The organism is Micromonospora chalcea (genome assembly GCF_002926165.1).
Classification (GTDB): domain Bacteria; phylum Actinomycetota; class Actinomycetes; order Mycobacteriales; family Micromonosporaceae; genus Micromonospora; species Micromonospora chalcea.
Window position 1 is genome coordinate 1 of sequence record NZ_MAGP01000113.1, and the last position, 55,163, is coordinate 55,163.

Annotated in this window: 57 protein-coding genes (1 of these 57 running past the window's edge); 26 read left to right on the top strand and 31 right to left on the bottom strand. The window is 73.3% G+C overall.

Annotated features, from left to right (window positions below):
• Positions 1-1,247: sensor histidine kinase (locus BAW75_RS15705; protein ID WP_104114029.1), on the top strand; the 1,247-nt coding region annotated here is incomplete at its 5' end.
• 99 nt (positions 1,248-1,346) lie between these two features.
• Positions 1,347-2,054, top strand: a complete 708-nt coding sequence (locus tag BAW75_RS15710) for a response regulator (protein WP_167435577.1) — start codon at positions 1,347-1,349, stop codon at positions 2,052-2,054.
• Positions 2,055-2,092: 38 nt separating this feature from the next.
• Here BAW75_RS15710 and BAW75_RS15715 read toward each other — a convergent pair whose 3' ends face one another.
• The 4 genes from BAW75_RS15715 to pdxY form a co-directional block, all read right to left on the bottom strand.
• Positions 2,093-4,468 (bottom strand): ATP-binding cassette domain-containing protein, encoded by a 2,376-nt coding sequence (locus tag BAW75_RS15715; RefSeq protein ID WP_104114031.1) that lies wholly within the window; start codon positions 4,466-4,468, stop codon positions 2,093-2,095.
• 56 nt (positions 4,469-4,524) lie between these two features.
• Positions 4,525-4,938 (bottom strand): VOC family protein, encoded by a 414-nt coding sequence (locus tag BAW75_RS15720; protein ID WP_104114071.1) that lies wholly within the window; start codon positions 4,936-4,938, stop codon positions 4,525-4,527.
• Between the two features lie 5 nt (positions 4,939-4,943).
• Entirely contained in the window at positions 4,944-5,408 is a 465-nt protein-coding gene (locus BAW75_RS15725; RefSeq protein ID WP_043324018.1) for a helix-turn-helix transcriptional regulator, read from the bottom strand.
• Between the two features lie 98 nt (positions 5,409-5,506).
• A complete protein-coding gene (gene pdxY, locus BAW75_RS15730; protein ID WP_104114032.1) occupies positions 5,507-6,358 on the bottom strand; it encodes a pyridoxal kinase PdxY in 852 nt (283 codons plus the stop codon).
• A 180-nt stretch (positions 6,359-6,538) separates the two neighbouring features.
• Between pdxY and BAW75_RS15735 the strand changes: the two genes are divergently transcribed.
• Together BAW75_RS15735 and BAW75_RS33205 are read left to right on the top strand one after the other, a co-directional pair.
• Positions 6,539-7,948, top strand: coding sequence for an OFA family MFS transporter (locus BAW75_RS15735; protein ID WP_104114033.1), 1,410 nt, complete (start codon positions 6,539-6,541; stop codon positions 7,946-7,948).
• A complete protein-coding gene (locus BAW75_RS33205; RefSeq protein WP_255361250.1) occupies positions 7,945-8,070 on the top strand; it encodes an MFS transporter small subunit in 126 nt (41 codons plus the stop codon). The genes BAW75_RS15735 and BAW75_RS33205 overlap by 4 nt, the downstream gene beginning before the upstream one ends.
• 51 nt (positions 8,071-8,121) lie before the next feature.
• On the opposite strand, the gene BAW75_RS15740 is transcribed toward BAW75_RS33205, so the two are convergent.
• Complete coding sequence (locus BAW75_RS15740; protein ID WP_104114034.1) at positions 8,122-8,850, bottom strand: SDR family NAD(P)-dependent oxidoreductase; 729 nt, start codon at positions 8,848-8,850, stop codon at positions 8,122-8,124.
• A 75-nt stretch (positions 8,851-8,925) separates the two neighbouring features.
• Here BAW75_RS15740 and BAW75_RS15745 point away from each other — a divergent pair, with 75 nt between their 5' ends.
• Positions 8,926-9,759 carry a patatin-like phospholipase family protein gene (locus BAW75_RS15745; protein WP_064445961.1) on the top strand — a complete coding sequence of 278 codons (834 nt, stop codon included), beginning with the start codon at positions 8,926-8,928 and terminating at the stop codon, positions 9,757-9,759.
• Positions 9,760-9,765: 6 nt separating this feature from the next.
• Here the strand turns inward: BAW75_RS15745 and BAW75_RS15750 are convergent, their stop codons facing one another.
• Both BAW75_RS15750 and BAW75_RS15755 read right to left on the bottom strand, forming a co-directional pair.
• Positions 9,766-10,986: an RNA polymerase sigma factor gene (locus tag BAW75_RS15750; protein ID WP_104114035.1), complete on the bottom strand. Its 1,221-nt coding sequence runs from the start codon at positions 10,984-10,986 to the stop codon at positions 9,766-9,768.
• 19 nt (positions 10,987-11,005) lie between these two features.
• Entirely contained in the window at positions 11,006-11,398 is a 393-nt protein-coding gene (locus tag BAW75_RS15755) for a YciI family protein (protein ID WP_043324033.1), read from the bottom strand.
• A 90-nt stretch (positions 11,399-11,488) separates the two neighbouring features.
• Between BAW75_RS15755 and BAW75_RS15760 the strand changes: the two genes are divergently transcribed.
• Positions 11,489-11,953, top strand: coding sequence for a peroxiredoxin (locus BAW75_RS15760; protein WP_275937800.1), 465 nt, complete (start codon positions 11,489-11,491; stop codon positions 11,951-11,953).
• Positions 11,954-12,018: 65 nt separating this feature from the next.
• On the top strand, positions 12,019-12,705 hold the full coding sequence (locus tag BAW75_RS15765; protein ID WP_064446491.1) for a hypothetical protein: 687 nt from the start codon (positions 12,019-12,021) through the stop codon (positions 12,703-12,705).
• A 63-nt stretch (positions 12,706-12,768) separates the two neighbouring features.
• Here BAW75_RS15765 and cydB read toward each other — a convergent pair whose 3' ends face one another.
• Positions 12,769-13,767: a cytochrome d ubiquinol oxidase subunit II gene (cydB, locus tag BAW75_RS15770; protein ID WP_069089654.1), complete on the bottom strand. Its 999-nt coding sequence runs from the start codon at positions 13,765-13,767 to the stop codon at positions 12,769-12,771.
• Positions 13,768-13,784: 17 nt separating this feature from the next.
• A complete protein-coding gene (locus BAW75_RS15775; protein WP_043324038.1) occupies positions 13,785-15,197 on the bottom strand; it encodes a cytochrome ubiquinol oxidase subunit I in 1,413 nt (470 codons plus the stop codon).
• Positions 15,198-15,374: 177 nt separating this feature from the next.
• Here BAW75_RS15775 and BAW75_RS15780 point away from each other — a divergent pair, with 177 nt between their 5' ends.
• Entirely contained in the window at positions 15,375-16,145 is a 771-nt protein-coding gene (locus tag BAW75_RS15780; protein WP_104114037.1) for a lysophospholipid acyltransferase family protein, read from the top strand.
• Positions 16,146-16,207: 62 nt separating this feature from the next.
• Positions 16,208-16,855 carry a flavodoxin family protein gene (locus BAW75_RS15785; RefSeq protein ID WP_104114038.1) on the top strand — a complete coding sequence of 216 codons (648 nt, stop codon included), beginning with the start codon at positions 16,208-16,210 and terminating at the stop codon, positions 16,853-16,855.
• A 73-nt stretch (positions 16,856-16,928) separates the two neighbouring features.
• On the opposite strand, the gene BAW75_RS15790 is transcribed toward BAW75_RS15785, so the two are convergent.
• Positions 16,929-17,297: a DUF4180 domain-containing protein gene (locus tag BAW75_RS15790; RefSeq protein WP_104114039.1), complete on the bottom strand. Its 369-nt coding sequence runs from the start codon at positions 17,295-17,297 to the stop codon at positions 16,929-16,931.
• Positions 17,290-17,733, bottom strand: coding sequence for a helix-turn-helix domain-containing protein (locus BAW75_RS15795; protein WP_233607745.1), 444 nt, complete (start codon positions 17,731-17,733; stop codon positions 17,290-17,292). Before BAW75_RS15795 ends, BAW75_RS15790 begins: the two co-directional genes overlap by 8 nt.
• Positions 17,734-17,821: 88 nt before the next feature.
• On the opposite strand from BAW75_RS15795, the gene BAW75_RS15800 reads away from it, so the two are divergent.
• The 3 genes from BAW75_RS15800 (at position 17,822) to BAW75_RS15810 (ending at position 20,771) form a co-directional block, all read left to right on the top strand.
• Positions 17,822-18,589, top strand: coding sequence for a glycerophosphodiester phosphodiesterase family protein (locus BAW75_RS15800; protein ID WP_104114040.1), 768 nt, complete (start codon positions 17,822-17,824; stop codon positions 18,587-18,589).
• A 20-nt stretch (positions 18,590-18,609) separates the two neighbouring features.
• Positions 18,610-20,001, top strand: a complete 1,392-nt coding sequence (locus tag BAW75_RS15805) for an MFS transporter (RefSeq protein WP_043324045.1) — start codon at positions 18,610-18,612, stop codon at positions 19,999-20,001.
• Between the two features lie 83 nt (positions 20,002-20,084).
• A complete protein-coding gene (locus tag BAW75_RS15810) occupies positions 20,085-20,771 on the top strand; it encodes a thymidine kinase (RefSeq protein ID WP_369799353.1) in 687 nt (228 codons plus the stop codon).
• Between the two features lie 3 nt (positions 20,772-20,774).
• Here the strand turns inward: BAW75_RS15810 and BAW75_RS15815 are convergent, their stop codons facing one another.
• The 6 genes from BAW75_RS15815 to BAW75_RS15840 all read right to left on the bottom strand — a co-directional run bounded on the left by BAW75_RS15815 (position 20,775) and on the right by BAW75_RS15840 (position 24,582).
• Positions 20,775-21,233: an Rv0361 family membrane protein gene (locus tag BAW75_RS15815; protein WP_064445967.1), complete on the bottom strand. Its 459-nt coding sequence runs from the start codon at positions 21,231-21,233 to the stop codon at positions 20,775-20,777.
• Positions 21,234-21,398: 165 nt separating this feature from the next.
• Positions 21,399-22,388 carry a tyrosine-type recombinase/integrase gene (locus BAW75_RS15820; protein ID WP_104114041.1) on the bottom strand — a complete coding sequence of 330 codons (990 nt, stop codon included), beginning with the start codon at positions 22,386-22,388 and terminating at the stop codon, positions 21,399-21,401.
• 104 nt (positions 22,389-22,492) lie between these two features.
• Positions 22,493-22,927 carry an Hsp20/alpha crystallin family protein gene (locus BAW75_RS15825; protein WP_030504676.1) on the bottom strand — a complete coding sequence of 145 codons (435 nt, stop codon included), beginning with the start codon at positions 22,925-22,927 and terminating at the stop codon, positions 22,493-22,495.
• Between the two features lie 74 nt (positions 22,928-23,001).
• Positions 23,002-23,511, bottom strand: coding sequence for a GNAT family N-acetyltransferase (locus BAW75_RS15830; RefSeq protein ID WP_208635259.1), 510 nt, complete (start codon positions 23,509-23,511; stop codon positions 23,002-23,004).
• Positions 23,508-24,035, bottom strand: coding sequence for a DUF2087 domain-containing protein (locus tag BAW75_RS15835; protein ID WP_104114042.1), 528 nt, complete (start codon positions 24,033-24,035; stop codon positions 23,508-23,510). Before BAW75_RS15835 ends, BAW75_RS15830 begins: the two co-directional genes overlap by 4 nt.
• Positions 24,036-24,093: 58 nt before the next feature.
• On the bottom strand, positions 24,094-24,582 hold the full coding sequence (locus BAW75_RS15840; RefSeq protein WP_104114043.1) for a GNAT family N-acetyltransferase: 489 nt from the start codon (positions 24,580-24,582) through the stop codon (positions 24,094-24,096).
• Positions 24,583-24,690: 108 nt separating this feature from the next.
• Between BAW75_RS15840 and BAW75_RS15845 the strand changes: the two genes are divergently transcribed.
• The 3 genes from BAW75_RS15845 (at position 24,691) to BAW75_RS15855 (ending at position 27,507) form a co-directional block, all read left to right on the top strand.
• Positions 24,691-26,232, top strand: coding sequence for an ArnT family glycosyltransferase (locus BAW75_RS15845; RefSeq protein ID WP_104114044.1), 1,542 nt, complete (start codon positions 24,691-24,693; stop codon positions 26,230-26,232).
• 13 nt (positions 26,233-26,245) lie between these two features.
• Entirely contained in the window at positions 26,246-27,064 is an 819-nt protein-coding gene (locus tag BAW75_RS15850) for a TIGR04222 domain-containing membrane protein (RefSeq protein ID WP_104114045.1), read from the top strand.
• Positions 27,065-27,198: 134 nt separating this feature from the next.
• Complete coding sequence (locus BAW75_RS15855) at positions 27,199-27,507, top strand: hypothetical protein (protein ID WP_013286318.1); 309 nt, start codon at positions 27,199-27,201, stop codon at positions 27,505-27,507.
• 66 nt (positions 27,508-27,573) lie between these two features.
• Here the strand turns inward: BAW75_RS15855 and BAW75_RS15860 are convergent, their stop codons facing one another.
• Complete coding sequence (locus BAW75_RS15860) at positions 27,574-29,142, bottom strand: MDR family MFS transporter (RefSeq protein WP_104114046.1); 1,569 nt, start codon at positions 29,140-29,142, stop codon at positions 27,574-27,576.
• A gap of 56 nt (positions 29,143-29,198) precedes the next feature.
• Positions 29,199-29,807: an acyl-CoA-like ligand-binding transcription factor gene (locus BAW75_RS15865; RefSeq protein ID WP_104114047.1), complete on the bottom strand. Its 609-nt coding sequence runs from the start codon at positions 29,805-29,807 to the stop codon at positions 29,199-29,201.
• A gap of 329 nt (positions 29,808-30,136) precedes the next feature.
• On the opposite strand from BAW75_RS15865, the gene BAW75_RS15870 reads away from it, so the two are divergent.
• Complete coding sequence (locus tag BAW75_RS15870) at positions 30,137-30,673, top strand: DUF1062 domain-containing protein (protein WP_231915439.1); 537 nt, start codon at positions 30,137-30,139, stop codon at positions 30,671-30,673.
• 41 nt (positions 30,674-30,714) lie between these two features.
• On the opposite strand, the gene BAW75_RS15875 is transcribed toward BAW75_RS15870, so the two are convergent.
• A complete protein-coding gene (locus BAW75_RS15875; protein ID WP_420915012.1) occupies positions 30,715-31,902 on the bottom strand; it encodes a macrolide family glycosyltransferase in 1,188 nt (395 codons plus the stop codon).
• A 127-nt stretch (positions 31,903-32,029) separates the two neighbouring features.
• On the opposite strand from BAW75_RS15875, the gene BAW75_RS15880 reads away from it, so the two are divergent.
• Positions 32,030-32,623 carry a TetR/AcrR family transcriptional regulator gene (locus tag BAW75_RS15880; protein ID WP_104114049.1) on the top strand — a complete coding sequence of 198 codons (594 nt, stop codon included), beginning with the start codon at positions 32,030-32,032 and terminating at the stop codon, positions 32,621-32,623.
• A 15-nt stretch (positions 32,624-32,638) separates the two neighbouring features.
• Here BAW75_RS15880 and BAW75_RS15885 read toward each other — a convergent pair whose 3' ends face one another.
• The gene (locus BAW75_RS15885; RefSeq protein WP_104114050.1) at positions 32,639-33,100 is read right to left on the bottom strand and encodes a tetratricopeptide repeat protein; all 462 of its coding nucleotides are present in this window, start codon (positions 33,098-33,100) and stop codon (positions 32,639-32,641) included.
• A 247-nt stretch (positions 33,101-33,347) separates the two neighbouring features.
• On the opposite strand from BAW75_RS15885, the gene BAW75_RS15890 reads away from it, so the two are divergent.
• On the top strand, positions 33,348-34,043 hold the full coding sequence (locus tag BAW75_RS15890; protein WP_104114073.1) for a hypothetical protein: 696 nt from the start codon (positions 33,348-33,350) through the stop codon (positions 34,041-34,043).
• Between the two features lie 4 nt (positions 34,044-34,047).
• Here the strand turns inward: BAW75_RS15890 and BAW75_RS15895 are convergent, their stop codons facing one another.
• The 3 genes from BAW75_RS15895 to BAW75_RS15905 form a co-directional block, all read right to left on the bottom strand.
• Positions 34,048-34,908, bottom strand: a complete 861-nt coding sequence (locus tag BAW75_RS15895) for an MBL fold metallo-hydrolase (protein ID WP_104114051.1) — start codon at positions 34,906-34,908, stop codon at positions 34,048-34,050.
• Between the two features lie 54 nt (positions 34,909-34,962).
• Positions 34,963-35,454, bottom strand: a complete 492-nt coding sequence (locus tag BAW75_RS15900) for a hypothetical protein (RefSeq protein ID WP_146074848.1) — start codon at positions 35,452-35,454, stop codon at positions 34,963-34,965.
• 229 nt (positions 35,455-35,683) lie between these two features.
• Positions 35,684-36,616 carry a TerC family protein gene (locus BAW75_RS15905; protein WP_104114053.1) on the bottom strand — a complete coding sequence of 311 codons (933 nt, stop codon included), beginning with the start codon at positions 36,614-36,616 and terminating at the stop codon, positions 35,684-35,686.
• 224 nt (positions 36,617-36,840) lie between these two features.
• Between BAW75_RS15905 and BAW75_RS15910 the strand changes: the two genes are divergently transcribed.
• Positions 36,841-37,617, top strand: coding sequence for a class I SAM-dependent methyltransferase (locus tag BAW75_RS15910; RefSeq protein WP_104114054.1), 777 nt, complete (start codon positions 36,841-36,843; stop codon positions 37,615-37,617).
• Positions 37,614-38,180 (top strand): DinB family protein, encoded by a 567-nt coding sequence (locus tag BAW75_RS15915; protein ID WP_104114055.1) that lies wholly within the window; start codon positions 37,614-37,616, stop codon positions 38,178-38,180. The genes BAW75_RS15910 and BAW75_RS15915 overlap by 4 nt, the downstream gene beginning before the upstream one ends.
• Positions 38,181-38,184: 4 nt before the next feature.
• On the opposite strand, the gene BAW75_RS15920 is transcribed toward BAW75_RS15915, so the two are convergent.
• Entirely contained in the window at positions 38,185-38,655 is a 471-nt protein-coding gene (locus BAW75_RS15920; RefSeq protein ID WP_104114074.1) for a DnaJ family domain-containing protein, read from the bottom strand.
• Positions 38,656-38,885: 230 nt separating this feature from the next.
• The gene (locus BAW75_RS15925; protein WP_064445981.1) at positions 38,886-39,422 is read right to left on the bottom strand and encodes a GNAT family N-acetyltransferase; all 537 of its coding nucleotides are present in this window, start codon (positions 39,420-39,422) and stop codon (positions 38,886-38,888) included.
• Positions 39,423-39,642: 220 nt separating this feature from the next.
• Between BAW75_RS15925 and BAW75_RS15930 the strand changes: the two genes are divergently transcribed.
• The gene (locus BAW75_RS15930) at positions 39,643-40,272 is read left to right on the top strand and encodes a LysE family translocator (RefSeq protein WP_409074453.1); all 630 of its coding nucleotides are present in this window, start codon (positions 39,643-39,645) and stop codon (positions 40,270-40,272) included.
• A 54-nt stretch (positions 40,273-40,326) separates the two neighbouring features.
• On the opposite strand, the gene BAW75_RS15935 is transcribed toward BAW75_RS15930, so the two are convergent.
• On the bottom strand, positions 40,327-42,327 hold the full coding sequence (locus tag BAW75_RS15935) for a beta-galactosidase (protein WP_104114057.1): 2,001 nt from the start codon (positions 42,325-42,327) through the stop codon (positions 40,327-40,329).
• A gap of 115 nt (positions 42,328-42,442) precedes the next feature.
• Between BAW75_RS15935 and BAW75_RS15940 the strand changes: the two genes are divergently transcribed.
• The 5 genes from BAW75_RS15940 (at position 42,443) to BAW75_RS15960 (ending at position 51,893) form a co-directional block, all read left to right on the top strand.
• Positions 42,443-44,806 carry a TIM-barrel domain-containing protein gene (locus BAW75_RS15940; protein ID WP_104114058.1) on the top strand — a complete coding sequence of 788 codons (2,364 nt, stop codon included), beginning with the start codon at positions 42,443-42,445 and terminating at the stop codon, positions 44,804-44,806.
• A gap of 48 nt (positions 44,807-44,854) precedes the next feature.
• Entirely contained in the window at positions 44,855-46,054 is a 1,200-nt protein-coding gene (locus BAW75_RS15945; RefSeq protein ID WP_104114059.1) for an ROK family transcriptional regulator, read from the top strand.
• Between the two features lie 240 nt (positions 46,055-46,294).
• The gene (locus tag BAW75_RS15950; protein WP_104114060.1) at positions 46,295-48,703 is read left to right on the top strand and encodes a beta-glucosidase family protein; all 2,409 of its coding nucleotides are present in this window, start codon (positions 46,295-46,297) and stop codon (positions 48,701-48,703) included.
• Positions 48,700-49,719 (top strand): LacI family DNA-binding transcriptional regulator, encoded by a 1,020-nt coding sequence (locus tag BAW75_RS15955; protein WP_104114061.1) that lies wholly within the window; start codon positions 48,700-48,702, stop codon positions 49,717-49,719. The genes BAW75_RS15950 and BAW75_RS15955 overlap by 4 nt, the downstream gene beginning before the upstream one ends.
• Positions 49,716-51,893: a glycoside hydrolase family 95 protein gene (locus tag BAW75_RS15960; RefSeq protein ID WP_104114062.1), complete on the top strand. Its 2,178-nt coding sequence runs from the start codon at positions 49,716-49,718 to the stop codon at positions 51,891-51,893. The genes BAW75_RS15955 and BAW75_RS15960 overlap by 4 nt, the downstream gene beginning before the upstream one ends.
• Here BAW75_RS15960 and BAW75_RS15965 read toward each other — a convergent pair.
• The 4 genes in view from BAW75_RS15965 to BAW75_RS15980 are tightly spaced (at most 54 nt apart) and all read right to left on the bottom strand, a layout consistent with a single transcriptional unit that may run on beyond the window.
• On the bottom strand, positions 51,890-52,399 hold the full coding sequence (locus tag BAW75_RS15965) for an NUDIX hydrolase (RefSeq protein ID WP_104114075.1): 510 nt from the start codon (positions 52,397-52,399) through the stop codon (positions 51,890-51,892). The two genes, BAW75_RS15960 and BAW75_RS15965, sit on opposite strands and share 4 nt — an antisense overlap.
• Before the next feature lie 10 nt (positions 52,400-52,409).
• Positions 52,410-53,330: an SDR family NAD(P)-dependent oxidoreductase gene (locus tag BAW75_RS15970; RefSeq protein WP_244206131.1), complete on the bottom strand. Its 921-nt coding sequence runs from the start codon at positions 53,328-53,330 to the stop codon at positions 52,410-52,412.
• Positions 53,327-54,634 carry a flavin-containing monooxygenase gene (locus BAW75_RS15975; protein WP_104114063.1) on the bottom strand — a complete coding sequence of 436 codons (1,308 nt, stop codon included), beginning with the start codon at positions 54,632-54,634 and terminating at the stop codon, positions 53,327-53,329. The genes BAW75_RS15970 and BAW75_RS15975 overlap by 4 nt, the downstream gene beginning before the upstream one ends.
• A gap of 54 nt (positions 54,635-54,688) precedes the next feature.
• On the bottom strand, positions 54,689-55,163 hold the 3' portion of the coding sequence (locus BAW75_RS15980; protein WP_244206132.1) for a TetR/AcrR family transcriptional regulator. The gene runs 176 nt beyond the window's last position; the window shows 475 of its 651 coding nt (coding positions 177-651); its start codon lies beyond the right edge, outside the window; its stop codon occupies positions 54,689-54,691.

Here is a 55,163-nt window from a genome sequence, read left to right on the forward strand (position 1 = left end):
CCGGTGCGGTGGCGCCGTCCGCCCCGGCGCGGGCGGCGAGATGGTGGCGTCACGATCTTCTGCTGCTGCCGGTGCTGGGCCTGCTCGACCTGTTCACGGCGTCGTCCGTGGTGATCCAGAGCGAGCCGGTCGGCCCGGCCCGGCAGTGGCTGCAGGTGCTCGCCGCGGTGTTGTCGGTCGGCGCCCTGTGGTGGCGGGCCCGCGCGCCGGTCGCGGTGTTCGGCTTCGAGTGCGCGCACGGCGTGGCGATGTGGTTCCTGCTGCACGACTACCGGCCGTGGGCGGGCCTGATCGTGGCGTTGTACACGGTGGCGGCGTTGCGGCCGCTGGTGGTGTCGGCGGCGGCGAACGCGGCGGCGTGCGCGCGGAGCCTGCTCAGCGCGTTCGACTCGTTCCGGGTGGAGCCGAGTGCGGGCGCGCGGGCCGGGGAGTTCGTGGTGACCGCGTTGATGTTCGCGCTCATCTACGCGGCTGCGTGGGCGGCCGGGTCGGTGGTGCGGCGGCACCGGCGGCGGGTGGCCCAGTTGGAGCGGGAGCGGCGTGTGGCGCGGGCGGAGGCGGTGGCGTTGGAGCGTCGCCGGATCGCCGCGGAACTGCACGACGTGGTGTCCCACTCGGTGACGGTGATGGTGTTGCAGGCCGCCGGTGCGGCGCGGATCAGCGCGTCGGATCCGGAGCGGACCCGGGAGGCGCTGCTGCACATCCAGCAGGCCGGGCAGCAGGCGATGGCGGAGTTGCGGCGGCTGCTGGCGGTCATGCGGGCCGAGTCGGGGCCGGTGGGCGACGGTGAGCCGGGTCCGCAGCCGCGGCTGGACGACATCGAGGTGCTGCTGACGTCGATGCGGTGCGCGGGGCTGACGGTGACGATGTCGGTGTCCGGCAGCCCTCGGCCGCTGGATCCGAGCATCGAGCTGGCGGCGTACCGGACGGTGCAGGAGAGCCTGACGAACACACTCAAGCACGTCGGCCGGCGGGCCTGCGCGACTGTTCATTTCGGGTGGCAGGAGCGGGTGCTGTTGCTGCGCGTCGACGACGACGGCTCGGGCCGCGAGCCGGGCGCGGCGGCGGGGCTGTCGACCGGTAACGGGCTGGCCAGCCTCGCCGAGCGGCTGGAGCGTGTCGGCGGTCGTCTGGTCGCCGGGCCGCGTGCCGAGGGCGGGTTCCGGGTGAGCGCGACGCTGCCGGTCGCGCAGCACGGCGACCTCGTCGCGGCCTCGGGTGACGGCGGGGTGCCGGCTGTCGGGTGAACGGCGTGTCCGCTGTGCGACATCAGGGTGGCCGCCGGCGCGGGCGTCGATGATCATGTGGTGGGGCCACAGTCCCGGCCGCCGACGACGGGAGCCTTCATGATCCGGGTGCTGCTCGCCGACGACCAGCCGCTCGTACGGGCGGGACTCGCGATGCTGCTCACCAACGAACCCGACATCGAGGTCGTCGCCGAGGCCGACGACGGGGCGCAGGCCGTGGAGGTCAGTCGGCGGCTGCGCCCGGACGTGGTGCTGATGGACGTGCGGATGCCCGGCACCGACGGGTTGGCCGCGACCAGGCTGATGGCCGACGAGCAGCTCATCGACGACCCGCAGCAGCCGGTACGGATCATCATGCTGACCACGTACCACGTGGACGAGGCGGTGCACGCCGCGTTGCGGGCGGGCGCGTCCGGTTTCGTGCTCAAGGACGCCGCGCCCGCCGAGCTGGTGTCGGCGATCCGGGCGGTGGCCGACGGCGAGGCGTGGCTGGATCCGGCGGTGGCCCGGCGGCTGCTCGACGACCTCGCCGCCCGGCCCGACCCGGGACTGCCCACCCCGGTGCAGATGCGCCGGCTCACCCCGCGGGAACGGGAGGTGCTGGTGCTGATGGCGTACGGGATGTCGAACCGGGAGATCGCCGAGCATCTGGTGCTGGGCGACGCGACTGTCAAGACGCACGTCAGCCGGGTGCTGACGAAGCTGGGGCTGCGGGATCGGACGCACGCGGTGGTGGCCGCGTACCAGTGCGGCCTGGTGGAGCCCGGCACGGCGCCGCCGGTCCGGATGGCCGGTCTGTCCCGCTGAGACCGCGGCGCGGCCGGGGGTCTCAGCGGGCGCGCCGGTCAGGCGCCGACGTAGTCGGCGAGGTGTTCGCCGGTGAGCGTGGACCGGGCGGCCACCAGATCCGCCGGGGTGCCCTCGAAGACGATCCGGCCGCCGTCGTGACCGGCGCCCGGGCCGAGGTCGATGATCCAGTCGGCGTGCGCCATGACCGCCTGGTGGTGCTCGATCACGATGACGGACTTGCCCGCGTCGACGAGCCGGTCGAGCAGGCCGAGCAGCTGGGCGACGTCGGCCAGGTGCAGGCCGGTGGTGGGTTCGTCCAGGACGTACACGCCGCCCTTGTCCCCCATCCGGGTGGCGAGCTTGAGGCGCTGGCGTTCCCCGCCGGACAGCGTGGTCAGCGGCTGGCCGAGCGTGAGGTAGCCGAGGCCGACGTCGGCGAGCCGGTCGAGGATGGTGTGGGCGGCCGGGGTGCGGGCCTCACCGTCGCTGAAGAAGATCTCGGCCTCGTCGACGGACATCGCGAGGACCTGGCTGATGTCGCGGCCGCCGAGGTGGTAGTCGAGCACGGCGGGCTGGAACCGTTTGCCTTCGCAGTCCTCGCAGGTGCTGGCGACGCCGGCCATCATGCCGAGGTCGGTGTAGATGACGCCGGCACCGTTGCAGGTCGGGCAGGCGCCTTCGGAGTTGGCGCTGAACAGGGCGGGTTTGACGCCGTTGGCCTTGGCGAACGCCTTGCGGATGGGGTCGAGCAGACCGGTGTAGGTGGCCGGGTTGCTGCGGCGGGAGCCGCGGATGGCGGTCTGGTCGACGCTGACGACGTCGTCGCGTCTGGCCAGGGAGCCGTGGATGAGGCTGCTCTTGCCGGAGCCGGCGACGCCGGTGACCACGACCAGGACACCGAGGGGGATGTCCACGTCGACGTCGCGCAGGTTGTGGGTGCGGGCACCGCGGATCGGCAGGGCGCCGGTGGGCGTACGCGGCTTGTCCTTGAGGGTTGCGCGGTCGTCGAGGTGGCGGCCGGTGGTGGTGCCGCTGGCGCGCAGGCCGGCGACGGTGCCTTCGTAGCAGATGGTGCCGCCGGCGGTGCCGGCGCCGGGGCCGAGGTCGACGACGTGGTCGGCGATGGCGATGGTTTCGGGTTTGTGTTCGACGACGAGGACGGTGTTGCCCTTGTCGCGCAGTTGCAGCAGGAGGTTGTTCATGCGGGCGATGTCGTGCGGGTGCAGCCCGATGGTGGGTTCGTCGAAGACGTAGGTGACGTCGGTGAGGGACGAGCCGAGGTGGCGGATCATCTTGGTGCGCTGGGCCTCGCCGCCGGAGAGGGTGCCGGCGGGCCGGTCGAGGCTGAGGTAGCCCAAGCCGATCTCGACGAACGAGTCGAGGGTGTCCCCCAGCGCCTTGAGCAGCGGGGCGACGGAGGGTTCGCGCAGGTCGCGTACCCAGGTGGCGAGGTCGCTGATCTGCATGGCGCAGACGTCGGCGATGCTGACGCCGTTGATCTTCGAGGAGCGGGCCTCGGGGGCCAGGCGGGTGCCGTCGCAGTCGGGGCAGGTGGTGAACGTGATGGCGCGTTCGACGAAGGCGCGGATGTGCGGCTGCATGGCGTCGACGTCCTTGGCGAGCATCGACTTGCTGATGGCCGGGATCAGGCCGGTGTAGGTGACGTTGATGCCGTCGACCTTGATCTTGGTGGGTTCCTTGTGGAGCAGGTCGCTCAGTTCCCGCTTGGTGTAGTCGCGGATCGGCTTGTCCGGGTCGAACAGGCCGCTGGAGCGGAAGATGCGGCCGTACCAGCCGTCCATGCTGTAGCCGGGAATGGTGATGGCGCCCTCGTTGAGGGACAGCTTCTCGTCGTAGAGGACGGTCAGGTCGAAGTCGGTGACCGCGCCGCGGCCCTCGCAGCGGGGGCACATGCCGCCGAGGCGGTTGAAGGTGCCCTTCCTGGTCTGGGTCTTGCCGGGGCCCCGCTCGACGGTGATCGCGCCGGCGGCGCGCACGGAGGGGACGTTGAACGAGTAGGCGTTGGGCGGGCCGATGTGGGGGTCGCCGAGGCGGCTGAACAGGATGCGCAGCATCGCGTTGACGTCGGTGGCGGTGCCGACGGTGGAGCGTGGGTCCGCGCCCATGCGTTCCTGGTCGACGATGATGGCGGTGGTGAGGCCCTCCAGGACGTCGACCTCGGGGCGGGACAGGGTGGGCATGAAACCCTGGACGAAGGCGCTGTAGGTCTCGTTGATCAGGCGCTGGGACTCGGCGGCGATGGTGCCGAAGACCAGTGAGCTCTTGCCGGAGCCGGACACGCCGGTGAACACCGTGAGGCGGCGTTTGGGCAGCTCGACGTGGACGTCGCGCAGGTTGTTCTTGCGGGCGCCGAGGACGCGGATGACGTCGTGGCTGTCGGCGCGGTGCAGGCCGGTGGTGGCCTCGCTCATGGTCTCTCCGTCCGGGTCGGGTGTTCCGGTCGAGCCAGCGTCCGCCGCGGGCGCCGTCAGCGCCGCTCGTTGATGCGGATGAGGTTGCCGGTGGGGTCGCGGAACGCGCAGTCGCGCACGCCGTAGGGCTGTTCGGTGGGTTCCTGGACCACGTCGGCGCCGCTGGCCGCCAGCCGGTCGAACAGGCCGTCGAGGTCGTCGGTGGCGAGGGTGAGCGCGCCGTAGCTGCCCTTGGCGATGAGTTCGAGGACGGTGCGGCGCTCGTCGTCGCTGATGCCGGGGTCGACGGCCGGCGGGTGCAGGACGATGCCGGTCTCGGGCTGGTTCGGTGGGCCGACGGTGAGCCAGCGCATGGTGTCGCCCTGGCCGACGTCGTTGCGCAGTTCGAAGCCGAGGGTGTCGCGGTAGAAGGCGATGGCGGCGTCGGCGTCGGTGTGCGGCAGGAACGTGTAGTGAATGGTGATCGTCATGGTGGTCACGCTAACGGTGGCCGGCCGGTGCGGGCTTCTCGATTCCTGATCGGTCGGGTCGCCTGTTTGGTCAGGCACGGGGGCGGCTCGGCGGTGTCGGGGGCGTGACGGGCGCGGTAGGCGCTGGGCGGTTCGCCGACGAGTTCGGTGAACCGGGTGCTGAAGGTGCCCAGGGACTGACAGCCGACGGCGAAGCAGACATCGGTGACGCTGAGGTCACCACGGCGCAGCAGGGCCATCGCGCGTTCGATGCGGCGGGTCATGAGGTACGAGTACGGGGACTCGCCGTAGGTCTGGCGGAACTGGCGGCTGAGGTGGCCGGCGGACATGTGCTCGCCGCGGGCGAGGGCTTCGACGTCGAGGGGACTGGCGTACTCGCGGTCGATGCGGTCGCGGACGCGGCGCAGCCGGGTCAGGTCGCGCAGCCGTTGGGCGAACGCGGGGTCGTCGGTGCCCTGGTGCGGTGACACGTCCGCATCCTGCCTGCTGGGCGGTGGTGTCGTCCACCTGTTCGAGCGGCGAGTCGCCGCCCGGGTGCACCTGGGCGGCTGGTGCACCCGGGCGGCGGTCAGCGCAGCCGGCGGGCGGTGAACCGGGTGGGCGGCGCGGCGATGGCGTCCTGGGCGGCGACGAGTTGCAGCTCCCGGGTGCCGGCGTCGAGGGTCGCCTCGAGTACCGCGTAGATCGAGTTTGTGGTGCGTTCCAGCGCGGTCTGCGGTGAGCCGGTGGTGGCGAGGTGCGCCAGGTAGAGGGCGGCGGTGACGTCGCCGCCGCCGTTGGGGGCGATCGGCAGCAGCGGGGTGGTGACGGCCCAGGCGCCCTCGTCGGACACGGCGACGACTTCCAGGTGCCCGGCGGGCAGGTCGCCGTGCAGGACGCTGGTGACCAGGACGTGCCGGGGGCCGGTGGCGCGGACGGTGTCGACGGCGGCGAGCAGGTCGTCGAGGGTGTCGGTGGTGCGGGCGGCGAGGAACTCCAGCTCGAACTGGTTGGGGGTGACGATGTCGGCGCGGGGCACGACGGTGTCGCGCAGGTATTCGGGGATGCCGGGGCGGACGAACATGCCGCGGCCGACGTCGCCCATGACCGGGTCGCAGCAGTAGAGCGCGGCCGGGTTGGCGGCCTTGACCCGGGCGACCGCGTCGAGGATGACCGCGCCGACGGCCGGGTCGCCCTGGTAGCCGGAGAGGACGGCGTCGGCGGTGCCGAGCACGCCGCGGTCCTCGATCCCGGCGATGACGTCGGCGACGTCGGTGGGGGCGAGCAGCGGGCCGCGCCAGGCGCCGTAGCCGGTGTGGTTGGAGAAGTGCACGGTCAAAACCGGCCAGACCTCGTGTCGGAGGCGTTGCAATGGGAACACGGCGGCGGAGTTGCCGACGTGGCCGTAGGCGACCGACGACTGGATGGACAGGATCTTCACCTGCTCATGGTCGCATCCCCGGCGGGAGCTGACCGGCTGTGGTGGGGTGATGACGGGGCGGGACGGCGGTGACCGTTCGGCTCAGCGTTTCGACCGCCCGGCGCGGGGCGGGTTTGGGCGCAACGTGCGGTGGGGGCATGAACCGCCTGTGTTCTCGCCATCTGGACGGAGGAAGCAACGATGCTTTCCGCACTCGATCGTCGGCACACCGTCGCGCCGCCGGGGTACAGCCGCTGGCTGATCCCTCCGGCCGCGCTGGCGATCCATCTGTGCATCGGGCAGGTGTACGCGACGAGCGTGTACAAGAACTCCCTGATCGCGCATTTCGACACGGGGCAGACGGCGATCGGGGTGATCTTCAGCATCGCGATCGTGATGCTGGGGTTGTCGGCCGCGGTGGCCGGTACGTGGGTGGAGGCGAACGGGCCGCGTAAGGCCATGTTCGTGTCGGCGTGTTTCTGGGCGGCGGGGTTCCTGGTCGGGGCGCTGGGCATCGCGACCGGGCAGCTGTGGCTGCTGTACCTGGGGTACGGGGTGCTGGGCGGGATCGGTCTGGGGATCGGGTACATCTCCCCCGTCTCCACGTTGATCAAGTGGTTCCCGGACCGGCCGGCGCTGGCGACCGGGCTGGCGATCATGGGGTTCGGTGGCGGGGCGATGGTGGCCTCTCCCCTGTCCCGGCAGCTGCTGTCGTTCTACGACGCCGGGTACGACCCGTCGGACAGCGGTTCCACCGCGTCGGGTTCGGCGCTGGTGTGGCTGTTCGTGACGCTCGGCATCGGCTACTTCGTGATCATGATGTTCGGGGTGTTCAACGTGCGGGTGCCGGCGCCGCACTGGCGGCCGGCCGGTTTCGACCCGTCGACGGTGGCGGAGAAGCCGCTGGTGACCACGGCGAACGTGTCGGCGGCCAACGCGCTGAAGACGCGGTCGTTCTGGCTGCTGTGGGTGGTGCTGTTCTGCAACGTGACGGCGGGTATCGGCATCCTGGAGCAGGCCAGCCCGATGATCCAGGACTTCTTCCGCGACAACGGGACCTCGGCGGTGTCGGTGGCGGCGGCCGGCGGGTTCGTGGGAGTGCTGTCGCTGTTCAACATGGCGGGCCGGTTCGTGTGGTCGTCCACGTCGGATGTGATCGGCCGTAAGCCGATCTACGTGGTGTACCTGGGTGTGGGCATGGTGCTGTACCTGCTGCTGGCGCTGGTGGGGCAGACCTCGACGGCGTTGTTCGTGCTGCTGGCATCCGTGATCCTGTCGTTCTACGGCGGCGGGTTCGCGACCATTCCGGCGTACCTGCGGGACCTGTTCGGCACGTTCGAGGTGGGCGCGATCCACGGCCGGCTGCTGACCGCGTGGTCGGCGGCCGGGGTGGCCGGGCCGCTGATCGTCAACGGGTTCCTCGACGCGCAGGGCGAGCCGGGCACGTTGACCGCGGCGGCGTACCGGCCGGCGCTGTTCACGATGGTCGGCGTGCTGGCCGTCGGCCTGGTGGCGAACCTGCTGGTGCGGCCGGTGCCGGAGCGCTACCACGAGCCGGCGTCGGGACGGGACGGGACAGCGCAGGGGCCGACGGAGAGGAGCGGATCGTGAACGAGCACAGCGGTGGCGGGCAGCGGACCCGCCTGGTGGTGTCGTGGCTGGTGGTGTCGGTGCTGCTGGGCTACGGGGTGGTGCAGACGGTGATCACGGCGGCGAAGCTGTTCACCCAGTAGCGCAGAAGGCGAGGCGGCGGCCCGGGGCGGACACCCCGGGCCGCCGTCGTGTCAGAGCCCGCCGCCGACGCGCAGGACCGCGCCCGTGGTGTACGAGGCGTCCGGGCCGAGCAGGTGGGCGATCGCGTCGGCGACCTCCTCGGGTTCCCCAGCGCGGCCCATCGGGATCCGCCCAGCGGCGGAGTCGGGTCGGTCGGGCACGCCGGAGCGGGCGTGGATGGTGGTGCGGATGATGCCAGGGGCGACGGCGTTGACGCGGATGCCGTGCGGCGCGAGTTCCTTGGCGAGCCCGACGGTGAGGGTGTCGGTGGCGGCCTTGACGGCGGCGTAGTGGACGTACTCGCCGGGTGAGCCGAGCGTGGCGGCGACGGAGGAGACGTTGACGATGGCGCCGCCACGGGTGAGCCGCCGGGCCGCCTGCTGGGCGCAGAGCACGTACCCGATGAGGTTGACGTCGACGACCTCGCGATGGCCGTCGACGCGCAGGTCGGTGAACGGGCCGATCGGGCTGGTGACGCCGGCGTTGTTGACCAGGCCGGTGAGCGGGCCGAGCCGGTCGGCGGCGTCGAAGATGCGGCGTACCTGGTCCGGGTCGGTGGTGTCGGCGGCGACGGTGACCGCGCGGCGGCCGGCCGCGCGGACGTCGGCGGCCACGGATTCGGCGGCGGTGTGGTCGGCGCGGTAGCCGATGACCAGGTCGTGGCCCTCGGCGGCCAGCCGCCGGGCGGTGGCCGCGCCGATGCCGCGTCCTCCCCCGGTGACGATGGTGACGGAGGTCAATGCAATTCTCCCCTGCCTTGCGGTGGGGGCGACGTTACCGTGGGCGGGACCATCCGGGGTGGAGAGGACTGTCACATGGGGCGCGCGTTGGTGCTGGGTGGCGGCGGGGTCACCGGGGTGGCCTGGGAGCTGGGCCTGCTGGCCGGGCTGGCCGGGCACGGCCTGCGGTTGGACGAGGCGGAGCTGGTGGTGGGCACGTCGGCCGGGTCGGTGGTCGGGGCGCAGGTGCGTTCGGGTACGCCGGTGACGCAGTTGTACGAGGCGCAACTGCGGCCGCCCCGCGAGGAGGTGCCGGCGCGCCTCGGGACGGGGGTGCTGTTGCGCTGGGCGTGGGCCGGTGGGCGGGGCCGGGACGCGGCGCGGGCCCGGGCGCGTATCGGCGCGATGGCGTTGTCGGCGCGTACCCCGTCGGAGCAGTCGCGGCGGGCGGTGATCGCGGCGCGGCTGCCGTCGTCGGACTGGCCGGCGGCGCGGCTGCTGGTCACCGCCGTGGACGCGGCCTCCGGCGAGTTCGTGGTGTTCGACGCGGACAGCGGGGCGTCGCTGGTGGACGCGGTCGGGGCCAGTTGCGCGGTGCCGGGGGTCTGGCCGCCGGTGACGATCGGTGACCGGCGTTTCGTCGACGGCGGCGTCCGGTCGCCGGTGAACGCGGACCTGGCGGCCGGGTGCGAGCGGGTGGTGGTGCTGGCGCCGACCCGTGCGGCGGTCGGACCGATGCCGCGGCTGTCGGCGCAGGTGACGGCGCTGCGGGAGGCGGGCGCGCGGGTGGCGGTGGTGTCGCCGGACCGGGCGGCACGCACGGCGATCGGCCGTAACGTGCTGGATCCGGCGCGGCGGGCCGCGTCGGCGCGGGCCGGGTTCGCCCAGGCCGACACGGTGGCCGCCGAGGTGGCCGGGGTGTGGCGGTGACCGCGATCAGGAGTCGCTGGTCAGGCGCGCCAGCCGCCGGTTGAGGTAGCGCTGTTCGGGCAGGCTGCCGGTGAGCCGGGCGGCCAGCCGGTAGTGCTCGGCGGCGGCCCGCGGGTCGCCGTGCAGCTCCAGCAGGTGGGCGCGGACGGCGTGCAGCCGGTGGTGGCCGCGCATGGCCGGGTCGGTCAGCAGCGGACCGAGCAGCGCCAGCCCGACGTCGGGGCCGTGCGCCATGGCCACGGCGACGGCCTGGTTGAGTGTGACGAACGGGCTGGGGGCGACCCGGCTCAGCATGTCGTAGAGGACGCTGATCTGCAGCCAGTCGGTGCGGTCGAACGTCGGGGCCTCGGCGTGGACGGCGGCGATGGCCGCCTGGAGCTGGTAGCGGCCCACCGGGCCGTGGGGCAGGGCACGGCCGAGCAGCGCGACGCCCTCGTCGATCAGGTCGGCGCGCCAGCGGGAGCGGTCCTGGTCGGCGAGCGGCACGAGGTCACCGGCGGCGTCGGTGCGGGCGGGCGACCGGGCGTGGGTGAGCAGCATCAGCGCCAGCGCGCCGGTCACCTCGTGGTGCTCGGGCAGTGCGGTGTGGACCTGGCGGGTGAGCCGGATCGCCTCCTCGGCGAGTGCGACGTCCAGGAGCTGGTCGCCGGAGGTGCGGGTGTAGCCCTCGCTGAACACCAGGTGGCACACGTCGAGCACGGCGGCCACCCGGGCGGGCAGCGCGTGCGGCGGCGGCATGGTGAACCGGGCGCCCGCCTCGCGCAGCGTCGCGCGGGCCCGGCTCAGCCGCTGCGTCATGGTCCGGGCCGGCACCAGGTAGGCGGCGGCGATCTGCTCGACGCGCAGGCCGGCCACCGCGCGCAGGGTCAGCGCGACCTGTGAGGGGCGGCTCAGCGCCGGGTGGCAGCACAGGAACAGCAGCCGCATCGTGTCGTCGGCGCCGGTCACCGGCGTGTCGTCGACGGGCGGTACGCGGCCGGCGTCGGGTTGCCGGGCCGCGTCGAGCCGCTCGCGGCGGGTACGGGCCGCGTCGGCGCGGATCCGGTCGATCAGCCGCCGCGCGGCGACCCGGATGAGCCAGGCGCGGGGGTCGTCGGGGACGCCGGTGCGCGGCCAGTTGGCGGCGGCCGCCTCCGCCGCGTCCTGCAGGGCGTCCTCGCAGGCGTCGGGGTGCCCGTAGCGGCGCAGCAGCGCGGCGCGGACGTGCGGCGCCTCCCGGCGCCACACGTCCGCCAGCGCTGTGGCGTTACTGATCGGAGCCGCCCGGCCACATCAGGGGCCGCAGCTCGACGGTCTCCCCCGGGCCGGCGAACTTCGCCGCGACGGCCTCGGCGCGGGCCTGGTCCTCCACGTCGATCAGGAAGAACCCGGCGAGGTGTTCCTTGGCTTCGGAGTACGGGCCGTCGGTCACCAGCGGCGCGCCGTCGCTCCACCGGTACAGCCGTGCGGTGGCGGGGTCGGCGAGCGCCTCACCGACGACGAGCTCACCGTTGGCGTGCAGCTCGGTCAGCACCTGCTCGAAGTCGGCGTTGAGCCGGTCCCGTACCTCGGCGGGCAGCTCCTGGTAGGAGGCCAGATACTCGGAGGTGGGGTGGCCCCACGGCTCCGGGTTGGAGTGGATCATGATGACGTACTTCACTGTTGGTCCTTCGCGTCGTGCGGCGGTGCCTCCCCGCCGCTCGCCGGGTACGACGGAGCCGGATCGCCGATGTCTACATATCCTCGCGTCATGAGTAACGCGTTGGGTGTCAGTGACCTGGTCGAGGATTTCACGCTGCCGGACGAGACGGGGACGCCGCGTCGCCTGTCGGAGTTCCTGGCCGCCGGGCCGGTGGTGTTGTTCTTCTATCCGGCGGCGATGACGCGGGGCTGCACGGCGGAGAGCTGTCACTTCCGGGATCTGGCGGCGGAGTTCGCCGCGGTGGGCGCCCAGCGGGTCGGGATCAGCCGTGATCCGGTGCAGCGGCAGGCGGAGTTCTCCCGCCGGCACGGGTTCGACTATCCGCTGCTCTCCGACGTCGACGGCGCGGTGGCGGACGCGTTCGGGGTGCGGCGGCGGCTGCCGTTGGGGCCGCTGAGCACGCGGCGGATGACGTTCGTGATCGGCACGGACCGGCGGGTCCTCGCCGTGGTGCGCAGCGAGCTGAGCATGAACGAGCACGCCGACGCGGCGTTGCGGGCCCTCGGGGGCTGATCATCGTGGTGTCGCAGCCGGCTGGTATCAAGGCTGCGTCAAACAGGTGTACGGAAGAGGGCGTGATGGCGGGTCAGGGTTTGTCCACTGACGAGGTTCAGGGGATCCGGGAGGCGCTCGCGGCGGGCCGCAAGCCCCGGGTGGTGTTCACCGAGGCGGCCGGGCAGATCGCCGGGCAGATCGGGCAGGTGGTGGAGCTGACCGACCCGGAGGCGTCGGAGGAGTTCGTGGTGGTGCGGTTCGGCCGCGACGAGCTGCCGTTCTCCCCCGCCGACGTGGCGGTCGCGCCGAAGGGCGCCGGGCGGCGTCCGGCCGCCGAGGCGAAGCCGGAACCGGAGCAGCCGCCGGCCGCGCCGGAGCCGGAGTTCGTGCTGGACACGCCGCGGGTGCCGGCGCCACGACGGGAGGAGCCGAAGACCGAGGCGCCGCAGGCGGAGCCGAAGCCGGCCAAGCGGGCGGTGAAGGCCGCGAAGCCGAAGACCCCGCCGGGGCTCACGGTGACGCTGGCCTACGCCGAGGGCGAGTGGACGGTCGCCGCGCAGCAGGGCACGAAGGCGCTGGCCCGGCCGTACGTGGTGAAGCCGGCCGAGGCGCTGCGGATGGTGGCGCTGGTGGACGTGCCGGGGGTGCAGGAGGCGGTGGAGCAGATCCTCGCCGCCGAGCGGGCCGAGGCGGAGCAGCAGGCGGAGAAGCTGCGCGCCGAGCTGGCCGAGATCGAGGCGCGGCTGGCGGAGCTGCGCGAGGCGCGCTGAACGCCCCGCGGGGCCGGTGCGACCTCCTCGCACCGGCCCCGCGCCCCAGCGCCCACAGGTCGATCAGTGTTGCGGAATGTTCTGTACCCCGATCCGGCGGCGGAACACCCAGTACGTCCAACCCTGGTACGCCAGCACGATCGGCGTGAAGATCACCGCCACCCAGGTCATGATCTTCAGGGTGTACGGGGTGGACGCGGCGTTTGTGGCGGTGAGCGTGCCGGCCGCGTCGAGCGTGGACGGCATCACGTTCGGGAACAGCGCCGCGAACAGCGTCGCCACGGCCAGCGCGATCGCCACGGCGGTGCCGGTGAACGCCCAGCCCTCCCGGCGTACCTTGGCCGCGGCCAGACCGCCGAGCAGGGCGAGGGCGGCGCCGACGGCGAGCACGACGGCGGCGGCGCTGGAGCGGATGGTCAGCGACCAGCTCAGGAACGCCACGGCGGCCACGGCCGTGCCGACGCCGAGCTTGACGGCGAGGGCGCCGGCGCGCTCGCGGATGTCGCCGGTGGTCTTGAGCGCCAGGAACACCGCGCCGTGGGTGAGGAACAGCCCCAGCGTGGTCAGGCCGCCGAGCAGCGCGTACGGGTTGAGCAGGTCGAGCAGCCCGCCGACGTACTCGTGGTCGGCGTCCAGCGGCACGCCGCGGAAGATGTTGGCGAACGCCACGCCCCACAGCACGGCCGGGATCGCCGAGCCCCAGAAGATGGCCTGGTCCCAGCGGCGCTTCCAGGACGCCTCGGGCCGCTTGTGGCGGTACTCGAAGGCGACGCCGCGGGCGATCAGGGCCAGCAGGATGAGCAGCAGCGGCAGGTAGAAGCCGGAGAACAGGGTGGCGTACCACTCGGGGAAGGCGGCGAACATGGCGCCGCCGGCGGTGATCAGCCACACCTCGTTGCCGTCCCAGACCGGGCCGATGGTGTTGATCAGGACACGGCGCTGCCGGTCGTCGCGGCCGAGCACCGGCAGCAGCATCCCGACGCCGAAGTCGAAGCCTTCGAGGATGAAGTAGCCGGTGAAGAGCACTGCTACGAGGAGAAACCAGACGGTCGTCAGTTCCACGGTTGGGCTCCGGGGTGTCAGTAGGCGAACGCCAGCGGGCGCTCGGCGTCGTCGGTGTCGTCGTCGTCGGTCTGCGGGGTGACGTCCGGGACGCCGGCGCGGGCATAGCGGACCAGCAGCTTGAACTCGACCACCGCGAGGACGGCGTAGATGAGCGTGAACGCGGTGAAGGAGGTGAGGACCTCGGTCAGGGAGACGCTGCGGGACACGCCGTCACGGGTGAGCATCTCGCCGAAGACGATCCACGGCTGGCGGCCCATCTCGGTGAAGATCCAGCCGAAGGAGTTGGCCAGCAGCGGCAGCACGGGCATGACCAGGCCGGCGCGCAGCAGCCACTTGCTGGTGGGGGTGCGGCCCTTGCGCTGGCTCCAGAGCACCAGCAGCGCGATCGCGGCGGCGGCCAGCCCGAAGCCGATCATGAAGCGGAAGCTCCAGTAGGTGACCGGGATGATCGGGGCGTAGTTGCCGGGGCCGTACTGGCTGGCGTACTGGGCCTGGAGGTCGTTGATGCCCTGGACGGTGCCGTTGGGGTCGCCGGTGCCGAGGAACGACAGCAGGTACGGGATCTTGAGAGCGAAGATCTCGCGGCTGCCGTCGAGGCTGCCGACGGTGAGCACGGAGAACGAGGCGGGGCTCTCGGTGGTGTAGAGGCCCTCCGCGGCGGCCATCTTCATCGGCTGCACCTCGGTCATGATCTTGCCCTGGATGTCGCCGGTGAGGATCACCAGCGCCGAGGAGATCAGGACGACCCAGGAGCCGAGCTTGGTGGCGAAGCGGTACGCGCCGGTGTCGGCGCTGTCGCGGTTGCGCATCACGTGCCACAGGCCGACGGTGACCATCAGCGACCCGGCGACCAGGAACGAGCCGGCCAGCGTGTGCGGGAAGGTGACCAGGGCGACCTTGTTGGTGAGCACGGCGACGAAGTCGGTCAGCTCGGCGCGGCCGCTCTCCGGGTTGATCCGGAAGCCGACCGGGTTCTGCATGAACGAGTTGGCGGCGAGGATGAAGTACGCCGACAGGTTGGTGCCGATCGCGGCGGCCCAGATCGCGGCCAGGTGCAGGCGTTTGGGCAGCCGGTCCCAGCCGAAGATCCACAGGCCGATGAACGTGGACTCCAGGAAGAACGCCACAAGGGCCTCGATGGCCAGCGGCGCGCCGAAGATGTCACCGACGAAGCGGGAGTAGTCACTCCAGTTCATGCCGAACTGGAACTCCTGCACGATGCCGGTGACCACACCCATCGCAAAGTTGATCAGGAAGAGCTTGCCGTAGAACTTGGTGAGTTTGAGGTACCGCTCGTTGCCGGTGCGGTGCCACATGGTCTGGAGGATCGCCACCAGCACGGACAGGCCGATGGTCAACGGCACGAACAAGAAGTGGTAGACGGTGGTGACACCGAACTGCCAGCGGGCGACGTCCAACGCGTCCACCAGAAAACCCCCAGCTGTGCATACTACGAGACGTAGTAGATACTACTCGGCGTCGTAGCGAAAGCAGCAGGGCCGCAGGGCCCCACCCGGCCCGGGACCAATGACCCTGATCACCCTTGCCGGAGGACCCCCACCGGCTCCCGCCGCCACCCCTGCGCGTGCGACCATCCAGCACTGATGAACAGCACCCTCTGGCGCGCGCCGCTGCTGTGGCGGGGCGCGCAGACGCTCGCCCGCGCCGCCGTCGGGCTGGTCGGCCGGCTGGAGGTCACCGGCGACGTGCCCGACGCGCTGCGCCGCGGCCCGCTGATCCTGGCCGCCAACCACATCAGCCCGTTCGACCCGGTCGTGCTCGCCGCCGCCTGCCGGGTCCGCGACGTCGCGCCACGGATCATGGCCACCGGCGGCCTGTTCCGCACCCCGGTGATCGGGGCGCTGATGCGCCGCGCCGGGCACATCCGCGTCGACCGCGGCACCGCCGCCGTGCACCGCTCGCTGGAGGTCGCCGCCCAGGCCGTGGCCGGCGGCTCGGTGGTGCTCGTCTACCCGGAGGGACGCATCGGGCTCGACCCGGGCATGTGGCCCGAGCGGGGCAAGACCGGCACGGCCCGGCTCGCGTTCGCCAGCGGCGCCGCCGTCGTACCGGTGGCGCAGTGGGGTTCGCACGAGGTGCTGCCGTACCGCGCGCCCAAGGGGATGCTGCGTGGGGTGGCCCGCGCGCTCGTCCGCCGGCCCGCCATCCGGGTGCACTTCGGCGCCCCGGTGCCGATCGACGACCTGCGGTCGGGCTCTCCCGGCGCGGCCCGGCACGCCACCGACCGGATCATCGACGCGATCACCGACGACCTGGTCCCGCTGCGCCCCGACGAGCCGGACCTGCCGCGCCACGTCGACCCGGGCCGGCCGGTCGACACCGCCCGCGCCCACCGGGGCCACCGCCCCGGCTGACGCATCCCGGCCCCGGAGGCGGGTATCAAGTCCCGCAATCCCGAGGCGGAGAGGATCCGGCCATGACCGCTGTTCGAGCACTCGTCCTCAACTGCACCCTGAAGCGCTCACCGGCGACGTCCAGTTCCCAGGTGCTCGGTCAGGAGGTGCTCGACGCGCTGGCCGATCAGGGTATCGACGGCGAGATCGTCCGCGTGGTCGACCACGACGTGCGCTTCGGGGTCTCCGTCGACGAGGGCGCCGGCGACGGCTGGCCCGCCATCCGCGCCAAACTGCTCGCCGCCCAGATCCTGATCATCGCCACGCCGATCTGGCTCGGTCAGCCCTCGTCGGTCACCAAGATGGTCCTGGAACGGTTGGACGCCGAACTGTCCGAGACCGACGACCAGGGCCGCCTGCGTACCTACGGCAAAGTCGGCGGGGTGGCAGTGGTCGGCAACGAGGACGGCGCGCACCACACCATCGCCGAGGTGCAGCAGGCCCTCAACGAGGTGGGGTTCACCTGCCCGGCCGCCGGGGCCACCTACTGGGTCGGCGAGGCGCTGCACAAGACCGACTACGTCGACGCCCGCCCCAAACCCGACACGACCGGCCGCACCACCGCCGCGCTGGCGCTCAACAGCGCCCACCTGGCCCGGCTGCTCGCGGAGCAGCCCTACCCGCCGCCGGGAACCCGCGACGCAGCCACCGCCCCCGCCCGCCCCCGTTGATCTTGCAGTTGCGGCCCGGCTGAACCCGGCAAACCGCCCCGAACGAGGGCCGCAAGCGCAAGATCGACGGGGGTCAGGGGGTGGCGCGCAGGCGGGCGTCCAGGGCGTCGAGGTCCGGTACGAACCACACCTGGTCGTGGCGGTTGGACGCGGCCACCAGCGCGCGCAGCGCGCCACTGCGCTCCATGTGGTCGGAGATGTCGCCGACAATCGCCAGGCGCAGCCGGTAGTTGACGAACTTCTGCATCACCTCGCCCGCGAAGCGGGTGCCGAGCGTGAAGAAGCCGGGGTCGAGCCGCTCGGCCGGCACCGCCACCACAGTCGCGCCGAGGAACGCCGCGCCGATCAGGTCCAGCGCGTCGCGCTCGGTGGCGATCGGCGGGCCGTCCGGATCGCAGACCAGCACCGCCACGCCGGCGCGCTCCTGCATCAGGTCAGTCACGGCCGCCGCCGAGCAGGTCGTTGCCGCCGCCCAGCACACCGTCGACCAGGCGCAGCAGGTCGGCGGTGGCGGTGAGGTCGCCCAGGATCATGATGGTCATGCGTTGCCGCTCCTCGTCGTGGACCGTCTGCACCCGCAGCGGACGGTCCGGGTCGTGGTGGGTGTTCACGCCGGCCAGCACCAGCGTCGCGAGCCGGTCGGCGGCGGTCCGGTCGACGCCGTCGAGCCGCAGGACGCTCGACACCTCCGCCGCCGGTCCGGTGGCCGCGACGGCCGGCCGGCCGGTCAGCGCGTCCAGGTCCGCACGCGCGATCCGGTACTGCTTGCCGATCCGGGTGGCCCGCAGCCGACCGGACCGGATGTAGCCGCGCACCGTTCGCACGTGCAGCCCGAGCAGGTCAGCGACCTGCTCAACCGAATACATGTCGCTACTCATCGCACCCTATCTTAGTCACGATAGGGAACGATAGGTAATTTCATCGCCCGGCCATGTGCGCGCCACCCGGGCCGGGCATACTGCCCGCGTGCAGCCCCGTCACGGCTACCTCGACGCGCCCGCGCCGCTGGCGTTCGCCCACCGCGGCGGCGCGGCCGACGGCGACGAGAACACCGCCGCCGCGTTCGCCCGTGCCGTCGCCCTGGGCTACCGGTACGTGGAGACCGACGTGCACGCCACCGCCGACGGCGTACCCGTGGTCTTCCACGACCCGACGCTGCGCCGGGTCACCGGCGAGCCCGGTCGCATCGCGGACCTGCGCTGGGCCGACCTGACCTCGGTGCGCGTCGGCGGGGCCGCCCTGGTGCCCCGGCTGGACGACGTGCTGAACGCCTGGCCGCAGGTGCGGTTCAACATCGACGTCAAGTCCGACGGCGGCGTGGCGCCCACGGTCGCCACCGTCACCCGGGCCGGCGCGGGTGACCGGGTGCTGCTCGCCTCGTTCAGCGACGCCCGGCTGTCGCGGCTGCGCGCGCTGGCCGGCCCGGCGGTCGCCACCAGCCTCGGCATGCGCGGCGTGGCCCGGCTGCGGCTGGGCTCGCTGCACGGGCGACCGGTGCGGCTGCCCCCGTCCGTGGTCGCCGCGCAGGTCCCGGTCTCCTTCGGGCGGGTGCCGGTGGTGGACCGGCGGTTCCTCGCGTACTGCCGCCGGATCGGGTTGCACGTGCACGTCTGGACGATCGACCAACCCGCCCAGATGCACCACTTACTTGATCTTGGTGTGGATGGCATCATGACCGATCACGTCAGCGTGCTCCGCGACGTCTACCGCAGCCGCGGCCACTGGGCCGCCTGACCCCCCGAGGACGACCCCCGATGGCCGATACGGTCACCCCCGCCGTCGCCGACCCCGCCGGACCGGGCAGCACCCGCCGCGAGCGCACCGGCTGGTACTTCTACGACTGGGCGAACTCCGCGTTCCAGACCACGGTCATCACGGTCTTCCTCGGGCCGTTCCTGACCACCGTCACCGAGCTGGCCGCCGGCTGCGAACTGGGCGCGGACAGCTGCGACGGCGCGGTGTACCCGCTGGGCGTCAAGGTCGCCGCCGGCTCGTTCTACCCGTACCTGATCTCGCTGTCGGTCTTCCTCACCGTGTTCGTGCTGCCGGTGATCGGCGCGATCGCCGACCGGTCGGCGCACAAGAAGCGGCTGCTCGCCGCGGCGGCGTTCACCGGCGCCGGCGCGACCATCGCGTTCGCGTTCGTCACCGGTGAGCGCTACCTGCTCGGCGGCGCGCTGTTCCTGGTCGCGAACATCTCCTTCGGCGCCGCCGTGGTCGTCTACAACTCGTTCCTGCCGCAACTCGGCGGCCCGGACGAGCGCGACGGCATCTCCAGCCGCGGCTGGGCCATCGGCTACCTCGGCGGCGGTCTGCTGCTCGCGCTGAACCTCGTCGCAGTCACCATGCTCAGCGAGGAGGGCAACGCCCAGCGCACGCTGGACCTGGCCCGCTGGTCGATCGTGTCCGCCGGCGTGTGGTGGGCGGCGTTCACCCTGGTCCCGCTGCGCTGGCTGCGCGAGCACCCCACCGCCGCCGCGTTGCAGGCGGGCGGCAACGTGCTCACCGACGGGTTCCGGCAGCTCGGGCGCACCCTGCGCGAGCTCAAGACGTACCCGCTGACGCTGTTCTTCCTGCTCGCGTTCCTGGTCTTCAACGACGGCATCCAGACCGTCATCACCCTGGCCAGCCAGTACGGCACCGAGGAGCTGCGACTGGACCAGAGCACGCTGATCGTCACCATCCTGCTGGTGCAGTTCCTCGCGTTCGGTGGCGCGCTGGCCCTCGGCGCGCTCGCCAAGCGCATCGGCGCCTGGAAGACCGTGCTGCTGTCGCTGGTGCTCTGGACCGGTGTGATCATCGCCGCGTTCCGGCTGCCGGCCGAGGCGCCCGTGCCGTTCATGATCCTCGGCGGCTGCATCGGCCTGGTCCTCGGCGGCAGCCAGGCGCTGAGCCGGTCGCTGTTCAGCCAGCTCATCCCGGCCGGCAAGGAAGGCGAGTACTACGGCTTCTACGAGATCAGCGACAAGGGCACCAGCTGGCTCGGCCCGCTGGCGTTCGGCCTGGTGTTCCAGCTGACCTCGTCGTACCGGGTGGGCCTGGTGTCGCTGTTGATCTTCTTCGTGGTCGGCTTCGCGCTGCTCGCCGCCGTGCCGATGCGCCGGGCCATCATCGCCGCCGGCAACACCCCGCCCCGGGTGCTCTGACGGGTCGATCATCGCGGACCGGATCCGGCGGCGTCGATGGACTAGGCTGCCCCGACGTGACCGACGACGCCGCCCCGACCTGCCTGGCCCGTCCCCTGCCGGGGCCGGGCGACGACCGAGCCGCCGGCTGCGCCGCCGCCCGCGGCGTCGACGGCCGGCCGCTGCACGCCGCCGCCCTGAAGTTCTTCTGGGGGCCGATGGACTGCGGCAAGTCCACCATGGCGTTGCAGATGAACCACAACCACGCCCGCCAGGGCCGCCGCGGCCTGGTCACCACCCGCATCGACCGCTCGCTGGGCCCGCAGGTCACCACCCGCATCGGCCTGGCCCACGAGGCCGTCGAGGTCACCGACGACCTGGACCTGCGCGACCTGGTCCGCGACGCCTGGGCCGAAGGGGTACGGGTGGACTACCTGATCTGCGACGAGGCGTCGTTCTACAACCTCGAACACGTCGAGCAGATGGCCGAACTGGTCGACCGGTTCGACGTCGACGTCTACGCCTTCGGGCTGGCCACCGACTTCCGCTCCTGCCTGTTCCCGGCCGCGCAGCGGCTGTTCGAACTGGCCGACGAGGTGGCCCGCATCCAGGTCGAGGTGCTGTGCTGGTGCGGGCGGGAAGGGCTGCTCAACGCCCGGGTCGTGCAGGGCGCGGTGGTCCGCGAGGGCGCCCAGGTCGTCATCGGCGACACCGTGGACACCGCCGACGTGCGCTACCAGGTGCTGTGCCGGCGGCACTACCGCTCCGGGGACCTCGGCCCCCGCGCCTGAGCCTCAGAACGGGTCCCCGCACACCCGCCACGACCCGCCCTCCGACACGATCGGCAACTCACGTTCCTCGCTGCCGCCGCCGTCACGGTTGATCCGCACGATCACCGTCCCGGTCGGCTTGCCGGAGCGGGTCGCCACCGACACGTCGACGATCTCGTAGCCGCTGACCTGCGGCGGCGTACGCACCCAACTGCCGAAGCCGGCCTTGCTCCACCTGCCCCGGGCCTCGGCGCACAGCCGCTCGTACGCCGCGTCGGTGTCCCCGGCGGCGACGTCGCGGAAGAACCCGTCGGCGGTCTCCCGGACCGGCCCGTCGGACTGGAGCACCACCTGCGCGTTCCACACCGCCAGCCCGGCCACCCCGATCAGGCAGGTGCCCACGCCGAGACCGGCGATCAGCACGCCCGCGCGTAGCGGCCGGCGCCGCCGGGCCGTGTGGTGCCACTCCTGCTGCCTGCCCATCACCGTCGACGGTAGGCAACCGGAACGCGCCGCGCAGGCGGTTGCGCCGCGCGCCCGTGGCGGGCCGAAGATGTCAGGGGGCGGCGGCAGACTGCCGGTACGCCCGATCGGGCAGCCGTTCTGCCTCTGCCCCCGCCCGCAGGGCTGACCGGTCCGCGCGACGGCTCAGCCGCGACGGCGGGCGCGGGCCGCCCAGATCGCGTACGCCGGATCGCGGTCCAGGTTGTGCCGGTCCCGGTCGTAGCGGCGGGTGGTACGCGGATCGGCGTGCCCCATCGCGTCCTGCACGTCCTCCAGCGGCACCCCCTCGGAGCGGGCCGTGGTGGCGAACGCGTGGCGCAGCGAGTGCGGTGACAGCTTCGCCCAGGCGGCTATCCCGGCCCGCTGCGCGAGGCGGCGCACCAGCCGGAACACGGCATGCCGGTCCAGCCGGCCGCCGGTCGCGGTGACCAGCAGCGGACCGGTCAGCTCCGGCACCGTCACGCCCTGCGCCTCGGCCCGCGCGGTCAGGTAGGCGTCGAGGGCGTACGCGGTGCCCGGGGTGAGCGCGCGCCGGCGTACCTTGCCGCCCTTGCCGACGAAGCGGACGCTGCGGTGACCGCGCTCCGTGCCCAGGTCGGACACGTCCAGCGCGACCAGTTCCCCCACCCGCAGCCCCAGGTCGGCCAGGAGCGCGACGGCGGCCCGGTTGCGGGCGGCGGTCGGGCCGGTGTCGGCCTCGGCGGCGGCGATCAGCGCGTCGACCTCCTCCGGCGTCAGGCCGACGGTGGCGGAGTGGTCCCGGTCCACCCGCGGCCGGTCCGCCGCCGACACCGGGTTGGCGGTCACCGCGCCCAGCTTGGCGAGGAAGTCGTACCAGCTCGACAGCGCGGACAACCGGCGCGCGACGGTGGCCGGCGTGAGCGTCCGGCCGTCGCGCCCGCGCGGCGTGGACTCCAGCTCCCGGCCGTAGGCGTTGACGTCGAGGAAGGTGGCCCGCAGCGGGTCGAGCCCCCGCTCGGCGCACCAGCTCAGCCAGCCGGTGACGTCACGGCGGTACGCGTCACGGGTGTGCTCGGACAGCCGCCGGTTGCGCAGCCACGCCTCGGTGACGTCGGCCGGGCCGGCGGGCAGGGCGGCGGTGCGGGCGCGCGGCAGCACCTCGGGGCGAAGCATGTGAGAAAGGCTCTCAGCCCGCGGATGGTTTGGCGATCAGGCGCGCTGGTACGACAACGCGGGGTCGGCCGGCGCTCCGGCCTCCCCCGCGTCGGTGTGGACGGTCAGGCGGTGGTGAGCTGGCGGCGGCCGTTGCCCTCGGCGGGCGTGGCCACGGTGATCCGGCGCGGCTTGGCGCGCTCGGCGATCGGGATGCGCAGCGTCAGCACGCCGTTCTCGTAGCCGGCCTCCAGCCGGTCGGTGTCGAGCGTGTCGCCCAGGAACAGCTGCCGGGTGAACGTGCCCATCGGACGCTCGGCGGCGACCAGTTCGACGTTCTCGCCGCTGGGGCGGCGGCGCTCGGCGCGGACGGTCAGCACGTTGCGCTCGACGGTGCAGTCGATGCTGTCCGGGTCGACGCCGGGCAGGTCGAACGCCGCGTAGAAGTGATCACCGTCGCGGTAGGCGTCCAGGTGCATCACGGCGGGCCGGGCGGCGGTGCCGAAGAACTGCTCGGCGATCCGGTCGATCTCGCGGAACGGGTCGGTACGCATCAACATGGCTCTTGCCTCCTCGGTTCTCCTGGCCCAAGGTCTCAAGTTGAGTCTTGGTGACTCAAGTTCCTGGTTCTGTTTTAACGCGCCCGCGCCGCGTCGTCAACTCGCGCCGGCAGTGACTTCTCGAACCAGTGCTGCGCGTACGGGCCGCTGGTGAAGGCGGGGATCTCCCGGTAGCCGTGCCGGGCGTACAGGGCCCGCGCCTCGACCAGGTCGGAGCGGGTGTCCAGCCGGATCCGCGTCGCCCCGCCACCGACGGCGTACGCCTCGATCGCGGCGATCAGCGCCGCTCCACCACCGGCGCCACGGTGCTCCGGGCGCACGTACACCCGGGTCAGCTCGGCCCAGTCCGGCTGCCACCGCAGCCCGGCGCACCCGGCGAGCCGGCCGTAGCGGCGGGCCAGCACCAGCAGCCCGGTCGGCGGGACCAGATCGTCGCTCGGGTCCTCGGCCAGCGCGGCGTCCACCTCACCCGGCCGCTCCGGACGCCCGTACCAGCGGCGCACCATCTCCGCCATGTACTCGCGCAGCACCAGCGTCGCGTCCGGCTCCTCCGGGCGTACGACGTGCGTGCTCCAGCCGCTCACGGCCCGGTCCGCCAGTAGACGCCCTGCTCGCGGGTGAGCAGCATGTCGTCGATCAGGTAGCGGCGCAGCGTCACGTGGTCGGCCTCGCCGCCCTCGCACCACCGGCGCAGCGCGTCGTCCACCTCCCGCTCCGGATAACGACGTCCCGGCTCGAAGGTGCGTTCGGTGATGTGTTCCAGCAGCACGCGGCGGCGTCCGCGCTGCGCCGGCTGCTGGGTCAGCGCGCCGTCGCGCAGGAACGTGCGCAGGATCATCTCGCGCGGGTTCGCCGCCGGGGCTACCGGCGACGCCGCCCCGGCCCGGGCGAACTCGCGCAGCCGCTCGGCGTCGACCCGCAGCCCATCCCCGTCGTCGGCGAGCACACCGGTGTCGGTGAGACGGCGTACGGCCACCGCGGCGTCGCGGGCCGGCAGCCCGGTGCGGGCCACCACGGCAGACAGGTCCCGGGCGCCGAGCACGATCGCGGCGAACACGGTCCGGCGGCGCTCGTCGGCGAGCGCCCCGGCGAGGGCATGAGCGGTCATGGCGGGCAGCCTGTCAGCAACCCACCCGGTCCGGCCAGGCGTTTTCCGGCCGCCGATGTCACAGCCGCCGGTGCATGACGTGCAGCCCGACCCGGCCCAGCGTCGGGTGGGCGAACGACTCCGGCACGGTGCCGATCACCGTGAAGCCCAGCCGCCGGTACAGCTCCACCGCCGCCGTGTTGGTCTCCACCACGGCGTTGAACTGCATCGCGGCGAAGCCCTGCCGCCGGGCCCAGTCCAACGCGTCCTCGCACAGCGCACGGCCCACGCCCCGGCCGCGCGCATGCGCCGCCACCATGAAGCTCGCGGTCGCCACGTGCGAGCCCGGCCCGGGCCGGTTCGGGCCCATCTTCGCGGTGCCGCGCACCGTGCCGTCGTGGTCCACCGCGACCGAGGTACGCCCCGGCGGCCGCTCCACCCACACCTCGCGCGCCGTCTCCGGCGACCAGTCCGGGTCGTACGCGAACGTGTCGGCGGCGGTCACGACGTCGGCGAAGATCGGCCAGACCTGGTCCCAGTCGGCGTCGGCGTAGTCACGAATCCTCATCGCCGGGCACGCTAACCGTCGCCCCGGCCGTCCGGCCACCGGTTTCCGTCCACCCGGCCGAGGGTCACGGGGCATCGACGGCCCGCCGGTGCGGTCCATCATGGGCAGGTGGCCGAATCAGTCGCCGACGTCGATCGGAGCCAGGCCGCCGCGCCCGGTGGCCCGCCGCCCGCCGGTCCGCGTACCGCAGCGCCCCTGGTGGTGGGCGCGGTCCTCACCGTCGTGCTGCTGTCGCTCGCCGGCCGCTACGGCTACCACCGCGACGAGCTGTACTTCCTGCTGTGCGGCCGGCACCTTGACTGGGGCTACGTCGACCAGGGGCCGCTCGTGCCGGCGCTGGCGCGGCTGGCCGACACGATCGCGCCGGGCAACCTGGTCGTGCTGCGTACCCCGGAGGCGTTCATCGGCGGCGCGGCGGTGGTGCTGGTCGCCGCGATCGCCCGGCAGTTCGGCGCCGACCGCGTCACCCAGACGGCCGCGGCGGTGCTCGCCGCTGCCTCGGGCATCGTGCCGGCCGGCGGGCACCTGCTCAGCACCACGAGCGTCGACCTGCTGGTGTGGCTGGCCGCGGCGCTGTGCGTGGTGCGGATGCTGCGCACCGGCGACAGCCGGTGGGCGCTCGGCGCCGGGCTCGCGCTCGGCGTCGGCCTGCTCAACAAGCCGCTGCCCGCCCTGCTCGGCGTCGGCCTGGTCGCCGGTCTGCTGATCGCCGGGCCGCGCCGGCTGCTGCGCGACCGGTGGGTGCTCGCCGGCACGGGCGTCGCCGTGCTGCTCGCCGCGCCGTACGTGGCGTGGCAGGCCGCGCACGGCTTCCCGCAGCTCGACGTCGCCGCGTCGATCGCCGACGGCGACAGCTCCTACAGCGGCCGCATCGACGCGCTGGTGCTCCAGTTCCTGATCATCAGCCCGTTCGCGGTTCCGGTGTGGGTCGCCGGGCTGGTCGCGCTGCTGCGCCGGCCGTCCTGGGCGGCGTACCGGTCGCTGGCCTGGGCCTGGCTGGTCGTCGTCGCGATCGTGCTGGTGGCCGGCGGCAAGGGCTACTACGACGCGCCGCTGCTGCTGGTGCTCACCGCCGCCGGGGTGGTGCCGGCCGTCGAATGGGCGCGGCGGGGCGCGCCCCGGGTCCGGCAGGCGCTGCTGGTCACCGCCGCCGTGCTGATGGCCGCGAGCAGCGCGGTGCTGCTGCTGCCCACGCTGCCCGCCGACCGGCTGCCCGGGTTCGTGGTCGCGGCGAACTACGACGCGGGCGAGACCATCGGCTGGCCCGAGTTCGCCGACTCGGTCGCCGCCGTGCACCGCGCCCTGCCCCCGGCCGAGCGGGGCCGGGCGGTGGTGCTGACCGGCAACTACGGCGCGGCCGGCGCGCTGGCCCGGTACGGTCCGGCCCGGGGACTGCCGCGCGCGTACTCCGGGCACAACAGCATGGCCACGTTCGGCCGGCCGCCCGACGACGCGGACGTGGTGATCGTCGTCGGCTGGTCCCGCCCGGACCGGTTGCGCGCCTGGTTCACCGAGGTCACCGAGGCCGGCCGGGTCGACCAGCGGGTCGACGTCGACAACGACGAGAACGGCGAGCCGATCTTCGTCGCCCGAGGGCTGCGCCGTCAGTGGTCGCAGATCTGGGACTCCGAGGTACGGCACGGCTCCTGACATACTTGCCGCCATGCTCTGGGGAGTCAGCGGGTCGATCTTCCTCCTCGACTACCTCGGCGCGGTCGCCGTGGCCGTCGCGATCGCGGTCGCGGTACGCGAACTGACCGGCCGCCGTGCCCGGGGCGCGACGCCCGACCGGGTCGAGCTGGCGTACCTGACCGACCGGGCGCTGCTGGCCTGCCAGCTCGGGGTGGCCGCGCTGCGCCGCGCCGGTGGCGTCGAGATCGGCGAGCTGGCCACCCTGCGTGCGCAGGGGCGTCCCCCGGCCGGTTCGCCCGCGCTGGTGCGCGCCCTGCACAGCGCGCTGCGCCACCCGCAGACCTGGGCCGCGGTGCTCGCCGACCCGGAGGTGGGCCGGGCGCTGCGCCGTACGGTCGGGCGGCTGGTCCGCGACGGCTGGCTGCTCACCCGCGCGCAGCGGCGGCGGATCGCGCTGGGCACGGTGCCGCTGTTCGCGGTCGCCGCGGTCGGGCTGACCCGGCTCGTGGACAGCGCCGTCGAGGGGCGCTCCGCCGGTGGTCCCGCCTCGGTCGCCGGGCTGCTGCTCTGCTGCCTGGCCACCGCCCTCGGCGGCTGGTGGCTGACCGAGGTGCCGGAGACCGGGTCCGCCGCCCGGCGCCTGCTGCGGCGGCTGCGCCGCGAGCACGCCGACCTCGACCCCGAGCGCCGCCCGGTCTGGCAGGGCCGCGACACCGACACGCTGCTCACCGGAATGGCCCTGTTCGGCCCCCGCCCCCTGCTCGCCGTGGACCCGGCCTTCGCCGTCCAGGTGGGGATCGACCCGGACCGGGACCGCCCGCGCCCCGACCGCAAACCCGCCCGCCGCTGACCGAACCCCCCATTTCGGGTCGATCATGAGGTTGACGGTGTCCGGCGCCCGGTTTGTCCGGTACAACTTCATGATCGACCCGGCGGTGGCAGGCCCGCCGGTTTCCTTGTCTTGAGGGGCGGGAAGGCTCGGGCATGGCCGAGACATTCGTGAGCGAAGACCTGAAGACACTGCAGGCGATTGCGCGCGGGGCCGGGATACAGGAGGTCGACCGCCTGTCGCCGGACCAACTGGTCGAGGCGCTGCGCCGCGCCGGGGTGACCGACGGTACGCAGGACCAGTGGCCGCCCCAGCCGATCGAGGACCCGGCTCACCTGGCCGGGCTGCCCCGCAGTTCGCTGAAGCAGGGCGACGAGAGCACCGGCGGCCGGGCCGCCGAGGAGTCGATCGGTGCCATGCCCGGCGAGTCCGGCACCGAGATCAACGACCGTACGGAACGCTGACCGGTATCGCACAAGGGGCCGCCCCCGGTGACTCCCGGGGGCGGCCCCACGCTCGACCGTGCGGGATCAGTGCATCCCGGCGGCCGCCGCCTCCTCACGGACCCGGCGCTCGTCACCGCTGAGCGTGTTCAGGGGCTTCTCCTTGATGAACAGCACGACGACCAGGGCGAGCAGCGCGAACGGCGCGCCGATGAGGAACATCTCCGACGTGGCGGTGCCGTAGACCTCCTGCACGATCCGCAGCACCGGCTCCGGCAGGGCCGACAGATCCGGCACCTCGGCCGATCCGCCGCCGGTGGCCAGCGGCCCGAGCTTCTCCGTGGTCAGCGACGTCACCCGGTTGGCCAGGACCGCGCCGAGCGCGCTGACCCCGACCGCGCCGCCCATGCTGCGGAAGAACGTCAGCACCGAGGTCGCCGCGCCCAGCTCGGCGGCCGGCACGTCGTTCTGCGCGGCCAGCACCAGGTTCTGCAGCAGCATGCCCACACCGACGCCCAGCACCGCCATGTACACCGAGAGCATCGGCACGCTCGTGTTCGCGTCGATGGTGCTCAGCAGCAGCATGCCGACCGTCATCACCGCGGCGCCGGCGACCAGGAACATCTTCCACCGGCCGTACTTGGTGATCAGCTGACCGGCCACGGTCGAGGAGACCAGCAGGCCGAGGACCATCGGCAGGCTCATCAGGCCGGCCGCTGTGGGCGACTTGCCGAGCGAGGTCTGGAAGTACTGCGACAGGAACACCGTGCCGCCGAACATCGCCACGCCCACCAGGATGCTGGCCACCGTGGTGAGGCTGACGGTGCGGTTGCGGAAGATCCCCAGCGGGATGATCGGCTCCTCCGTGCGGGACTCGACGAACACGGCGAGCGCGAGCAGCGCCAGCCCGCCGCCGACCAGCAGCGCGGTCCAGCCGGACGCCCAGTCGAACTTGTTCCCGGCCAGCGACGACCAGATCAGCAGCGTGGACACACCCGAGGTGATCAGCAGGGCGCCGAGCCAGTCGATGCGGACCCTGCGGCGGACCACCGGAAGGTGCAGCGTCTTCTGCAGCAGCGCGATGGACAGCAGGCTGAACGGCACACCGATCAGGAAGCACCAGCGCCAGCCGAGCCAGGACGTGTCGACCAGGACGCCGCCGATCAGCGGGCCGGCGATGGTGCCGACACCGAAGACCGCCCCGAAGATGCCGGCGTACCGGCCCAGCTCACGCGGCGGGATCATGGCCGCCATGACGATCGTGGCGAGCGCCGTCATGCCGCCCGCGCCGATGCCCTGGATGACCCGGCTGAGCAGCAGCACCTCGACGTTCGGGGTGAATCCGGCGACCAGCGAGCCGACCACGAACAGGCCGAGGGACAACTGGATCAGCAGCTTCTTGCTGTAGAGGTCGGCCATCTTGCCCCACAGCGGCACCGTCGCGGTCATCGCCAGCAGCTCGCTGGTGACGATCCAGGTGTAGACGGTCTGGCTGCCGTCGAGGTCGGCGATGATCCGGGGCAGCGCGTTCGCCACCACCGTCGAGGCGAGGATCGCCACGAACATGCCGACCATCAGGCCGGACAACGCCTGGAGAACCTCCCGGCGTGACATCCGCGTACCCGTCTCGGCGGGCGGAACAGTGGCGGTGGTCATCGAACTCCTTGTCGTGTGCGCGGGCGGGCGGCCGCGGCCGGTACGGATGGGAGGGGTCAGGACGGATCGGGCAGGCCGGCCGCGACGGCGGCGAACGCCTCGGCGGTCAGCTCGCGCAGCGTCGTCGTGTCGGGTCGCTCGACCCACTGCATGAGGGCCGTGCGGAAGACCGCGCCGGCGACAGTGGTGACGAGCGTCGGGTGGCCGTGGCACGGGTCGAGGCCCAGCCGGGCGGCCACCGCCGCGACGATCACCTGCTCGGTCTCGGCGTTGCCGCTGATCAGACGCGGAAGAAGCGACGGGTTTGCCGCGATCACCCGCAGCCGCAGCAGCCACACCTCGCGGTCGGCCTCGACGGCTTCGACGACGTCGCCGAAGGCCAGCCGCAGCGCGTCGAACGCGGACAGCTCCGGCGGGGCGGCGACGATGCGGGCGGCCAGCACCTCGCGGTCGGTCGGCTGGTCGCCGAGCAGCGCCTCGTCCTTGCTGGGGAAGTAGTTGAAGAAGGTGCGGGCCGACACGTCGGCGGCCTCGCTGATCTCCTCCACCGTCACCTGGTCCAGGCCGCGCTCGGCGACCAGCCGAAGCGCGGCGGCGCTGAGGGCGGCGCGGGTCTGCCGCTTCTTGCGGTCGCGCAGGCCGGGGCGGCTCTGATCCGTGGTCACGCCACGACCCTAAAAGCGATCTTGCAGGGACTGCAAACTTTTAGTCAGTGAAGTGATGCGTGACGCAGCGGTGCCGGAAAACGGGTTGAGAGCGGTTCCGCACGTCCCGTACGGTTCCCCGCACTCCTGTCGCAGCGAAGAAGGACGATTCCGCGTGACCCCTCCTGCTCTCTAGAACCTGACACGTTCCCCACGCCTGTAGCCGTCGCCTGCGCGACGGCTCCCCGGGCTGCCCTCGCGCGCCCGGCCACAGCGTCCGAGGCCGCGCGTAATCGGCCTCGCGTCAGGTCTTCAGAGATCAGGTCTCCATGTCATCCCAACCTCATATCGTGCTGCCCTGGGTCGTACGCCGGACCCGCCTTCCGCTGCTGTCGCTGCGCTGCGTCATCTGCCGGGCGGAGACGGCCACCGCCGCCCGGGGCCGGTTCCGCGTCAACGCCAACGGCAAGCTGCTGGACGTCTGGCTGCTGGTGCACTGCGTGTCCTGCGGCCGGACCAGCAAGCTCACCGTCCGTGAGCGGGCAGCGGTCAGCTCGTTCGATCCCACCGACCTGCACGGCCACCAACTCAACGATCCCGACCTGGTGGCGGCCACACTGCTGGACCCGGCGTTCGCCCGGCGCTGCCACTTCACCCTCGACTGGACCGGAGCGTGGCGCCTGGACGCGCCGGTCGTACCGCTCGACGGGTGGCCGGTGCAGGTGAACGTCACGTTCGACGACCCGGTGCCGGTGCGCCCGGACCGGCTCATCGCCCACCGGTTCGGCCTCACCCGGTCCGAGGTGCTGCGCCGGGTCAAGTGCGACATCCCGCTGAACCGTCCGACGAGCACCGCATTCACCTTCACGGTGCTGGCGGAGGACTGACCGGGGCGTGGTCGCGGCGGCATTCCCGCCGCGACCACGCCTCACCCGCCGCTCGCGGCGCCGCCCCGTACCGCGGCGAGTTCGGCCTCGATCAGGGCGGCGGCCCGGTCGGCGCCCCCGGCGGCGCGGGCCTGCCGCTTCAGCTCGGCGCTGCGGGCCAGCACGACGGGGTCCGATGTGAGGGCCAGCAGCGCCGCACGCAGCTCCGCGGCGGTGACGTCGCCCGAGTCGACGACCCGGGCGACGCCGAGCGCGGCCAGCTGCTCGGCGTTCGCGAACTGGTCGGCCGCCTGCGGTACGGCGATCATCGGCGTCCCGCAGTAGAGACCTTCGCTGCTGCCGCCCATGCCGGCGTGGGTGACGAAGGCATCCGCCTGCTCCAGTACGGCCAGCTGCGGCACCCACCGGTGGACCTCGACGCTGTCCGGGACGGGACCGAGTTCGGCCGGGTCGACGTGCTCGCCGATCTGCAGGACGGTGTGCCAGCCGGGCAGGTCGCCGAACGCGGCGACGCAGCGGCGGTAGAACTCGGGCTGCCGGGTGAAGGCGGAGCCGAGCGAGACGAGCAGCACCTTCCCGGCGTGCTCCGGTCGTACCCAGGAACCCTGCTCGGCGCGGTCGCCCAGCACTGGGCCGACGAAGCTGTAGACCGACCGGTCGACGCGGTCGGCGTTCGGCTGGAGCGCCTCCGGCGGCAGGACGAGGCTGCGGGGCGGCCGCCCCTGGAACGCCATGCTGTCGGTGACCGACGAACCCTCCGCGGTCAGCCATGCCGTGAACCGCCGGTAGTAGTCGGCGCCGCGCGGATCGGCCCGCATCGCCTCCACGACGGGTGCCATCTCCTGTTCGTAGCCGTCCCAGGCCACGAACGTCGAGGACAGCTGGACGGCCGGGATCCCCCACTGCTCGCCGAGCAGCCGGGCCGGCGCGCCGGCGATGTCGTAGAGGAACAGGTCCGGCCGGTCGTCGGCGTAGGCGGCCCGCAGCTGCGGCAGCATGGCGATCGCGTCGTCGAGGAAGAGCGTGAGCTGTGCGATGGGGTCGTCGATGCCGGCGCCGCCGTCAGCGGGCAGCGTCGAGGCGTACGGCTTCAGCTCCGCGCCGGTTGACCGGATGACCTCGGCGAAGGCGGGGTCGTTGGCGTACGTGACCCGGTGGCCGCGCCGCACCAGGGTACGGATGATCTCCAGGCTCGGGTTGACGTGCCCGTGGAACGGGATGCTGACCATGGCGATGTGCGGCAAGTGATCTCCTGATCTCTGCTGAGACGAGACGGTCCGTCTCGCTTGCCCAGCAGAGCACGGCACGACCACCTCCGTCAAGACGATACGTCTCGTCTCGCGGTAGGCTGCCGCTGTGACTCCACAGCCCACCCGCCGCAACGAGCAGTCCCGCCGCGCGATCCTCGCCGCCGCCCTGGAGCTGCTGACCGAGACCGGCTATTCGGCCCTGACCGTCGAGGCGATCGCCGCCCGCGCCGGGGTCGGCAAGCAGACCATCTACCGCTGGTGGCGCGGCAAGGGCGCGGTCATCCTGGACGCGCTCGCCGACGACATGCCGGAGGTGATCGCGCTGCCCGACACCGGTGACCTGCGGGCTGATCTGCGTGCGGTTCTCCGGGCCACAGTCGCCGAGTTCGCCGATCCCCGGCTGTCCGCCACCACCCGTGCCATCACCATCGAGACGCTCACCGATGAGGAACTGGCCGCCCAGGCGCGCGACCGGCTGCTCCGTCCTCAGTTGAACGCGGTCCGCGCCCGGCTGGAGGCCGCCCGCGAGGCCGGCCAGGTACGCCCCGACGCTGCCCTGGACCTGGTGGTGGAGCTGCTGTTCGGTCCGCTGTACCACCGCTGGCTGCTGCGCAACGGCCCGCTGACCGACGACTACGCCGACGGCATCGTCGACCTGGTCGTCACCGCGGTCACCCCGTCGACGAACGCTGGCCGCTAGCCAGTCGTCTGCGGTCTATCCTGCGGCCAGTTCCTGCGACAGCCGATCGAGCCCAGCCCTTATCAGCTTTCCGTAGCCGTCGTCGCCGAGCGCGCCGATCCCCTCCCGGGCCCGCCGGAGGTGGTCCCGGGCCTGGTCGAGTTCACCGAGCTTGCGGTGGCACTCCGCCAGGTTCAGATGCAGCGACGGGTACAGCCCGGCGACAGACATCGGCACCCCGGCCTGCGCGACCCGCTCGTCGGTGAGCAGGTCGGCCGCCGCGAGCGCCCGCCGGTCCCAGGCCAGTTCCTGGCGTACGTCGTCCTGCACGTCGGCCATCGCGTGGGCGAGGACGCAGACGTGCAGGGGGTCGCCCTGTTCCCTGTTGATCTCGTCCCAGATCCGGGCGAACAGGTCGCGGGCCTCCTCCCGTCGGCCGTGCTGGTGGTGCATCTGTACGCCGTCGTTGATCCGGGTCAGCGTCGCGTCGAACACCATCCCCTGCTCCCTGGGATCGGCTGCGGTGGCGTGATCGTACGCCGACAGCGGCCCTCTGAACCCGCCCGCACATAACTGTCATTATGGTGTAGTGCCGATTTGTCCTCTTTGACCGTAGGGATAAGTGGATTGACGTTACCGGTAATCCGTTAATAGGTGTGCCGACGTGGCACCGGCGAGCCGGGCACCGTCGGCTCCCGGCCTGCTCGACAATCCACGGGTGACGTCGACTTGCCCTGTGCGCCAGATGACCGGCTCACCTCCCGCACTGCACTACTACGTGCTGTACGACGCCGCCGGCGCGCCGGAAGGACTGTTGGCCGAGGAGTTCCTGCTCGCGGCGGACTACTCCTCCGCGGGGCTGGTGAGCGGTGGCTGGATCCGGTCCGAGGGGCGTTGGCACGAGGCGTCGGCCACCAGCCGGCGGCTACGTGCGGCCGCCGGGTTACGCGAGCGGGTGACGCCCGTCGACCGCGACGCGGCGGCGGCGCTCTATCGAGATCTCTGCGGCGCGGACCTGCCGGACGAGGACACCCTGCGGGCGTGCTTCGGCGCCCCTCCGGCTCAGCCGCCCTCCCCTTTGCGGCTGGGCGACTCCGGACCCCGGCCGGGGTTCCGTGAGACGCGCGTCTACCGGATCCTGTTCGCCGGCGAACTGAGCCCGGACGATCTCACGGCACTCAGCGAGGCGTGGCAGATGCCGATCACCGGCGACCCGGCGGATCCCGGGACGCGCATCCTGGGAGCGGTGCGCCGTCAGGTCCGAGGCGACGCCTTCCGCTGGGATCTGCGCCGCGTCGCCGCGGGCGCTGCCTGGGGACTGGACGTGACCTGCGACCTTCTCGGCGACCGCGATGAAGCCGTAGGGGTGCTGCTGCACGGTCTGACGACCCGGATGCGCGAGCAGGGGATGGTTCCCGTCACCGTCGACCGGTTCCGCTGACGCCCTACCTCGCGAACGGCCTGGTCACCTCGAAGGGCTCGGGGAACCGTACGGGGATCCGGGCCTCCGCACTCCTGCGGTCGAGGAACGCCTTCGTCACGGCGAACCTGTCGAAGACGGGCGGCAGCGGGCGGAGCCTGCGGTCCAGCGACACGAAGAAGTTGTCCCAGTGGATCGGCACGATGAGGCCGGGCCGCGTCGCTTCCACCACGTGCCGCCAGTAGTCGTCCTGGAACCGCCGAGGCTGAACACCCAGGGCGCCTGTGGCGAGGTAGAGGACGTCGACGTCGAGCCCGTCGAACTTGCCGGGTACGAAGTTGGCGCTCGGATGGATCAGCAGCGAGCCGCCGGGATGGGTGACGAAGAAGGAGAAGCATCCGCCGTCGCGGTAGCTGCCTGCCCGGACTGGCGGGACGAGCGGTTCGTCGATCGTGCCCGGGAACCTGTTGCCGGGGCTGTGGACGGCGGCGAGCACACGCACGGTGAACGCGCCGACCGTGTGCTCGCCGCCGTCCGCGATGCGCGTCATCGACTCCTCGGCGAGGCCCGCGCCACGCCCCACGTTCAGGGTCGACTCGGAACCGAAGAGCCTGCCCCCGAGATGCTTGACTATCTCGGGGGCGTCCATGACGTGGTCGTAGTGGGAGTGGGCGACGAAGAGCGCGTCGAGACGGGTCACCCCGGCCCGGGCGAGAGCGCCGGTGATCCGCCCGAGGTCGGGTGCGACGCGACCGAACGCGACACGGAGCAGCGAGGGCCTGCTCAGGAAGCCGTCGATCAGGATGCCGGACGCCCCGTCGGACAGCCAGACGGTCGTGGTGCCGAAGAACACGGCTTCGACAGACGTCCCGCCGCCCGAGCCCATGCGCAGATGGTAGTGCGCTGGGGCGGTGTCAAAGTCAGTAGTGCTGGGCGCACCTCACTCGCTGGTCGACAGCGCCTCCAGCCACGGGTCGTCTCGCCCGGTGGAAAGGTGCTGGACGTACCCAGGACCGAGGATGAGGTGGTCGATGAACCCGGCAACGTCGTCGGCCAGCTTGGCGAAACTGGCAAGGTCGCTGTCGGTGTACCAGACGATGTTCAGGTCGGAGAACCACCACACCTCGCCGGTTGCACGCTCAACGAAGACGGGATTCTGCAGGACGTCCGCGACCACGCACCAGCGCGTAGCACCGCCCGGCAGGTCGTCGGCCATCCACGGTGTATGGCGCACTGATGCTGCCGACCACAGCCGCATGTCGCCGGTGCTTCCACAGTCGGCCCCGTCGGCGAGGCGGAGGAACTCGGCGTAACCGGGGGCGATGTCGTCGAGTGGCTCGTCCAGAGGGACCGGCGGTGGCAGCTCCAGCGGCCCGTACGGCGGTGCAAGCCGTGCCAGAGCCGCAGCGATTCGACGGACGGAGTCGATCAAGCGCATCCCTCACTTACTGGTCACCGGTACGGTAGGCGTCGGCAGCGGCTGTCACGTCGGGGCCGCCGCCCGTCGGACTTCTGCGCCACTGCATGACAGCTCAGACGGCGATGGTGCCTGAGCTGGAGTGACCGCTCGGCGTGTCGGAGATCGAAATGTGGCGAGGCCTCCGATGGATGGTTCAACCTCGGCGCCGACAACGAATGGCTGTGACCGACTTCGACACACCCTAATGGCCGTCCGGAACGGCGCCGCGGGTGCTGCGCAGGCTCCACAGGATCGACACCGCGATCGTCACCACGATCACGCCGAGGGTGACCGGGATGGGCAGCTTGCCGACCGGCGTCTCCGGCAGGATCAACTTCACGCCGGCGAAGGCGAGCAGGACGGCCAGGCCGTAGTGCAGGTGCACGAAGCGGCGCAGCAGCCCGGCGAGGCAGAAGTAGAGGCTGCGCAGGCCGAGGATGGCGAAGGCGTTGGCGGTCCAGACGATGAACGTGCTGGTGGTGATGGCCAGGATCGCGGCGACGCTGTCGATCGCGAAGATCAGATCGGTGGTCTCCACCGCGATCAGGACGACGAACAGCAGCGTCGCGACCCGCTTGCCGTCGATCCGGGTGAAGAACCTGTCACCGTGGAAGGCCGGGGCGGTCGGAACGATCCGCCGGACCAGCCGGACGACCGGGTTGCGCTCCGGCGGGGTCTGCTCGCCGTGGCGGAACGCCATCTTGTAGCCGGTCCAGACGAGGAACGCGCCGAACACGTACGCGGTCCAGAAGAACGTCTCCAGCATCTCGGCGCCGACGAAGATGAAGACCAGCCGGAACACCAGGGCGCCGATGACACCCCAGAACAGCACCTTGTGCTGGAACGCGGCGGGCACGGCGAAGTAGCTGAAGATCAGCGCGAAGACGAAGACGTTGTCGATCGACAGCGCCTTCTCGATCAGGTAGCCGGCGTAGTAGGTGCCCGCCACGTCACCGCCCTGCCAGAGCCACAGGACGACGCCGAAGAGCAGACCGGCGGCGATCCAGATACCGGACCAGACCGCTGCCTCACGGAAGCCGATGACGTGGTTGTCGCGGTGCAGGAACAGGTCGACGGCGAGCATCGCCGCGATCGCCAGCATGAGTACGGCCCAGATCCACAGGGACACTGACATACCGAAGGAAGACCTCTCGCCCCGGGCCGGCGGGTGCCGGCACTGCTGGACGAAGGTCTCCCCGGGCCACGCCGGTGGTGGCTGCACCGCCGGGATCCGGATGGGCCGGGCCCGTACTGACGGCGATGCGCGGATCGTCGGGTACTCCCCCTCGAACTACGACCAATTATTCAGGAAGTGCGCTTCGCACGTCAAGGAGTCCGGCCCGTCGATAGGGTGACCCGATGGACGAAGACGCACGACGCCGGCACTCCTCGTCGTTCGGCGCAGCGGCCACCGCGTACGCCGAACACCGTCCCGACTACGCCCGGGCCGCCCTGCGGTGGGCGCTCGAACCCGCACCCGGTGCGCGGGTGCTCGACCTCGGCGCGGGCACCGGCAAGCTCACCGCCACGCTGGCCGAGGTGAGCGACGACGTGACGGCCGTCGAGCCGGACCCGGCGATGCTCGCCGAACTCCGCCGCACCCTGCCTGGCGTACGGGCGCTGCCCGGCAGCGCCGAGGCGATCCCGCTGCCGGACGCCTCCGTCGACGCCGTGGTCGCCGGCAACGCCATGCACTGGTTCGACATGGCAGTGGCCGGGCCGGAGATCGCCCGCGTCCTCTTCCCCGGCGGTGTCCTGGCCGGACTGTGGAACGTCGTGGACGACCGGGTCGACTGGGTGGCCGGGCTCGCGGCGGTCAGCGGCAGCGCCGCCATCGGCCCCCGGGACACGCCCGCGAGCTGGCGTATCGCCACGACCGGCATGCACCTGCCGAAGACCGGCGAGGCCCGGTTCGGCTCGCCCGAGCAGGCGGAGTTCCCGCACGGGCAGCGCCGGACCGCCGACTCGCTCGTGGCGACGCTCGCCACCCGGGCGGGGATGCTGGTGATGCCGGAACGGGAACGCACGGAGACGCTCGACCGTATCCGCGCGTACCTGGCGAGCCGGCCGGAGACCGCCGACGGCGAGTTCACGCTGCCGATGCTCACCTGTGTGCTGCGCGTGCGGCGATTGTGAACGGCGCGGACCTCCGCGCCACCGCCGCGGCGACGACCGCCGTACTGCGGCCCGCCGCCGGCCGGGACTGGACGGTACGCGCGGGAGACCTGGACTGGTCCTGCTGGACAACGGCCGCGCACATCGCGCACGACCTGATCGCGTACGCCGGTCAGGTGTCCGGCCGGCCCGAGGGCGGCTACCTCCCGTACGACCTGCGGGTACACGCGGACGCCGCGCCCGCCGAGGTGCTCACCGTCGTGGCGGCCGCGGCCGGGATCCTGGCCGCCACTGTCGACGCCGCGAGCCCGGACGACCGGGCGTGGCACTTCGGGCCGTGCGACCCGGGTGGTTTCGCCGCGATGGGCGTGGCCGAGATCCTCCTGCACACAGGCGACCTGACCCGGGGACTCGGCCTGGACTGGTCGCCACCCGCCGAGCTGTGTGCCCCTGTGATACGCCGGTTGTTCCCCGATGCGCCGGACGGCGAGCCGGCGCCGGTGCTGCTGTGGCTGACCGGCCGCGCGCCGCTCGGCGACCGGCCACGACGTACCTCGTGGACCTGGCAGGCGGCGCGCCCCTGAACGCTCAGCGGCGCCACCAGCGCCAACGGCGGCGCGGGCGGGCCGACGCGGCACGGGCTGGCTCCGGCGTCGTGACGACCGGCGCGGCGCGTTCCCGGTCGGCGCGCCAGCCGCGCACCGCCTCCTCGACGTTCACCGGGCGTACCACCACACGTGGCCCGGTCGGGGTACGCAGCCAGGCGACCACCTCGGTGTTGAGCGCCGCCACGTACGAGCGGACGGCCTCCTCGGTGGGCAGGTCACGCAGCTCGACCGGAAGCTGTTCGATGCGGCGGCGCAACTGCAGCGGCGTGGGCAGCAGCAGGTCGGACGGGATCTGCTCGCGCTCCATGAAGCTGCGGATCCACCAGCCCTCGTCGTAGGGCGTGTCGCGCCCCGGGATGGGCTTGCCGGCACCCGGCAGGTTGTCGAACTCGCCGCGTTCCTGGGCCGAGCGGATCTGCGCCTCGACCGCGGCCTCCCAGGCTGTCGTCACCGCCGTCACCTCCCGTACCCACGGTAGCCGCCGCCGTCCGACAAGAGTCAGCGTCGCGCGGGGCCGAGCTGTTCCCGCGCGGGCCGCCGCGTAGCGTGCCCCCGGGGTGAGGGGGCGCCGGCGTGCGCGACTGGCTGATCGGCCTCGCTGTGGCGACGGCCTGCCTGGTCGGGAGCTGGGCGGTGCTGCTGCGCCTGCTCGGCTCATGAGAGCAGCGGCGGGCCGGACAGTCAGGGCAGGTGGCGGACGTGGCGGTGGCCGTCGCGGGGAAACGGCGCGCGGGCCGGCAGGACCTCGGCGAACGCGTACCCGCTCTTTTCCGCCACGCGGCAGGACGCCGGGTTGTCGACCTGGTGCAGCAGCTCCAGGTGGGTCAGCCCGGTGGCGGCGAACCGGGCGAACGCCCATCCGGTGACCGCCTCCACCGCGCGTGGCGCGACGCCCCGGCCCCGTGCCGGCGCGGCCGTCCAGTAGCCGACCTCGGCGGCCGGGCGGCCCGGGCGGACGTCCTTGAGCACCACACAGGCCGCCACCCGTTCCTCCTCCAGCACCGCGAACATGAACCGGTGACCGGCGGCCCAGCCCTGGTGGCTGCGGCGCAGGAACACCCGCGCCTGCGCCGGTCCGGTCACCGGATGTCTGGTCCAGGCACGCAGCACCGGATCCCGGTACGCCTCGATCAGCGCGTCGGCGTCACCGTCGCGCCACGGTCGCAGCAGCAGACCGGGCGCGGTCGCGGTCGCCGGCGCGGACAGCACGATCGACATGCGACAAGTATCCCCACCGCACCCGCCCGGCGCTGACCCCCGACTCCGGCGATCATGAAGTTAGCGGCCGTCGGTGACCGATTTGTCGCCGTCAACCTCATGATCGCCGGAGTGGGAGCAAGGGCGAGGGCGCGGCGGGGCGCCGGCTGTCGGCGGGTGGGCGTAGGGTCCGGTTCACGGTCGGCAACGGGGAGGCGACGTGGTTACAGTCGGCGCGGTCATGGGGATCGGTCTGGTGGCGCTCGGTCTGGTGCTCACGCCCGGGCCGAACATGGTCTACCTGGTGTCCCGGTCGGTGACCCAGGGGCGGCGGGCCGGGCTGGTGTCGCTGCTCGGGGTGGCAGCCGGCTTTCTGGTCTACCTGGCCGCCGCGGTGGCCGGCATCGCCACCGTGTTCGTGCTGGTCCCGCCGCTGTACACGGCGGTGAAGCTGGCCGGCGCGGCGTACCTGCTGTGGCTGGCCTGGCGCACGCTGCGCCCGGGCGGCACGTCGGCGTTCACCCCGACGCCGTTGCCGCCGGACCGGCCCCGGCGCCTGTTCACGATGGGCCTGGTCACCAACCTGCTCAACCCCAAGATCGCCATCCTGTACGTGTCGCTGCTCCCGCAGTTCGTCGACCCGGCGCGCGGGCACGTGGCGGTGCAGAGCCTGCTGCTCGGCCTGACCCAGATCGTCGTGGCGCTCACCGTGAACGCGCTGATCGTGCTGAGCGCCGGTTCGGTGTCCGCGTTCCTCACCCGGCGGCCGGGCTGGGCGCGCCTGCAGCGGTGGGTGATGGGCACGGTGCTTGCCGCGCTCGCGGTGCGGATCGCCGCGGACCGCTCCCGCGCCGCCGTCGCCACCCCCTGACCGGGGTACGCGGACCCACGCCGTCCGTCACGAACGCACACCGCCGGGGCGACGTCACGACGGCTCCTCGCGCACGACCGCAACACCACCCGGCGGCACCGTCAACGAGCCGTCGGCCGTCGCGCCGGTCAGCAGGTCGAGCCCGGTGACCGGCACCCGCTGCGGCCGGTCGGTGTGGTTGAGCAGGTAGAGCAGGCCGTCGTGGCGGCGTACCGCCTCGACACCCTCGGGCGCGCCGGGACAGGTCGGGGTCACACCGGCGAGCCCTGCTGCCTCGGTGAGCAACCGCCGATAGGTGCCGTCGTCGGGGCGGGTGGAGACGTACCAGGCGTACGCGTCGCCGATCCGGTGCCGGGTGATCGCGGGCCGGCCGTCAAGCACTCCCCCGGCGTACGCGCTGATCGTCTCCGCGCCGGCCGGGTGCACCGTCTCGGACCAGATCCGGCCGGTCCCGCCGCCGGTCAGCGGCACGTGTTCGTCGTCGGCGAGCGGGTGGAACTCCTCCACCCGTACGCCGAGCAGGTCCCGGTACGCGCCCGGGTAGCCGCCGAGGCGTACTCGGGCGTGCTCGTCGGCGACACCGCTGAGCCAGGTCACCAGCAGGTGCCCACCGGCGTGGACGTGCCGGCGTACCCAGTCGACTGTGGCGTCCGAGGCCAGGTAGAGGGCCGGGAGAACGAGCAGCCGGCAACCGTCGAGCGGCGCGCCGGGCGGCACCACGTCGGCGGTGACCCCCGCGTGCCACAGCGCCCGGTGCGCGGCAGCCGCCTCGCCAGGGTGGTCGAGTCCGGCGCGGGGCATCCCCGGGTGCCGCAGCGCCCAGCCGCTCGCCGCGTCGTACGCGATGGCCACGCCCGCCTCGACGCGGCCCGGCGCGGTCCCGGCGAGCCGGCCCAGCGCGGCGCCCAGGTCGGCGGCCTCGCGGAACACGCGGGTGTCCGCCCCGGCGTGCGACACCACCGCGGAGTGGAAGCGTTCCGCGCCGCCGGCCGGGGCGCGCCACTGGAAGAACATCACCCCGGCCGAGCCGCGTGCCACGTGGGCGAGGCTGTGCCGGGTCATCCGGCCGGGTTCCTTGGTGTGCATCCGCCCGGCGGTGTGGATCTGGTTGGGCGCGCTCTCGGCCAGCAGCCACGGCGCCGGCCGCCCGGCGGCGTGGCGGGCCCAGCCGCGGGCCAGGTCGGCGGCGAACGCGGTCTGCTCCTGCGCGCCCGCGCCGATCGCGGACGGGTAGTGGTCGATCGCGACCAGGTCGACCTCGCGCGCCCAGCGGGCGTGGTCCACCGGCACCCAGTCGCCGAGCACGTAGTTGGTGGTGACCTGCACCGCCGGGTTCGCCGCCCGCAGCAGGTCACGCTGTTCGGTGTACGCGGACAGCAGCGTGTCGGACCAGAAGCGGCGGAAGTCGAGCAGCTGGCCGGGGTTCGCGAGATATTGCGTGGCGCGGGGCGTGCCGACCTGCGCCCAGTCGGAGTAGTGCTGGCTCCAGAAGCTGGTCACCCAGGCGTCGTTGAGCGCGTCGAGGTCGCCGTAGCGGGTGGTGAGCCAGCGGCGGAACGCGGCCTCGGTGTGCGGGCAGTGGCAGGTGGTGCCGTACTCGTTGTGCACGTGCCACAGCGCGAGCGCCGGGTGGTGCGCGTACCGGGCGGCCAGCACCTCGGCGATGCTGCGGGCGGCGTCGCGGTACGCGGGCGCGGCGGCGCAGTAGGTGTCGCGGCTGCCGTGGGTCAGGCGACCGCCGTCGGCGGTGACCGGCAGCGCGTCCGGGTGGCGCAGCGAGAACCACGGCGGCGGCGACGCGGTCGGGGTGGCCAGCGCGGCCCGGATGCCGTTCGCGTGCAGCAGGTCCAGCACGCGGTCGAGCCAGTCGAACGTGTGGCGGCCGGGTTCGGGTTCCAGCCGGGACCAGGCGAACACGCCGACGGTGACCAGGTTGACCCCGGCGGCGCGCATCAGGGCGACGTCCTCGCGCCACACCTCCGGCGGCCACTGTTCCGGGTTCCAGTCGCCGCCGTAGCAGAGCCGCCCGTCGCTCCACGGCACTTTAGTTGTCATCCCGGCCAAAATAGGAACAGGTGAGACGGAAAGTCAATGGCGTCGATCATTGACAGTTAGTTGGGCTTCCAAAGAAACTGGCGGGACCGCCCGTGGACGCCGCGAGGAGACGCCCATGCCGTACCGCCCGCCGCTGGTCCCGTACGAGACGTTCGTGGCCGACCCGCCCGACCTGCCGGTCCGCGCCCCCGGCGAGGAGGGCGCCGACGACGTGCTGCGGGCCGAGGTCGCCGCGACCGACGCGCACGGGGTCACGCTCACCGCGACCTGCGCGTCCGGCCGCACGCTGGTCACGCGCGTCGAGGCCGCCGGGGACGGGATCATCCGGGTACGCCTCGCCGACGACCCCTCGGTACGCAGCCGGTCCGCACCGGCGCTGACACTGGTCCACCCGCAACCCCACCCGGCCACCGTGACCGTCGCCGACGGGCAGGTCCGGGTGGCGGCCGGTGGCATGGTCGCCGAGCTGAGCCTGGACCCGTGGGGGCTGCGGTTCCACACTTCGGACGGACGGCTGCTGCTGGCCTCCGACGCCGGCACCCGCGACATCAGCGGCCGCCGCCGCACGCTGCCGCTGGGCCGTTCCACAGTCGACGGGGAGCCGGTGGCCTGGCACGAGAGCTTCGTCGCGCCCGGCGACGAGCGGTTCGTCGGCTTCGGCGAGAAGTTCACCCCACTGGACAAGCGCGGCCAGCGGCCGCTGATGTGGAACTTCGACGCCTTCGGCGGCGAGTCCGACCGGTCGCACAAGAACGTGCCGTTCTACCTGTCCGACCGCGGCTACGGCGTACTCGTCGACAGCGGGCTGCCGGTGCAGTTCGACATGTGCGCCAGCACGCACAGCAGCGTGCAGATCCTCGTCCCGGACGACCTGCTCGACTACTACGTGCTCGCCGGACCCACCCCGGCGCAGGTGCTCGACCGGCTCGACGCGCTGACCGGCCGGCCGTACCTGCCGCCGAGGTGGGCGTTCGGCGCGTGGATCTCCTCCGGCTTCTTCCCGGACAGCCAGCAGCGCGTGCTGGAACGGGCCCGGCGCATCCGCGCGGACGACATCCCCTGCGACGTGCTGCACCTGGACTGCTACTGGCAGGTCGCCGGACACTGGTCGGACCTGCGCTGGGACACCGACGCCTTCCCCGACCCCGACGGCATGCTCAAGGACCTCACCGAGCAGGGCTTCCGGGTGTGCCTGTGGATGAACCCGTACCTGATGACCGGCAGCCCGCTCTACGCCGAGGCCGAGGCCGCCGGCTACTTCCTGCGCCGCCCGGACGGAAGCACGTACGTCGCCGACACCTGGCACGGCAGCTACCCGGTCTGCGCGATCGTGGACCTCACCAACCCGGCCGCGGTGAGCTGGTTCCAGGACCTGCTGCGCCCGCTGCTCGCCCAGGGCGTCGCGGTGTTCAAGACCGACTTCGCCGAGGGCGTGCCCGCCGACGCCGTCGCCCACAACGGCATGACCGGCGTCGAGCTGCACAACGTGTACGCGCTGTTGTTCAACGACGCGGTCGCCGACGTCACCGAGGAGGTGGCCGGGCACCGCACGGTGTGGGCGCGCTCGTCGTACCTGGGCGGGCAGCGGCACAGCGCCCAGTGGAGCGGCGACGTCAACGCCACCTGGCCCGGCATGGCCAGCACGCTGCGCGGCGGCCTGTCCCACGGGCTGTCCGGGGTGCCGTTCTGGAGCCACGACACCGGCGGCTTCCACGGCACCCCCGAACCGGACCTGTACGTGCGCTGGACCCAGTTCGGCGCGCTCTCACCACTGGTACGGCTGCACGGCACCACCAGCCGGCTGCCGTGGGAGTTCCCGCCCGAGGCGCAACGGCACGCGGTGGACGCGCTGCGCCTGCGCTACCGGCTGCTGCCGTACCTCTGGTCGGCGGCAGTGGACAGCGCCCGCACCGGCAGCCCGATGATGCGCGCGCTGCTCGTCGACACCCCGGAGGACCCGGCCGCCTGGACCGCCGACCTCCAGTACCGCCTCGGCCCGGACCTGCTGGTGGCGCCGGTGCTCGACAGGTCCGGCGAGCGCACCGTCTACCTGCCGACCGGCGACGACTGGCTGGACGCGTACACCGGGCAGCGGCACACCGGCGGACGGCACCTGCGGGTCGGCGTGCCGCTGGACCGGCTGCCGCTGTACGTGCGGCACGGCGCGCTGATCCCCACGGTGCCGCCCGCGACGACGGTCGGAACCGGCCCGTTCCGGGACGTCACGGTGGTGGCCTGGGGCGGCGTCGACGGCGTGAGCGTGGTACGCGACCCCGACGGCGACACCACGCTCACCGCCGTGCGCGACGGCGACACGCTGCGCGTACGCGTCGACGGGCCGCTGGACGTGCGGCAGGTCAGCGTGGTCGGCACGGACCCGCCGCGCCGGGTGGTGCTCGACGGCGAGCCGGTCCCGGTGACGCCGTTCGTGCCGTGGTTCCCCGGCCGGGCCCACCCGGCCGGGATCGCGCCTATTTAGTTTAAGCTTTAGCCGAACCCAGGGCCGGGCGCAGGAGGCGGGCAGTACGTGATCAGCATCGACCGGCCGACGGCCGACCTCGGCGACGTGCGGGTGACGAACCGGGCCGTGGTGCTCCGGCACGTCCGCCGGCACGCCCCCTGCTCCCGGGCCGACGTCGCCGCGCACACCGGGCTGAACAAGGCCACCGTCTCCAGCCTGGTCGGCGAGCTGATCGAACACGGGCTGCTGCGCGAGACCGGGCTGACCGAGAACCGGGTGGGCCGCCCCGCCACGATGCTCGTCCTCGACGGTGCCCGCTACGTCGGGCTCGGGCTGCGCGTCGGCGCGGACGAGCTGGTCGCGGTGGCCGCCGGACTGGGCGGCGACCCGGTGCTCACGTGGCGGCGCGCGTTCCCCGCCGCCACCGCCGGCCCCGAGGAGACGGTGAAGGCGCTCGCGGCGCTGACCCGCCGCGCCGTCACCCGCGTCACCGGCGCCGAGCGCACCGTGCTCGGCCTCACCGTGGCCGTGCCCGGGCTGGTCGACGCCGACGGCGACGTGCCGGCCGCACCGGCGCTCGGCTGGCGCGGCGTACCGCTCGCCGCCGCGTTGCGCCGCGCGCTGCGTGATCCGGGTTTCCCCCTCACCGTCGACAGCGAGGCCAACCTCGCCGTCCTGGCCGAGCAGCGGCACGGCCCGTACGCCGGCACGGCCGACCTGGTGCACCTCACCGGCGGCCCGGTGATCGGCGCGGGCCTGATCAGCGGCGGGCGGCTGCTGCGCGGCAGCAGGGGCTTCGCCGGCGACATCGGGCACCTGCCACTGGCCGCCGACGGCCCGCCCTGCGCATGCGGGCGGCGCGGCTGCCTGACCGCGCTGCTCGGCGTGGACGCGGTGATCGGCCGGCTGCTGCCGGACGCCGGCCCGGTCACCGATCACCTGCCGGAGATCGAACGGATCCAGGCGCTCGCCCGCGCCGGGGACGAGCCGGCACGCACCGGCCTCACCGAGATCGGCCGGCTGCTCGGCCAGGCGGCGTCGGTGCTGGCCGGGCTGCTCGACCCGGACGTGGTGGTGGTCGGCGGGCACCTGGCGGCGCTCGCGCCGTGGCTGCTGCCGGCCGCCCACGCCGAACTCGCCGCCCGTACACCGGTCCCGCCCGGCGTGCGGCTGGAGGCCAGCACGCTCGGGTCCGCGGCCGGCGCGCTGGGCGGGGCCACCGCGGCGCTGGCCACAGTGGAGGCGGGACGTCTGCCCGCCGGGTGACCCCTTGACCGCACCGGGCGGAAGGTGTCAACCTCGGTAGCGCCGCGTTCCGGGACCGGGCAACCTGCGAAAGCGGCGTGTTTTTCGGCGGTTGTCGAAGCGCTTCACCACCGCTCCGGGCCGACCCTGCCGACACCGACCACCACCCTTTTCGCGTACGCGCCGCCCCGTCACCGCCACGGTCGTCGAAGCGCTTCGACGGCTGTGCGACGGCCCGTACGCCGACCGGAGGCGCCCACCATGACCGACCCCGTCCCCCACCGTCTCGACGACCTGCTGGCCCGGCTCACGCTGCCGGAGAAGCTCGGCCTGCTGCACCAGTGGCAGGCGCCGGTGCCCCGGCTCGGCCTGCGCGCGTTCCGCACCGGCACCGAGGCGCTGCACGGCGTCGCGTGGCTCGGCACCGCCACCGTCTTCCCGCAGGCGATCGGCCTGGCCGCGAGCTGGAACCCGGACCTGATCCGGGCGGTCGGGGCCGCCGTCGGCGACGAGGTACGGGTCAAGCACCGCGCCGACCCGGTCCGGGTCGGCCTCAACGTGTGGGCGCCGGTGGTCAACCCGCTGCGCGACCCCCGCTGGGGACGCAACGAGGAGGGCTGGTCCGAGGACCCGTGGCTGACCGGCAAGCTGGCCACCGCGTACGCGCTGGGGCTGCGCGGCGACCACCCGATCCGGCTGCGCACCGCGCCGACGCTCAAGCACTTCCTCGGCTACAACAACGAGACCGACCGGGCCACCACCTCCAGCGACCTGCCGCCCCGGGTGCTGCACGAGTACGAGCTGCCGGCGTTCCGCGCCCCGCTCGCCGCCGGCGCGGCGGTCGCGGTGATGGCGTCGTACAACCTGGTCGACGGCGTACCGGCGCACCTGAGCCCGCTCATCGACAGCGAGCTGCGCGGCTACGCCGACGACGACATCATGGTGGTCGGCGACGCCGGCGCGGTCGGCAACATCGCCGGCGTGCAGGAGTACCTGCCCGACCACGTCGCCGGGTTCGCCGCCGCGCTGCGCGCCGGGATCGACAGCTTCACCGAGGACGACGAGGACAGCGCCCCCACAGTGGAACGCCTCACCGAGGCGCTGGCCCGCGGCCTCATCGAGCCCTCCCACGTGGACCGGGCGGTACGGCGGATCCTGTCCGTCCGGTCGCGCCTGGGCGACCTGGACCCGGATCCCCACGACGACGTGCCGCCACACACGCTCGACAGCCTCGCCCACCGGGAACTCGCCCGCGAGGCCGCCCGCCAGTCGGTCGTGCTGCTGCGCAACGACGGCCTGCTGCCGCTGCGCCCCGGCACCCGCGTCGCGGTGCTCGGACCGCTCGCCGACACCGTGCTCACCGACTGGTACAGCGGCACCCCGCCGTACACGATCAGCGCGTACGCGGGGCTGCTCGGACGGCTGCCGGAGGTGACCACCCACCCCGGCACGGACCGGGTCACGCTGCACGTCGGCGACCGGGCGGTACGCCTCGACGGCGACGGCCCGCTGGCGCTCGGCGACACCGCGGCCGAGTTCGAGGTGGTCGACTGGGGACAGGACGTGGTGGCGCTACGCGCCGTGGACACCGGCCGGTACGTCGGCGCCGACGACGCCGGGGCCCTGGTGGCCGACCGCGAGGGACCGGGCGGCTGGGTGGTACGCGAGACGTTCCGCCTGGACCACCGGCCCGACGGCACGGCGCTGCTGGACCACCTCGCCACCGGACGGCACGTCGGCATCGCCCCGGATGGAACCCTGAGTGTGGCCACCGGCGACCCGGCCGTGTTCACCGTGACGCTGCGCGCCGACGGGGCCGCCGACGCCGCCGCGCTCGCCGCCGCCGCCGACGTGGCGGTGGTGGTGCTCGGCAACCACCCGATGGTCAACGGCCGGGAGACCGAGGACCGGGCCGACCTGACGCTGCCCACCGGCCAGGAGGAGCTGCTGCGCGCGGTGCACGCCGCGAACCCGCGTACCGTGCTGGCGCTGACCAGCAGCTACCCGTACGCGGTCGGCTGGGCGCAGGAGCACGTGCCGGCGGTGCTGTGGAGCGCCCACGGTGGACAGGAGCACGGCAACGGGCTCGCCGACGTCCTGCTCGGCCACGCCGACCCGGGCGGGCGGCTCACCCAGACCTGGTACGCCGACACGGCCGAACTGCCCGACCTGCTCGACTACGACGTCATCGGCGCGGACAGCACCTACCTCTACCACCGGGGTGAGCCGCTGTACCCGTTCGGGCACGGGCTCAGCTACGCCGAGTTCGACTACGCTGACCTACGGTTGAGCACCGCCACGGCACGTGCCGGCGAGGAGGTGGAGGTGAGCGTCGAGGTCACCAACACGGGCCGCCGCCCGGGCACCGAGGTGGTGCAGCTCTACAGCCGGCAGCGGCGTTCCCGGGTCAAGCAGCCGCTGCGGCAGCTGCGCGACTTCGTCCGCGTCACGCTCGATCCGGGCTGCGCGGCCCGGGTGACGATGCGCCTGCGTACCGCCGATCTGGCCTGGTGGGACGAGACCCGCGCGGCGATGGTGGTGGAGGACGCCGTCCACTCGGTGCTGGTGGGCCGGTCCGCTCGCGACATCCGGCTCGTCGGCGCGCTCGCCGTGACCGGAGACGCCACGACGGTCGCCCCGGCCGACCGCAGCTGTGGAGCCGCCCGGTGAGCGGGCGCGTCCCCGGCGAGCAGGTCACCATCGCCGACGTGGCCCGGCACGCCGGAGTGGCCGCCAGCACCGTCTCGTACGTGCTCAGCGGCAAACGCACCATCTCGGCCACCACCCGGGGACGGGTCCTCGACAGCGTCCGCGCGCTGGGCTACCACCCGCACGCCGGGGCGCGCGCCCTGGCCAGTCGCCGCGCCAACGTGATCGCGCTGGTGCTGCCGCTGCGTACCGGCATGCAGGTGCCGGTGGTGATGCGGTTCGCCACCGCAGTGGTCACCACCGCCCGCCGCTACGACCACGACGTGCTGCTGGTCACCGCCGACGAGGGCCCGGCCGGGCTGCACCGCATCGCCGGCAGCGCGCTCGTCGACGGCGTGCTGCTGATGGACGTCGAGCTGGAGGACTCCCGGGTGCCGCTGCTGCGGGAGCTGGCGCTGCCGGGTGTCCTGATCGGGCACCCCGCCGACAGCACCGGGCTGGCCTGCGTGGACCTGGACTTCCGGCGCGCCGGTGAGCTGTGCGTGGAACACCTGGCCGCCGCCGGGCACCGGCGGATCGCGCTGCTCGGCGCGCCCGCCGCGGTCTACGACCGGGGCACCGGGTTCGCCCACCGCACCCGCGCCGGGGTACGCGCCGCCGCCGGGCGGCTCGGCGTCGACGCGGTGACCCGGCCCTGCGAGGAGGGACCGGCTGCGGTACGCCGCGACCTGGAGGCGCTGCTCGCCGACCACCCGGACGTCACCGGCCTGGTGGTGCAGAACGAGTCGGCGGTCGGGCCGGTGCTGGCCAAGTGGCTGCTGCTCGGCCGCCGGGTGCCGCGCGACGTGTCGGTGGTGGCGATCTGCCCGGACGAGCTGGCCGAGCAGTCCGGGCTCACCTGCGTACCGGTGCCCGCCGAGGAGGTCGGCCGGCAGGCGGTGGCGTTGCTGATGCGGCGGCTGAGCGGCGAGGGAGTGCCGGAGGTGACGTTGCTGGAACCGCACCTCACCTTGCGGGACACCAGCGCCCGCCGGTGACCGTGCACCGCGTCCACGACACCGCGCCGGCCGCCGACTGGACCGACGCGTTCCTCACCGGCAACGGCGAGCTGGGACTCATGGTCCACGGGCAGCCGTACGCGGAACGGATCGTGGTGAACCACCACCGGCTCGTCCTGCCGAACGGCGCCCGGGACGCCCGCGCGCCCGAGCTGGCCGGCCGGATGCCGCACATCCGCGCGCTGGTGCTCGCCGGGCGCCGCGCCGAGGCCGCCCGGCTGCTCACCGGCGGCCGGGAGCTGGAGTGGACCCAGTCGTTCCACCCCGGGTACGCGCTCACCGTCGACGCACCGCCCGGGCCGGTACGCGGCTACCGGCGCGACACCGACTTCACCACCGGGGAGGTGACAGTCGAGTGGTCGGGCGGGCGGCGGCGCTGCTTCGCCTCCCGCGCCGACGGCGTGGCGGTGCTCCACCTCGACCAGGGCGACTGCGTGGTCGGTGTGACCGGTGAGCTGCCCGGCCGGCCCGCCGACGTGGTGTACGAGGACACCGCGTACCGCCGCGACGGGCTGGTGTACCTGCGGGTCCGCGCCCGCTACCCGGACGCCGGCGGGGCGTACGGGTTCGAAGGGCTGACGCTGCTGCGCGGCGACGTGAGCGTCGACGGCGACCGGGTGCGGGTACGCGGACCGGCGCTGCTCATCACGCTCGTGGACCGGCCCGACGCGCCGCCGTGGCGTACCCGGGTCTCGGAGCGGCGGCTCGCCGCGCTGGCCGGGGACTACGACGCGCTGCTGGCCCGGCACGTGCCGCGCCATCGCGGGCCGTACACCCGGGTCGACCTGGACCTCGGCGTGCCCGCCGCCGACCGGGCGCTGCCGGTGGGTGAGCTGCTGGCCCGGCAGGCCGCCGCGCCGCACCGGCTGGACCCGGCGCTGCTGGAGCGGCTGTTCCACTCCGGCCGGTACCTGCTGTTCAGCGCCAGCGGGGTGCTGCCGCCCCGGCTGACCGGGCTGTGGCTGGGCTCCTGGGACGCGGCGTGGGCCGGTGACTTCACCACCGACGCGAACCTGAACCTGCAACTCGCCGGGGCGAACGTGGGCGCGCTGCCGGAGGTGACAGCGGCGCACGCCCGGCTGGTCGCCGCGCAGGTGGCCGACTGGCGCGCCAACGCCCGGGCCGTGTACGGCGCGCGCGGGCTGCTCGCGCCCAGCCGCACCGACGGCGAGCACGGGCACCTGTTCCACGTCCACCCCGACTGGCCGTTCACCGCGTGGCTCGCCGGCGCGGACTGGCTGCTGCACCCGCTGCACGAACACCACCTGGTCACCGGTGAGCCGCTGGGTCCGGTGGCCGGCTGGCTGGCCGAGGTGGCGGACTTCTTCGCCGACGTGCTGACCGATGTGGACGGGCAGCCGGCGCTCGTGCCGTCGTACTCGCCGGAGACCGGCCCGTACGACGACACCGGCCGGACCGCGCCGGTGGCGGTGAACGCCACGATGGACGTGGCGGCGGCCCGGCACGCGCTGCGGCTGGCCGTCGAAGTGACCGGCGAGGACCGGTGGGCCGGGGTACGGCCGCCCGGCTACCTGGTGGACGGGCGCGGCGCGCTCGCCGAGTGGGCGTGGCCCGGCAGCACCGGCGACGAGAACCATCGGCACGTCAGCCACCTGTATCCGGTGTGGCCGCTCGACGAGATCAACCCGGACGACACCCCGGAACTGGCCGCCGCCGCGCACCGGGCGCTGACGCTGCGCGGCGACGAGGACGGTTCCGCGCACGGCAGCCTGCACCGGGCGCTGGCGGCGGCGCGGCTGCGCGACGGCGACCTGGTCGCGGCGAACCTGGGCAAGATCCTCGGCGCGGACATGTTCTTCCGGTCGCTGATGAGCGCGCACAACCCGGGCCGGACCACGTACAACGTCGACGCCGCGCACACGCTGCCGGCGGTGCTGATCGAGTCGCTGGTGCAGTCCCGCCCCGGGGTGCTGCGGCTGCTGCCCGCGCCGCTACCCGATCTGCCCGCCGGGACGCTGCGCGGCGTCACCTGCCGGGGCCGGGTCACCGTCGAGGAGCTGAGCTGGGCGCCGGGCCGAGTCCGGGCCCGGCTGGTGTCGCCGGTGGCGCAGCGCGTGGTGGTGCACGCACCCGGGGACCGCCGTGCGGTGGATCTGGTTCCGGGCCGGCCGTGCGAGGTGGTGTTCGGCTAGAGGTTGTCGGGCTGGTGCAGCGCCGGGTGGCTCTCGCCCGGCGCGGCGTACCAGGGCGGGGCGTCGTCGGTGAGCGCGGTGCCGATCCGCAGCCGCGCCCAGTCGTCCAGTTCGGGCAGCGCGTCCGGGGCGAACCAGGCCACCGCCAGCGACTCGTCACCGTCGGCCGTCGGCGCGCCGCCGATCGCCCGGCAGCGGAACCAGACGTTCAGGTATTCGCAGGCGTCCCCGTTGGGGTAGACCACCGGGTGGGTGGCGACACCGGCGAGCCGGTCGATAGCCACCTTGACGCCGGTTTCCTCGTGGACCTCGCGCACCAGCGCGTCGGCGGGTTGCTCGCCCGGGTCGACGGTGCCGGCCGGGACCGACCAGCGGCCGTTGTCGCCCCGGCGGGCCAGCAGCACCCGTCCCGCGTCGTCGGTGACCACGCCGCTGACGCCGTACAGCATGAGCAGGTCGTGGCCGATGTGGCGGCGCAGCCGGGCGATGTAGGGCGAGACGGCCATGGCGAGCAGGCTACCGGCGGTCCTGCCGGTGCCGCCGGACCATCCCCTCGGCCAGCGCCGCACCGTCCAGGTCACCGGCGGCCAGCCTGCCGGCGACGGTACGGCGCACGATCCGGTCCGCGAGGGCCGGGGCGTGCCGGGCCAGCGCCAGTTCGATCCGGCCGCGCCGGGTGGTGGCCACGTCCCGTGGCGCGCGCCGGGCGGTCGCGGCGCGCAGGATCGCCGCCACCACTCCCTCCACGGGTTCCGGGCGGGACACTCCGCTCAGCGACAGCCCGGCCGCCACAGTGCTGTCGTGGATCGGGGAGGCGACCATGCTCGGGTAGACCACGCTGACGCCGACGTGGGAGCCGACCTCGTGGCGCAGCGCGTCGGCGTACGCGACGAGCGCCCGCTTGCTGACCCCGTACGCGGCTGCGAGGGGCAGCGGCAGCACGGCCATCCGGCTGGCCACGAAGATCACCCGGCCGCGGGCGGCCTCCAGGGCGGGCATCGCGGCGGCGGTGGTCCGCCAGGCGGCGAGCAGGTTCACCTCGATCTGGCGGCGTACCACCTCGTCCGGCGGCAGCTCGGCGAGGGCGGCGCCGCCCACACCGGCGTTGTTGATGAGCAGGTCGAGTCCGCCGAGTCGGTCGATCGCGGCGGCCACGGCCGGTGGCGTCGCGGCCGGGTCGGTCAGGTCGACGCCGAGCACCGGCAGGGTGGCGTCGGGGTCGGCGTGCAGGTCCAGCCCGACCACGTGCGCGCCGGCGGCGGTGAGCGCGGCACCCAGGTGCTGCCCGAACGTGCCACGCGCGCCGGTGACCAGCACCCGCCGCCCGGCCAGGGCGCTGCGGCCCGGCGTGCCGGATCCGGCGGCCGAGCCTCGGCCTGCCGCGCCGGATCCGGTCCGCTGCGCGTCCTCGGCCGGGGGCCGTCCCGGGGCGTTCATCGTCCCGCTCCGGCCCGGCGCCGGCCGGCGGCCAGTTCGCGGCCCAGTTCGGCCAGGTAGACGTCGAAGTCGACGCGCATGTGCGGTCGGCGTTGCCCCCACCGGGCGGTGGCGGCGCGCAGCTCGTCGCGGCAGGCGGCGGCCTGCCGGGCCGCGTCCGGTGGCGCCCAGGTGCCGGCCAGGCGTGCGGCTACCAGCCGGGCCTGCGCCTCGACCAGGGGGAACGCGGCGCCGGTGGACTGCATCAGCCCGACGAACGCCAGCCCGGGGACGTCCAGGTGGAACACGTGCCGGTACAGCGGAAGCCGGTCGGGGCCGTCGCCGAGCAGCGCCGGGTCGAGGAACGGCATCTCGACGCGGTAGCCGGTGCACCAGACGACCAGGTCGACCTCGTCGTGGCGGCCGTCGGTGAACTCGACCCGGTCGCCGTCGAAGCGGGCGATGCCGGGCCGGGCCTGGATGTCGCCGTGGGTGAGGCGGGACAGCAGCGCGTCGGACAGCGTCGGGTGGTCCTGGAGGAAGCCGTGCGCCGGTGCGGGCAGCCCGTACCGGGTGGGTGGCCCCACCGCTGTGGTGATCATGGTCTGGCTGATCCGCTGCCGCAGCCGCCAGGGCAGCCGGCGGGCCAGCGCGCCGTTGAGCGTGTCCGACGGGCGGCCGAGCAGGTACTTCGGCACCACCCAGACGCCGCGGCGCAGCGACAGCAGCGTGCGCGCGGCGGCGTACGAGGCGTCGACGGCGATGTCCATGGCGGAGTTGCCGCCGCCGACCACCAGGACCCGTCGGCCGGCGAGCTGTTCCGGCCCTCGGTAGTCGTGGCTGTGCATCTGCTCGGCGGCGCACTCGCCGGGGTACGGCTCGGGCCGCTTCGGCACCCGGTTGTGCCCGTTGGCGACCACCACCGCCTCGACATCGACAGCGACCGGGCCGTCCGGGCCGGTGGCGCGTACCCGCCAGCCGTCGCCGCTGCGGGTGACCCGCTCGACGGTGTGGCGCAGCCGTACCGCCTCGCGCAGCCCGAACCGGTCGGCGTAGTCGGCGAGGTAGCCGGCGACGCGGGTGTGGTCGGGGTAGTCGGGCCAGTCGGCGGGCATCGGGTGGTCGGCGAACTCGGTGCGCCCCTTGCTGGTGTTCAGGTGCAGCGTGCGGTACGCGGGCGAGCCGGGTGCGCCGTACACCCAGAGGCCGCCGAGCGTGTCCGCCGCCTCGAACGCGACGGCCGGGACACCGGCGTCGGCGAGCGCCTTGAGCGTGGCCAGCCCGGCGGCTCCGGCGCCGACGACAGCGACCCTCGGTGTGGCCATACCCGCCTCCTTAATCCAACGACTGATGGATAATCCCCGGAGCGTGGGCCGGCGTCAAGGCCGGGCGCCGCCGTACAGCGCGTCGAGGAACCGGTGCACGAACGCCCGGAACTCCCGCCGCTCGCGCGCTCCCGAGCCCGTGCCCGCCGCCAGGGCCACCACGTGCCCGTGCACCGTCCAGACCAGCGAGCGCACCGTCACGTGCGGCGTCGGCTCGGTCAGCGCGCCCGCCTCGGCCGCCGCGACGAGCAACTCCTCGACCAGCCCGTACAGCGGCGCGGCATAGCGGCGGTCCAGCTCGCCGTGCCGCTGCGGCTCCAGCCAGCGGCGCAGCCACAACGCGGTGGTCTCCGGCCGGTCCTCCAGGAAGTCCACGAACACGTCCAGCAGGTCGTGCAGCGCGCGCAGCGCGTCGTGCGGCCCGGCGGACAGGGCCTCCCGGGCGCGTTCCCCGGCTGCCTCGATGACCTCCCGCTCGGCGCTGAACACCCGGGCGAAGCAGGCGTCGTAGAGCTGCGCCTTGGTGCCC

Bases quoted from the DNA above. Each gene is read 5' to 3' on its own strand.
- BAW75_RS15710 (WP_167435577.1), top strand. From the start codon at position 1,347: ATGATCCGGGTGCTGCTCGCCGACGACCAGCCGCTCGTACGGGCGGGA.
- BAW75_RS15715 (WP_104114031.1), bottom strand. From the start codon at position 4,468: ATGAGCGAGGCCACCACCGGCCTGCACCGCGCCGACAGCCACGACGTC.
- BAW75_RS15720 (WP_104114071.1), bottom strand. From the start codon at position 4,938: ATGACGATCACCATTCACTACACGTTCCTGCCGCACACCGACGCCGAC.
- BAW75_RS15735 (WP_104114033.1), top strand. From the start codon at position 6,539: ATGCTTTCCGCACTCGATCGTCGGCACACCGTCGCGCCGCCGGGGTAC.
- BAW75_RS15745 (WP_064445961.1), top strand. From the start codon at position 8,926: ATGGGGCGCGCGTTGGTGCTGGGTGGCGGCGGGGTCACCGGGGTGGCC.
- BAW75_RS15760 (WP_275937800.1), top strand. From the start codon at position 11,489: ATGAGTAACGCGTTGGGTGTCAGTGACCTGGTCGAGGATTTCACGCTG.
- BAW75_RS15765 (WP_064446491.1), top strand. From the start codon at position 12,019: ATGGCGGGTCAGGGTTTGTCCACTGACGAGGTTCAGGGGATCCGGGAG.
- BAW75_RS15780 (WP_104114037.1), top strand. From the start codon at position 15,375: ATGAACAGCACCCTCTGGCGCGCGCCGCTGCTGTGGCGGGGCGCGCAG.
- BAW75_RS15785 (WP_104114038.1), top strand. From the start codon at position 16,208: ATGACCGCTGTTCGAGCACTCGTCCTCAACTGCACCCTGAAGCGCTCA.
- BAW75_RS15795 (WP_233607745.1), bottom strand. From the start codon at position 17,733: ATGAGTAGCGACATGTATTCGGTTGAGCAGGTCGCTGACCTGCTCGGG.
- BAW75_RS15805 (WP_043324045.1), top strand. From the start codon at position 18,610: ATGGCCGATACGGTCACCCCCGCCGTCGCCGACCCCGCCGGACCGGGC.
- BAW75_RS15815 (WP_064445967.1), bottom strand. From the start codon at position 21,233: ATGGGCAGGCAGCAGGAGTGGCACCACACGGCCCGGCGGCGCCGGCCG.
- BAW75_RS15820 (WP_104114041.1), bottom strand. From the start codon at position 22,388: ATGCTTCGCCCCGAGGTGCTGCCGCGCGCCCGCACCGCCGCCCTGCCC.
- BAW75_RS15825 (WP_030504676.1), bottom strand. From the start codon at position 22,927: ATGTTGATGCGTACCGACCCGTTCCGCGAGATCGACCGGATCGCCGAG.
- BAW75_RS15835 (WP_104114042.1), bottom strand. From the start codon at position 24,035: ATGACCGCTCATGCCCTCGCCGGGGCGCTCGCCGACGAGCGCCGCCGG.
- BAW75_RS15840 (WP_104114043.1), bottom strand. From the start codon at position 24,582: ATGAGGATTCGTGACTACGCCGACGCCGACTGGGACCAGGTCTGGCCG.
- BAW75_RS15850 (WP_104114045.1), top strand. From the start codon at position 26,246: ATGCTCTGGGGAGTCAGCGGGTCGATCTTCCTCCTCGACTACCTCGGC.
- BAW75_RS15855 (WP_013286318.1), top strand. From the start codon at position 27,199: ATGGCCGAGACATTCGTGAGCGAAGACCTGAAGACACTGCAGGCGATT.
- BAW75_RS15860 (WP_104114046.1), bottom strand. From the start codon at position 29,142: ATGACCACCGCCACTGTTCCGCCCGCCGAGACGGGTACGCGGATGTCA.
- BAW75_RS15875 (WP_420915012.1), bottom strand. From the start codon at position 31,902: ATGGTCAGCATCCCGTTCCACGGGCACGTCAACCCGAGCCTGGAGATC.
- BAW75_RS15885 (WP_104114050.1), bottom strand. From the start codon at position 33,100: ATGGTGTTCGACGCGACGCTGACCCGGATCAACGACGGCGTACAGATG.
- BAW75_RS15890 (WP_104114073.1), top strand. From the start codon at position 33,348: ATGACCGGCTCACCTCCCGCACTGCACTACTACGTGCTGTACGACGCC.
- BAW75_RS15895 (WP_104114051.1), bottom strand. From the start codon at position 34,908: ATGGGCTCGGGCGGCGGGACGTCTGTCGAAGCCGTGTTCTTCGGCACC.
- BAW75_RS15905 (WP_104114053.1), bottom strand. From the start codon at position 36,616: ATGTCAGTGTCCCTGTGGATCTGGGCCGTACTCATGCTGGCGATCGCG.
- BAW75_RS15910 (WP_104114054.1), top strand. From the start codon at position 36,841: ATGGACGAAGACGCACGACGCCGGCACTCCTCGTCGTTCGGCGCAGCG.
- BAW75_RS15925 (WP_064445981.1), bottom strand. From the start codon at position 39,422: ATGTCGATCGTGCTGTCCGCGCCGGCGACCGCGACCGCGCCCGGTCTG.
- BAW75_RS15930 (WP_409074453.1), top strand. From the start codon at position 39,643: ATGGGGATCGGTCTGGTGGCGCTCGGTCTGGTGCTCACGCCCGGGCCG.
- BAW75_RS15935 (WP_104114057.1), bottom strand. From the start codon at position 42,327: ATGACAACTAAAGTGCCGTGGAGCGACGGGCGGCTCTGCTACGGCGGC.
- BAW75_RS15940 (WP_104114058.1), top strand. From the start codon at position 42,443: ATGCCGTACCGCCCGCCGCTGGTCCCGTACGAGACGTTCGTGGCCGAC.
- BAW75_RS15950 (WP_104114060.1), top strand. From the start codon at position 46,295: ATGACCGACCCCGTCCCCCACCGTCTCGACGACCTGCTGGCCCGGCTC.
- BAW75_RS15965 (WP_104114075.1), bottom strand. From the start codon at position 52,399: ATGGCCGTCTCGCCCTACATCGCCCGGCTGCGCCGCCACATCGGCCAC.
- BAW75_RS15970 (WP_244206131.1), bottom strand. From the start codon at position 53,330: ATGAACGCCCCGGGACGGCCCCCGGCCGAGGACGCGCAGCGGACCGGA.
- BAW75_RS15975 (WP_104114063.1), bottom strand. From the start codon at position 54,634: ATGGCCACACCGAGGGTCGCTGTCGTCGGCGCCGGAGCCGCCGGGCTG.